Raw genomic sequence first — 54551 nt, 5'->3', positions numbered from 1 at the left:
AACCTGCTCACCGCCGTCGTCATCACGGTCCTGGTCCTGCTCTCGGTGGTCCTCACCGCCGCGGTCGTCTTCCCCGACATCACGGCCGGGGCCATCCTGACGATCCTCGGTGCCGGTGGGGGCCTCGCGGTGCTCGTGGGGGTCGTGGCGCTCGTCGTCGGCCTGCGCCGACCCGGTCCGGCGGCTCCGCCGGCCGGGGACCGCAGCACCTGGCGGATGCCGCCCCTGGCCCTGCTGACGCGCCCCGAGCTGTCCCGCGGGCGCCGGCTCGGCCTCACCGTCCTGCGCGGCTACCTCGTGATCGCCGTCGGGATGGTCGTCGTCCGCATCGTGCAGCTCGCCGTCTCATCCTGAGAACCGGAAGGACCCGCCATGTCCCGTCGCTCGCTGCAGGACCTGCTCGGACGGTCCGTCCGCGGCACCCACGACCAGCACCTCGGCCGGATCGCCGACGTCATCGTCCGGCTGCGCGGCCACGACCACCCGCGCGTCACCGGGCTCGTCGCCGACGTCGGCGGGCACCGCCTGTTCCTCCCGGCCGGGCAGGTCGTCGACTGGACCGCGCCGGACCCGGCGCTGCGCGTCGACCGCGTCGACCTGCGGCCCTTCGCCCGCCGCGACGGCGAGGTCCTGCTGCGCGAGGACATCCTCGGGCACCGCCTCGTCGACGTCCCCGCGGCGGCGCTCGTGAAGGCCTGGGACCTGGAGCTGGCGGTGACCCCGTCGGCGGCCACGCTGGTCGGGGTCGACGTCCGGCCCCGGGCGTGGTGGTGGCGCGCGGTCGGACGGCTGCTGCCCGGCGCCCTGCCCGTCACCAACGACGACGGCGCCCGCTCCCGCGACTGGCTCGCCTTCGAGGCCCTCATCGGGCACGCCCCGTCGGTCCTGGCGCGGACCCCGCTCGACCGGCTGCGGGAGCTCAAGGCGCCGCAGCTCGCGGACCTGCTCGAGGACGCGTCGCGGACCGAGCAGGCCGAGCTCCTCGACCGGGTGCACGCCGACCCGGAGCTGGAGGCCGACGTGTTCGAGGAACTGGACGACGACGACCAGTCCCGCGTGCTGCGCGACCGCAGCGACGACGACGTCGCCGCGGTCCTCGCCCGGATGCACGCCGACGACGCCACCGACGCCCTCATGGACCTGCCCCAGGAGCGTCGTCGCCGCGTCCTCGACCTCCTGCCCGCCCCGCGGCGGGCGAAGGTCGTCGCGCTGCTCGGGTACAACGCGACGTCGGCCGGAGGGCTGATGATCCCGGACCACCTGGCGCTACGGACGACGGCGACGGTCGAGGAGGCGCTCGACCGGGTGCGGACGTCCCCGGTGCAGCCGGGCGTGCTCGCGACCGTGCTCACGCTCGACGCCGGGGACCGGGTCGTCGGGAGCGTGCCGCTCGTGTCCCTCGTGCAGGCCGACCCGGGCGCGACGCTCGGGCAGGTCGCCGAACCCGATCCCGTCCGGGTCCGACCCGAGGCCGACGTGGTGGAGGTCGCGCTGCTCATGAGCGACTACGACCTGCTCGCCCTGCCCGTCGTCGACGCCGACGGACGGGTGCTCGGGGTGGTCACCGTCGACGACGCCCTGGAGGCGACGGTGCCGGACGACTGGCGCCGCCGGGACCTGCCCGGTGTGCCCCCGGACACGGCGCGATTGGAACACCTGCCGGTGAGCCATCCCACCGTATGAAGGTCACCGTGTTCGGGGCGACCGGCGGCGTCGGCCGGTTCGTCGTCAGCCACCTGCTCGCCGACGGACACGAGGTCACCGCCCTCGTGCGGTCGCCGCAGAAGCTCGGGGAGCTGCAGTACGCGGTCGAGGTGATCGAGGCCGAGCTCTCCGACACCGACGCCGTGGCGCGTGCGGTCGAGGGCGCCGACGCCGTGATCACCGCCTACGGGCCGCCGATCGACCCGTTCCTCCGCGACACCCCGCTGACCGAGGGCACGCGGACGATCGTCAAGGCGATGCACGCCGCGGACGTCCGCCGCCTGGTCTCGCTCGTGACGGTGAGCGTCCCCGACCCGCGCGACCGCCCCCGCCTGCTCGACCGGCTCGTCCCGATCGGCATCGGCATCCTCATCCCCGGCGCGCTCGCCGAGGTGCAGGGCATCCACGAGGTCGTCACCACCTCGGACCTCGACTGGACCGTCGCCCGCATGTTCGCGCCGATCGACGTCCCCGGTGGCAACCCGATCCGGTCGGGCTTCCTCGGCGTCGACCCGATCGGCGTCGAGATGGCGCGGGCCGACGTCGCGCAGTTCATGGTCGACCAGCTGACCAGCACCACGTACCTGCACGCGTCGCCCGCGATCAGCAACTAGAGACCGTAGGTCTCCAGCAGCCGCAGCCACACCTCGGACATCGTCGGGAACGACGGCACGGCGTGCCACAGGCGCGCCAGCGGCACCTCGCCGACGATCGCGATCGTCGCGCCGTGGACCATGTCGGCCACGTCCTGTCCGACGAAGGTCGCGCCGACGATCACCTCGCGGTCGGTGTCGACGACGATCGTGGCGAAGCCGTCGTAGCCGTCGGCCTGCAGCGAACCGCCCGCGACGTTCCCGATCTCGTAGCTCACCGCGCGGACGTGCAGGCCGGCGCGCCCCGCGCTCTCCGCCGTGTGTCCGACCGCCGCGATCTGCGGGTCCGTGAAGATCACCTGCGGCACGGCCGTGTCCTCGGCGGTCGCCGCGGTCTTCGCGTACCGACCGCCGACCTCCGCGCCCTTCGACCGCGCGACGAGCACGTCGCCGCAGACGCGGGCCTGGTACTTGCCCATGTGCGTCAGCTTCGCGCCGGTCGAGGCGTCGCCGACGGCGTAGAGCCAGTCGCCCTGCACCGTGGTCGTCTCGTCCGAGGCCAGCGGCTTCCCCGGCTCCAGGCCGACGGTCTCCACGCCGAGGTCGGACGTGGCGGGCCTGCGACCCGCCGCGACCAGGAGCTCCGCGCCCCGCAGCTCGGACCCGTCGTCGAGCGAGGCGACGACCTCGCTGCCGTCGCGCTTTACCGCGGTCATCGAGACGCCCAGCCGCACGTCCACGCCGTCGCTCTCGAGCGAGGCCTGCAGCCGCCGGGCGGCCTCGGGCTCCACGGACGGGACGAGGCGGTCGCCGTGCTGGACGAGCGTCACCTGGGCGCCGAGCCGCTGGTAGGCGGTCGCCATCTCCACGCCGACGACCCCGCCGCCGAGGATGAGCAGCGAGTCCGGCACGCGGGACGCCTGGGTGGCCTCGCGGTTGGTCCAGGCGTCCACCTGGTCGATGCCGTCGACCGGCGGGTACGTCGGGACGGACCCGGTGGCGACCACGACGTAGCGGGCGGCCACATCCGTCGTCGTGCCGTCGTCGTGGGTGACGGCCACGGCGCGCTCGCCGGCGATCCGGCCGCGGCCGCGCAGCAGCGTGATGCCGGCGCCGTCGAGCCAGTCGGCCTGCCCGGAGTCGTCCGGGTTCGCGAACTGGTCGCGCCGCTCGAACACCTTCGCCGCGTCGACCGGACCCGCGTCGACGCCCGGCATGCGATCCACCGCGGCCTTGAGGTCGACCGGGCGCAGCAACGCCTTCGAGGGGATGCAGGCGTAGTAGGAGCACTCACCCCCGACGAGGCCGGCCTCCACGACCGCCGCGCTCAGCCCCTGCTGGTGCGCGCGGTCGGCGACGTTCTCACCCACCGGGCCCGCACCGATCACCACGACGTCGACCTCGAGGTCAGCCATTCTCCGCACTCTCTCCCGTCGGTCCGAACCGTTCGATCCGGATGCTGGCCTCCGGCTGCCCGGCGGACAGGAGGTGCGACTCCATCGCCAGGGTGAATCGTGCCGAGCCGCACACGAAGGCGGTGGCGCCCGGGTCGGCGATCGCCGCGATCACGGCGGCGTCCAGCCGGGAGCCGCCCTTCTGCCGGGAATACGCGACGAGCGCCCCGGCGGCCTCCAGCTCCTCGCGGTAGGGCAGGTGGTCGGCCGTCCAGGCCGAGATGGCGAGGTGCAGCAGGTCGGTACGCCCGACGTCCTGCGCGTGCCGCAGCATCGACACCAGCGGCGCGACCCCGCTGCCCCCGCCGATCCCGAGCGCCGGCGAGGCCCCGTCCCAGGCGAACCACCGCCCGATCGGCCCGCGGCACTCCAGCAGGTCCCCGGGCTCGACGACCTCGGCGAGGAAGCCGGACACCTCTCCGTCGGGGACCTTCTCCACGTACAGCTCGACGAGGTCGTCCGACGGCGAGGAGACCGCCGAGTACGAGCGGCTGGCCGTGTAGCCGTCCTCGGCGCGCAGCCGCAGCACGTAGTGCTGGCCGGGCCGGTGGACGACGCGGTCGGGGACGTCGAGGCGCAGGACCACGCCGAGCTCGCCGTGGTGGTCGACCGAGACGACCTTCGCGTCGCGCCAGACGGCGGCTCGCTGGGGATCAGTCGCCATCGAAGCGCTGCTCCTGCCACGGGTCGCCGCGGTGGTGGTAGCCGTTGATCTCCCAGAAGCCCGGCTCGTCGTGGTCCAGCAGCGTGATCTTCGAGATCCACTTCGCGGACTTCCAGAAGTACAGGTGCGGCACGAGCATCCGCACCGGCCCGCCGTGCTCGCGGGTCAGCGGCTTGCCCTCGTGCTCCCAGACCACCCACGCCTTGCCGCCGGTGACGTCGTCGAGCGGGAGGTTGGTGCGGTAGCGCGTCGTCGACTCCTCGACGACGAACCGCGCCTCCGGCAGCGGCTGCGCCACCTCGAGCAGGGTGTCCAGGCTGATCCCGGTGAACGACGTGTCGAGCTTCGACCAGGTCGTCACGCAGTGGATGTCGCCGCGGTAGGTGTCGTTCCCGAGGGCCTTGAGCTCCTTGAGCGACCACGTCGACGGGTTCGCCACGAGCCCGTCGATCGTCAGCGACCAGCGCTCGGCGTCGATCCGCGCGGTCGGCTCGGCCGTCAGCACCGGCCAGCTCGTGCCGACGTCGTACTGCCCCGGTGGCAGCCGCGGGTCGCGCTCCGCCTGCTTGCGCCGTCCGGAGAACCCTCGTGTGATCGCCATACCGGCTCCCTTCGACCTCGCCGCCACACCCTAGGGAGAGGGTGTGGGTGCTCGCGTCGGTCGAACGACGTAGTGCGGTGCTTCCTTCCCGACGACGCGTCGGTGCGGGTTCCGGGCGCTCGGCCGAGTGCGGCGATCTGCGTCATCGGTGGCGCAGATCGCCGCACTCCGGGTCAGCTGATGGTGATGTCGCCGTTGGTCAGGGTGCCGGACACGGTGCGACCACCGATCTGCACCGTGACCTGGTCCCGGCCACCGGCGCGGTCGACGACGGTCAGCGTGAACGGCACCGTCCGGCCCGCGGCGTTCACCGCGGTCCCGGTGACGGTGGAGCCGGTCGCGGTCTTGCGGACCGCCGTGATCGTGCGCGAGCTCGCCGTCGTCTCCGCGCCGCCGCCGGAGAACGCGAACCTCCCGGACGCCTGCCCCGCCGCGGTCGCCCTCGCGTCGACCGAGAGCGAGTACCGCTGCCCGTCGGTCGCGGTCAGCGTGCCCGCGCCGCGCGCGGCGGCCGCGGTCGGCGCGGCCGGGACGGTGTAGGAGATCGTCACCGAGGGAGCAGCGGAGCTCAGCCCGACCGTGCCGCCGGACGGAACCAGCGACGACCCGCCACCTCCGCCACCACCGAGGAGACCGCCTGCGCCACCACCGAACAGTCCGCCGCCACCACCCCCGCCCCCGCTCACGAGGCCGGGGGCCGTGTCGGTGAAGCTCCCTGCGGAACCGCCCTCGCCCTGCCGACCCGCCTCGCCCTCTTCCCCGGGTGCGCCGCCCGCCGTCGGCGTCCCTGCACGACCGGGACTGCTGTTGAACTGCTGCCCCTCCGTACCGTCTGCACCGGCGTCGCCGCCCGCACCGGAGCTGAACCCTCCGCCGAAGCCGCTCCCTCCGCCGCCCGCGGCGACCACGAGCCGGGAGTCGAGGGTTCCGGCCGCGGAACGCGACACGGTGCGTACGTCGGACGCGCCTCCACCGCCGCCGGCACGCACGCCACCCGCGCCACCACCGTTGAACCCGCCGGGCCCGGGGACGACCTCGCTGCCCCCGGCTCCTCCGGGGGAACCGACCTCGACGTAGAGCACGGACCCACCGGGCAGACCGGTCACCGTCCCCGACGCCGAGGCGCCCTGACCACCGCTCCGCCGACTCTCGCCCCCGGCACCACCCATGGCGACGACCTGCAGGCTCGACACACCCGTGGGGACAGTGAAGCTCTGCTCACCGCCGGTGAAGGCGTAGGTGCACGTCACCGTCTGCCCGGCCTGGGCGCACCCGTCCGGCAGGGCCGTCGGCGCGGCGAGCGCCATCCCGGCCCCGGCCACCGTCAACGTGGCCGCCACGACGACCGACAACAACGACACACGACGCACGACTGCTCCTGGGATTCGAACGTGGGACCGCAGAGGTAGCGGATTCGAGGCCTGGGCCTCCGAATCCGCTACCTCTCTCAGCTGGTGGTGATGTCGCCGTTGGTCAACGTGCCGGACACGGTGCGACCACCGATCTGCACCGTGACCTGGTCCCGGCCGCCGGCGCGGTCGACGACGGTCAGCGTGAACGGCACCGTCCGGCCCGCGGCGTTCACGGCGGTTCCGGTCACCGTCGAGCCCGTGGCGGTCTTCCGCACCGCCGTGATCGTCCGCGAGCTCGCCGTCGTCTCCGCGCCGCCGCCGGAGAGCGCGAACCTCCCGGATGCCTGACCTGCCGCCGTGGCCTTCGCGTCCACCGAGATCGAGTACCGCTGACCGTCGGTGGCAGTCAGCGTGCCCGCCCCCTTGACCGCGACGGCGGTGGGCGCGGCGGTGACGGTCAGGGTGAACGTCGCCGTCCCCGTCACACCCGGCGTCGAGGCCGAGACCGTGACCGGGCCCGGCGTGGACCCGGCGGTCACCGTCGGCGAGGTCGCCCGCCCGTCCGCACCTGTCGTCACCGTCGCCGTCGCGGCACCGCCGAACGACGCCGAGCCCGAGGTCACCGCGAACGTCACCGGGGCCCCCGCGAACGGCGCCCCGTCCGTGTCGGTCACCGTCGCCACCAACGGCGCCGCGAACGCCTGGCCGGTCTGCGCCGACTGCCCCGACCCGGAGGTCGCGGCGATCGCCGCGGCCGTCGCCGGCACCGTGTAGGAGATCTGGACGGATCCGGCGCTACTGCCGGTTCCGGGCCGCGAGACCCCGGCCGACTGCAGCAGGCTCGTGCCGCCGCCCCCGCCGCCGGAGGCCTCCAGATTGCTGACACCGCCCGCCGCGCCGCCGGCGACGCCGCCCCCACCGCCGCCGGAGCCGCTCGTGAAGGCCCCGCTGGCGCCGGTTCCGCCGTTCGGCCCGGTCGTACCACCGGCGTCGCCGCCAGGCACACCGGACTGGCTTGCGCCCCCGTCGGCGTCGCCGGCCCCGCCACTCCCGCCCGTGTCGGAGGTGAACGCACCGTTCGCGGTCCCGGCTCGGCCACCCGCGCCACCGCCGCCTCCGCCGGCCACGACCAGAGCGATGGATCCGTCGCTCACCGACGACGCGCCGCCACCACCGCCGCCCCCGCCGGCGAGCAGGGTCTCCGCCGCACTGGGGCCACCGGCTCCTCCGGAGCCCGGGCCACCGATCCCGCCGGCCCCGCCGGCCGTGGTGCCGCCGGACGTCGTGTCCGATGCCCCGTCCGCGCCACGGTCGCCCACGACGATCTGCAGCCCGCCCGCGGCGACCGGGGCGGAAGCGGTGACGACCCGACCGGGCCCGCCCGCCCCACCGGCCGTGCTGCCGCCGGCCCCACCGGCACCACCTGACCCGCCGGCGACCCGCACCTCGACCTGGGTCACCCCGGCCGGCTGGACGAACGTGTGTTGCCCCGGCCCGTAGGTGCACGTCACCGTCCGTCCCGACTGCGTGCAGCCGTCCGGCAGGGCCGTCGGCGCGGCGAACGCCGTCCCGGTGCCGAGCACGGTCAACGACGCCGCCATGACGACGGACAGCAACGACCTACGACCCACGACGTCTCCCTGCACTCCGAACGGGCTAACGCCGCGAACGCTAGCCACACCCGTCGTCGGGAAGACCTAGGGAAAACACCCAGGGTCCGCCGAGGGACCGCTCCGGTGCGCCGGAACGTCGAGGAGCAGGATCGACCGCGTTCACCCGTGAGCGCCGAGAGGACACCATGACCGGGACCGAGCTGCCCGACAGCCCCGACGACCTGCCCGCCGACGACCGCGACTCCGTCGACGACACCTCCTTCGAGCAGCTGGACGAGGCCGACCTGCTCGACGGCGACGCCCCGGAGCGCGATCCGGAGGACCCGCTCGACGCCGGGTGGATCCCGAACGAGCGCACCCGCGGCGTGGACGCGTGGGGCGTCACCCAGCGCGAGGAGGAGGAGGGCGAGCCGCTCGACGACCGGCTGCGTCGGGAGATCGCCGAGGACCCCGACGACCTGGGCGCGGACGGGCTCGGCGACTCCCGGGGCACCGCGGGCGAGCTGTACGACGACGAGGTCGGCAACGCCCGCTCGGGACGGCTCGTGCTGCGGGACGAGGGCGACGAGGGCTACGCCGACGACGTGGGCGTCGACGGTGCGGGCGCGACCGCGGAGGAAGCCGCGATGCACGTGATCGGTCAGGACGAGGGCTGAGTCTTCCTTTCTGACAGGGCGCCCTGTCAGGATGGCGACATGCCCACCCGGACCTTCCAGGGCGCGAGCGCCGAGGAGCGCGTGGCCGAGCGCCGCGCGCGGCTCGTCGACGCCGCCCTGGACGTGGTGGGCGAGCGCGGGGTCGCCGACTTCACGATGACCGCGGTCTGCCGGGCGGCCGGGCTGACCGAGCGCTACTTCTACGAGTCCTTCGCCCGTCGGGAGGACCTGCTCGCGGCGCTGTTCGACGCCACGTCGGACACGGCGCTGCGCCTCGCCGAGCAGGCGGCCGCGGCCGTCCCGGCGCACGACCTCGCGGCGCGGGCGCGGGCGGCGATCCGCGCGACCGTCACCCTGCTCGCCCGCGACCCGCGATCCGCCCGGCTCTACCGCGAGGCCATCGGGCACCCGGTGCTCGCGGCCCGCCGGCAGGACACGGTGGCCACGTTCGCGGCCTTCCTCGCCCGCCTCATCACCGAGGCGCGGCCCGACCTGTCGGCCGACGACCTCGACGTCACGACGGTGCTGCTCACCGCCGGCATCGTCGACGCCGTCGGCTTCTGGCTCGACGGGCGGCTCGCCGTCGACGCCGAGCACCTCGTCACCCGCTGCGTCCATCTCGTGATGGCCGCGGCCGACTTCCGGGAGGAACGTTGACGGCACCGCTGGCGCACCGAATCCAGAGCGGGATCGCCTCGGCGACGAGCCTCGTGCCGTCGGCGACCGCGCCGCTCGCACCGCCCCCGCCCGGCAGCGGGCTGGAGGCCGTGCCCGGGGATTACGGCACGCCCGTCGTCGGGCGGTCCCTGGAGTTCGCGGCGGACATGCTCGGATTCGGACGGCGTCGCTACGAGCAGTACGGGCCGGTGTCGTGGACCGGGGCCTTCGGGCGGCGGATGGTGTCGGTGCTCGGCCCGGACGCGCTCGGCCAGGTGCTCGTCAACAAGGACAAGTACTTCGGCAACGCCGACGGCTGGGGCTTCTTCATCGGCCCGTTCTTCCGCCGCGGCGTGATGCTGCTCGACTTCGAGGAGCACCGCACCCACCGGCGCATCCTGCAGGAGGCGTTCACCCGCGACCGGCTCGGCGAGTACCTCGAGGTGATGAACCCGCGCATCCGGCGCAGCCTCGACGACTGGACCACCGGCGACGGCATCCGGATCTACGACCGCATCAAGCAGATGACGCTCGACATCGGCACCGAGGTGTTCGTCGGGGACCAGCTCGGGCCGCGCGCCGACCGGGTCAACCGCGCCTTCGTCGACACGGTGCACGCCGGCGTCGCCGTGGTCCGCGCCCCGGTGCCGGGTGGCTCCTGGAAGCGCGGGCTCGACGGTCGGAAGATCCTCGAGGACTACTTCCGGGCGCAGATTCCCGCGAAGCGCGCGGGCGACGGGCGCGACATGTTCAGCGTGCTCTGTCGGGCCCGCAGCGACGAGGGCGAGACGTTCTCCGACGAGGACGTCGTCAACCACATGATCTTCCTGCTGATGGCGGCACACGACACGTCGACGATCACGCTGTCGATGATGAGCTACCTGCTCGCGAAGAACCCGCAGTGGCAGGAGAAGCTGCGCGAGGAGTCGTTCGCGCTGGACTCCGACGACCTGACGGGCGCGCAGCTGGACTCCCTGGTGTCGCTCGACCTCGCGATGCGCGAGACGCTGCGGATGTACGCCCCGGTCGGCCAGCTCGCGCGGATCACCGTGCGCGACGCCGAGCTGCAGGGCTTCCACATTCCGGCGGGCACGCTGATGTCGCTCGGCATCTACGCCTCGCAGCGCATGGAGCCGTGGTGGTCCCGGCCCGACGAGTTCGACCCCGACCGCTTCGCCCCCGAGCGCGCCGAGGACAAGTCGCACCGGTTCGCCTGGATGCCGTTCGGCGGCGGCGTCCACAAGTGCATCGGACTGCACTTCGGCGGCATGGAGGTCAAGGCGATCATGCACGCGATGCTGCGCCGCTTCCGCTGGTCGGTGCCCGACGACTACGTCATGCCGGTCGGCCTGACGACCGGTCCGACGCCGGCCGACCACCTCCCGCTGCGCCTCGAGCGGCTGTAACTTCCGTCGGCGTGCGCGACGCCGATCTGATCCATCTCCGCCGCTGTGTCGAGCTGGCCCGCGAGGCCCTGGAGGCCGGCGACGAACCGTTCGGGTCGGTGCTGGTGGGGGCGGACGGGACCGCGCTCGCGGAGGACCGGAACCGGGTGAACACCGGCTCGGACCCGACGCTGCACCCGGAGTTCGCCCTCGCCCGGTGGGCGGCGGAGTCGCTGCCCCCGGCGGACCGGCCGGGCGCGACCGTGTACACCTCGGGCGAGCACTGCGCGATGTGCTCGGCGGCGCACGCGTGGGTGGGGCTCGGCCGGATCGTCTACGCGAGCTCGTCGGCGCAGCTCGGCGGGTGGTTGGCCGAGTTCGGCGTCGGCCCCGGACCGGTGGCGCCGCTGCGGGTGCAGGACGTGGCGCCCGGCGTCGTCGTCGAGGGGCCCGCGCCCGGTCTCGACGAGGAGGTCCGCGAGCTGCACCGCCGTCTCCACGAACGGGGGTGACCCGGGTCGCGGTGTCACGCGGACCACTCCGCGGTGTGCCCGCGCGACCGGGGCGGCATCCTCCGGTGGTCGCCCCAGCGCTGCGGCCGATGCCGAGACCCGCGCTGGAGATGGTGGTGATGACGATGCCGACGACGTCCGTGCCGTGGATGGGCAACCGCGTCGTGATGTGGGAGATCGAGGACACCGAGCTGACCGCGCTCGAGTGGCGACGCCCGTACAACGGCGTCACCCGGGGCTTCCGGGTGCTGGGAGCCGAGGAGCTCGCCGTGGTCTGCCAGGCCGTCGAGGAGGCGACCGCAGAGCTCCGGCCCGCGCCGCGGCTCGAGGACGTGGCGGGACGCCCGCTGGACCTCGAGGCGTTCCTCGAGGAGCTGCTCGAGAGGTGACTACGTCCCGTGAGTACTAATCCGTGCTCTGGCACGGATTAGTACTCACAGGTCCGCTAGGACCCCTCGACCTCGTAGGTCGGCGTGATGATCGCGCGGCCGATGGAGTGGAAGAACAGGTTGAAGCCCAGGAACGCCGGGCTCCCGTCCTCCCCCACCCCGAGGTCCTCCACGTCGACGGCGTGGACCACGAAGAAGTAGCGGTGCGGGCCGTGCCCGGCCGGCGGGGCCGCGCCGATGAAGCGGCGCGCGCCCGCGTCGTTGGCGAGCGTGATCGCGCCCGCGGGCAGCAGGTCCTTGTCCGGGTTCCCTGCGTCGGTCGGCAGCGAGGTGGTCGACGCCGGGATGCCGGTGACCGCCCAGTGCCAGAAGCCACTGGCCGTCGGAGCGTCCGGGTCGTAGCAGGTGACCGCGAAGCTCTTCGTGCCCTCGGGGAAGCCCGACCACTCGAGCTGGGGCGACACGTCCTCGCCGCCCGCGCCCATGATCCCGCTGACCACGGCATTGGGGATCGGCCGGCCGTCGGTGACGTCGGTCGAGGTCACCTGGAAGGTGGCCACCTCGGGCAGGAAGCTGTACGGGTCCGGCGGCTGGGGCGCCACGGGGTCCTCCTCGTCGATCGTGAACTCGTCCAGGGCCTGTCTTCCCCGGTCCCCCGCGTGGCCATGCACGGACCCGAGCGCCGGGCCACGAGCGGTGCCGCTCAGCGGCGGGGACGCTCGTCTCGGCGAGAGAACCTCGCTGATCTACGGGGCGCGAGGGCCGACCTCGCCAGCGCTGCCCCGTCCTGCGTGAGGCGGTAGTAACGCCGTGGGGGCCGTCCGAGACCGGTGTAGATCTCCGGCTCCTCGTACCGGCTTTCCACGAACCCCCGGCCCTCGAGACGCGCGAGGAGCGGGTAGAGCGTGCCTGACGGCAAGTCAGCACCCTTGGCCACCTCGAGCCCGTAGTACTCGCTCGTCGGGTCAGCCATGAAGACGGTCAGGACATCACGCAGTGCTGCCGTCACCCGCATCCCGTCGACCCGCATGCGCTTAAGCTACATAGGTAGTCCACGAGATAGGGCGATCGAAACCAAGCCGTGACGTCGTCCGCCGCCCGAAAGACGTGCGGCTACTCCGCGTGCGCCACCCACATCGCCGCCGCGAGCTCCGGGCCGAGCAGGTGCTCCTCCGCGTCCCCGCCGAGCGAGACGACGAAGGAGCCGCCGAACGGGTGCCGGCCGCGCATGAGGACCTCCGTCCCCAGCCCGAAGCCGCGCTCCTTGAGGTGCCGCAGCACTGCGGGGTCCTCCTCGTCGACCCGCACCAGCCGCCCGGTGCGGCCGGGCTCCAGGACCGCGAGGGACCGCGAGTCCTGCTCCACCGTGTGCCCGTCGGCGTCGGGGATCGGGTCACCGTGCGGATCGACCTCCGGGTGCCCGAGCTTGGCGTCGATCCGCGCCAGGAAGGTGTCCGAGACGTAGTGCTCCAGCACCTCCGCCTCGTCCTGCACCTCGTCCCAGCCGTAGCCGAGCTCCTGCACCAGGAACGTCTCGATCAGCCGGTGCCGGCGCAGCATGGACAGCGCGTGCCGACGGCCGGCCTCGGTGAGGGTCAGACCGGCGTACGGACGGTGCTCGACGAGCCCGAGGTCGGCGAGCTTGCGGGCCATGCCCGACACCGACGACGCCGAGAGCCCCAGACGCAGGGCGATCCGGGACGTCGTCGCCGTCCCCTCGGTCTCGACGAGCTTGTAGACGGCCTTGACGTAGTCGTCGACCGCCGCCGAGTGCCCGCCGTCCATGGACGCCACGATATCGCCGCGACCGCCACCCGACCTGCGACTTCATGGCGAGCAATCTCAACTACGGCCGGTAGTCACAGGAAGCCCTTCCGCCACAAACCACACCATCGGGCACGGCGCGTCCGGATTCGTTGCGCTGGATATCCACGGAGCGTTTCCTCCTCCTCGCTCGATCGCGGACGGCGATCGGGACGCAGAGCGGAACGCGGATCGGGGGACACGATGAGGACGAGGACCAGGGCTGCACTGGCGGCGATCGTGGCGGGGGCGGCACTGTGGACGGCGCCGGTGGCGTACGCCGACCCGGTCGCGCCGCCACCCGGAACGGACAACCGCGGGATTCCCGTGGTGTCCGACCTGCTCGACGCACTCGGGCTGACCAACGCCCCCGCGGCGGGGTCCGCGGGGGCGAGTGGATCGGTGTCGGTCGGCGGCGGGCTCACGGTTCCCGCGGTGCCGGCGCTCCCGGTCCCCGCGGTGCCCGCACTGCCCGCGGTGCCGGCGCTGCCCGCCCTGCCGTCCGCACCGAACCTGCCGTCGGTCCCGGCTCTGCCCCCGGTATCCGCCGGTGGCGGCGCGGGAGCGGGAGCGGTCGGCGCAGGCGGCGGGGTGTCGACCGGCTGACGCGCCGGGACCCGGTGCGGCGGGAGCGCCGCCGCGCCGGGTCCTGCCACGCACGGCGCGTAGTGCCGGACAAGCGTCGACGGCCCGATCCGCACGATCGAGTGCGGCGTGTCGCCGTCACTTGTCGCGATCACGCACGCCGCGTTTGCTGATCACCGCCGAGGTCTGGGGCCTAACGCTCCAGCGGCGTACTTCGATCGGGGGAAGCATGCGAGTCAAGATCCTGGCCGCTGCCGCCACGGTGGCGATCGGTGCGGCGGTGGTGGCGGCGCCCGTCGCCGACGCGGCCGTCCTGCCGGCGACGGCGGCGGTGGCCGGGCAGGTCACTCCGCCGACGGTGCCGGGCGTGCCAGGTGTCCCTGGTGCCCCGGCGGTGCCGAGCGTGCCCGCGGTCCCGAGCGTGCCCGCGGTCCCGGGCGCGCCGGCCGTGCCGGGTGCGCCCGCGGCGCCGGACCTGCCGGCCTTTCCCGGAGCGCCGACCGTGCCGGGCGTGCCCGCCGTGCCGGGGGCACCCGCCGTACCCAACGTTCCGGCCGTGCCGAACGTCCCGGGCGCGCCGGCCGTTCCCGGAGCGCCGGCCGTGCCGAGCGTCCCGGCCGTGCCGGGGGCACCGGCCGTGCCGGGAGCGCCCGCGGTTCCGGCGCCGTAGCCGGGGACGACTCGTCGCGAACCGGGTCCGTCGGACCCGGTTCGTCCTCCCGGCCGGCGCCTACCGATCCGTGTGCGGCCGTCAGCCGCAGCAGCCGCCCCCGCAGCAGCCACCGCCGCCGCCCGACGGGGCCATGGCGGGACGCTGCGCCGTGCGGGCCTTCCCGCCCAGCGCGACCGTCGACAGCAGCTTCACCGTGTCGGAGTGCCCGTCGGGGCAGGCCGCAGGGTCGCCGGCCTGCTGCATCGGCCGGTTGACCTCGAACGTCGACCCGCACTCCCGGCACCGGAACTCGTACACCGCCATCCCGCGAGCCTAGGCGCGCCGCCCGTCGTCAGGAAGCGGCTCGCGTGCTCACGGCCGGATCACCACCGACCTTCCTATCCTGGACACATCACCCGAACCGCCACCCGTGCCCTCGTCGCCGTCCTGGTGCTCGCCCTCCTGGCCGCCGGGGCGATCTGGTTCGTGCAGAGCCGCGGGTTCACGGCCGCCGACGTGTGGGAGGTCGTACAGCCCCCGCCGCCCGAGCCGTGCAGCGAGCCCGACCCCACGAGCGACCAGGGCTGCCTCACGCCGACGACGTCGCGGCTGCACGACGCCGCGGTCGCGCGGTTCGGCGACGACCTGCGCGGGACGAGCTGCTGGTCCGAGCACGCGTGGAACCCGTCGAGCGACCACCCGGCCGGCCGCGCGTGCGACTTCTTCCCCACGCGGTCCGGCCGGTTCCCGGTCGGCGAGGAGCTCGCCGCCGGGTGGGCGATGGCGACCTGGCTGCGGGAGAACGCCACCGAGCTGCGCGTGCGCTACGTCATCTGGCAGGGCCGCATCTGGTACCGCGGCACCGCTGACCAGGACGGATGGGGCCGCCCGTACGACGGCGGGGGCGTGTACGACCCCGGCGACGCCACCGGGGGGCACTACGACCACGTCCACGTCAGCGTGCGCCGCTGAGGACGAGCATCACGTTCGGGAGCACCCCGGACGATCAACGTGCGACACTCGGTCACGAGCGCGACACCACCTGATGCGTGGCGCGCACGCCGCCTGGCCCTCGCGACACGCGGGCACCGCCCGGGCGGACCCACCCCGACGCTAGGTGCTCCTCATCTCTGACATCACCACGTTCACCGGCCTGGGCATCTCGCCCTCGATCGCCGAGCTCCTCGCCCCCCGCGGCATCACCGAGCCCACGCCGATCCAGGCCGCCGCGATCCCCGACGCCCTGGCCGGACGCGACGTCCTCGGCCGCGGCCGGACCGGCTCGGGCAAGACGCTCGCCTTCGGGCTGCCCGTGCTCGCCAAGCTCGCCCGCTGCGACGCGCCGACGCGGCCCAACCGGCCGCGCGGCCTGATCCTGCTGCCCACGCGGGAGCTCGCGAGCCAGGTCCGCGACTCGCTCGCCCCGCTCTCCGAGGCGCTCGGCCTCGAGCAGACCGTCGTCTACGGCGGCGTCGGGCAGCGCCCCCAGGAGAACGCGCTGCGCCGCGGCGTCGACCTCCTGATCGCCTGCCCCGGCCGCCTCGAGGACCTCATCGGCCAGGGCGTGCTCGACCTCGACCACATCGAGGTCACCGTGCTCGACGAGGCCGACCACATGTCCGACCTCGGCTTCCTCCCCGCCGTGCGCCGCCTCCTGCGCCGCACCCCGACGACCTCCCAGCGCCTGCTGTTCTCGGCCACGCTCGACGGCGAGGTCGACAAGGTGGTCAAGGAGTTCCTCCGGTCCCCGGTCACGCACAGCGTCGACCGCGCCGCGGAGCCCGTGCCGGACATGACCCACCACGTCTTCACCGTCGCGCCGGGCGACCGCGCGCAGATCGTGCAGGAGCTCGCGGGCGGTCTCGGCCGCACGATGCTGTTCACCCGCACCAAGCACGCCGCGCGCAAGCTCTCCCGCAAGCTCGCCGCGTCCGGCATCCCGGCCGCGGAGCTGCACGGCAACCTCGCGCAGAACGCCCGCGACCGGAACCTCGGGTGGTTCCGCGACGGCGACGTCCGCGTCCTCGTCGCCACCGACATCGCGGCCCGCGGGATCCACGTCGACGACGTCGCGCTCGTCGTGCACGTCGACCCGCCCGCCGAGCACAAGGCGTACCTGCACCGCTCCGGCCGCACGGCCCGCGCCGGCTCGGCGGGCGACGTGGTCACCCTCGCCGCCCCGGACCAGCGCTTGGACGTCGCGAAGCTGACCCGGCAGGCCGGGATCAAGCCGCGCACCGCGCAGGTCTCCCCCGGGGCGCGCGAGATCCGCGACCTCGTCGGGGAGGCCGCCCCGCCCGCGGCGATGCCCGAGGTGGAGGCTCCGCAACAGCAGGCCCGCCCGTCGTCGGGGACCTCGACGCGCTCCGGCCGTCCGCGTCGTCGCGGCGGCCGTGGCGGGGGCGCCCCGCAGGGCGGCGGCCAGAGCTCCGGCGGCCAGAACACGAGCGGGCAGGCGGCCGGTGGTGGTCGTCGTCGCGGCACCCGCGGCGGTCAGACCGCCTCCGCGGGCGGCTCCGGGCGCCGCAGCCGCTGAGCCGGCCGCCGTACTAGCGTCGTCGTCCGTGTTCACGGGGTTCGGCGACGCGGCGGTCGACTTCTACGAGGGCCTCGAGGCCGACAACTCGAAGGCCTACTGGCAGGACAACAAGCACCTGTACGACGAGCACGTACGGGCGCCGATGCAGGCCCTGCTGCTCGCCCTCGAACCCGAGTTCGGCGAGGGCCGTATCTTCCGGCCGTACCGGGACGTGCGGTTCTCGGCCGACAAGGTGCCCTACAAGACGCAGTGCGGCGCGACGGCCGGCGCCCACTACGTCCAGCTCTCGGCGGACGGGATCATGGTCGCGGCCGGCTACTACGCGATGGTCCCCGGCCAGGTCGCCCGCTACCGCGCGGCCGTCGACGACGAGCGGCACGGCCCGGAGCTCGAGCGGATCGTCGCGAGCCTGCACGACGACGGGTACGCGATCGGCGGCGACCGCCTCAAGACCCGCCCGCGGGGCACCGACCCGGAGCACCCGCGCCTGGACCTGCTGCGCCACCGCTCGCTCTACGCCCACACCGCGTGGGAGCCGTCCGAGGAGCTGCACACCCCCGCCCTCGCCGAGCGCGTCGCCGGGGCCTGGCGGCGGATGGATCCGCTGGCCGAGTGGCTGAACGCCCATGTCGGGGTCACCCTCGACGACGCCGCGGAGAGTTCCCGACGACGACGGTGACCCGCGGGGCGTCCCGGGTACCAGCGGCGATGAACCCAGCGCGGATGCTCGCCGCGGGGCTGGTCGCCCGCAGCGTCGCCCGGGGAGTGCGCCACCCGCACCCGCCCACCGACCGTCCGATTCCGGACGACCGCCCGGAGCGACCTCCGGGCGGGACCGCCGAGAGACCCACCGAGATCCCGCCGCGGGGCTGGTGGCAGATCCTGCGGCGCGCGTTCGCCGAGGGCAGCAAGGACAACGTCAGCATGCTCGCCGGCGGCGTCGCGTTCTTCGGCTTCCTCGCGATCTTCCCCGCGCTGATCGCGCTCGTGTCCCTCTACGGCCTCGTCGCCGACCCGGCCGAGGCCGCCCGCACGCTGGAGAGCGTCACCGCGGCGCTGCCCGAGAGCGCGCGCCCGCTCGTCGCCGACCAGCTGCAGTCGGTGGTCACCGGCAGCACCGGCGGCCTGACGACCGGCCTGGTGATCGCCGCCCTCGCGGCCCTGTTCAGCGCCTCCAGCGGCACCCAGAACCTCATGGCCGCCATCAACATCGCCTACGACGAGACCGAGACGCGCGGCGCCGTGAAGCTGCGGGCGCTCGCGCTGCTGCTGACGCTCGGGGCGGTGGTGTTCGTGATCGTCGCGATCGCGCTCGTGGCCGTCGCGCCGATCGTGCTCGACGTCCTCGGCCCCGTCGGTCAGGTCGTCGGCCAGGTGGTCCGGTGGGTACTGCTGGTGCTGTTCATGGTGGTCGCGCTCGCGGTGCTCTACCGGACGGCGCCGGACCGCGACGCGCCGCGCTTCCGGTGGGTCACCCTCGGCTCCGTGCTCGCGACCGTCCTCTGGGTGGTCGGCAGCGTGGTCTTCAGCGTCTACGTCGACAACTTCGGCAGCTACAACAAGACCTACGGGGCCCTGGCCGGCGTCATCGTGCTCATGCTCTGGATGTACCTGACCAGCTACATCGTGCTGCTCGGCGCCGAGGTGAACTCCGAGTCGGAGTACCAGACGGCGGCCGACACCACGAGGGGCACCGCCGAGCCGATGGGCCGGCGCGGCGCGGTCAAGGCGGACGACGCGTTGACGCCGTGATCAGCAGCGCGCCGTCAGGCCGCCGTCGACCGGCAGGCACACCCCGTTGACGTACGCCGCGTCGTCGGAGGCGAGGAAGACGGCGGCGTTGGCCACGTCCCAGGGGGTGCCGCACCGGCCGGTCGGGCTGCGGCGGGCCCGGGCCGCCGCCTCGTCCCCGATCTGGTCGCCGACCAGCGGGGTGTCGATCAGACCCGGCAGCACGGCGTTGGCCCGGACGCCGTGGGCGGCGTAGGTCAGGGCGACCGACACCGTCAGCTGGTCGACCGCGGCCTTCGCCGCCATGTAGCCCGGGTAGTCGTAGCCGGGGTGGCGGATCGCGGCCACCGAGGACACGTTGACCACCGCGCCGCCGCCCGCCGCGACCATGCGGGGGACGGCGTGCTTGCAGGTGAGGAAGACGCCGCTGACGTTGACCGCCAGCGCCGCGTCCCACGCCGCGCGGCTGAGGTCGACGAGCCCGAGCGGCGTCGCGACGCCGACGTTGTTGTGCAGGATCGTCACCGGCCCGAAGGCGTCCGCCGCCGCGTCCAGGGCGACCACGACGTCGTCCTCCACCGTCACGTCGGCCCGGACGCCGGTCGCTCGACCGCCCTGCTCGACGACCTGCCGCGCCGTGAGCGCCGCCTGCTCCGGATCCCGGTCGACGGCGACGACCGCCGCGCCCGCCGCCGCGTAGGCCAGCGCGGCCGCCCGGCCGTTGCTGATCGCCGTGCCGCTCGAGCCCGCGCCGAACACCACGGCCACCCGGCCCCGTAGATCGGGCATCGCGGACCTCCCTCCGTCGGAGCGCGACGGTGCCGTGGGCGCCCCGCTCGGACGACCGTCCGTGGACGGGACCGTCGCCCGGTCGCTCCTCGTTCTGTAGGAATGCCTCCGCGAGGAGGTGCACCCCATGACGACGCACGCGGGCGCGGTGGACGAGGTCCAGCGCCTCGTCGACGAGCTCGCCGACGAGCTGGGCCGGTCGGTCGTCGTCAACGACCCCGGCATGCACCTGCTGCACGTGACCAGGCACTTCGCCGACGAGGACCCGGTGCGGGTGCGGGCGGTGCTGCAGCGCGACCCCGGCGCCGACGTGGCCGCGTACGTCCTCGGGCTGGGTGTGGCGACGTGGACGGAGCCGGGGGTCGTCCCCCCGGACGAGGCGCTCGGGCTCCGCCGCCGGGTGTGTGTGCCGATCCGGCAGGGGTCGCGCCTGCTCGGCCTGATGCTGGTGATCGACGCGGACTCGACGCTGACCCCGGACGAGCTCGACCGGCTCCGCGCGGCCGCCGCCGTCATCGGGGGCTGTCTGGCCGACCGGGAGCTCGAGGCCGCCCGCACCTCGGCGACCACGGAACGGCACGCCGCGGCCCTGCTCGACGGCGGACCCGACGAGCGCTCCGAGGCGCACCGCGCGCTGGTCGCGGGCGGCCTGCCGGACGCGCCGCACGCGGTCGTCACCGTCGTCGAGGCGCGGGGCCCGGTCCGACCGGGCGAGCTGACGCGCGCGCTCCGCAGCACCGTCGGCGCCCACCTGCGTCGGGGTGTGCGACCGGGGGTCGCCGTGGTGGCCGGGGCGCGCGTCCGGCTCGTGGAGGTCGGGCCGCGGCCGGCGGACCGGGACGAGGTCGGCGCGGTCGCACGGCGGCTCGTCGCCGCCGTCCGGTCCGCCGTCGGACCCGCCGGTGCGGTCCGCGCCGGCGTCGGTGCCGACGTCGGGGGCCTGCCCGCGGCACCGCGATCGGCCGACCAGGCGCAGCTCGCCGTCCGCGGCGCCTGGTGCCTCGCCCGGCACGGGGAGGCGGCCCGGTGGGAGGACGTCGCCGACCACGCGCTGCTCCTGCGCCTGCCCGACGAGGCGGTCGGCCCCGACCTCGTGCCCGAGCCGCTGCGCCGCCTCGTCGAGCACGAGTCCGGCCCCCGGCTGCGGACGACGCTGGAGGTGTTCCTCGACCTCGCCGGGTCGGTCCCGCGGACCGCCGAGCGGCTGCACCTGCACCGGACGTCGCTGTACTACCGGCTGCGTCAGATCGCCGAGATCACCGGCACCGATCTCGACGATGGCCACGACCGGCTGGTGCTGCACCAGGGCCTGCGGGCCCTCGAACTGCTCGAGGGACGCGGCTGACTCGACAGAACGAGGACGGCGGCGAGGCGTGCCTCCGACAACGGTCGGTCGTGGCGTGGGTCACGTCCCGGGCAGGCTCCACCCATGTCGACCTTCACGACCGCCGACGGCGTCACGCTGACCTACCGCGACAACGGCGGCTCCGGGACGCCCCTGGTCATGCTCCACGGCTGGGGCCAGACCCAGGCGATGTTCCGCGGTCAGCTCGACGGGCTCGACCGCCGCGTGGTCACGCTCGACCAGCGCGGGCACGGGGTGTCCGAGAAGCCGCACCACGGCTACCGGATCGCGCGTCTCGCGCAGGATCTCCACGAGTTCCTCGACCACCTCGGGGCCGCGGAGGTGGACCTGCTCGGCCATTCCATGGGTGCCTCGGTCTGCTGGAGCTACCTCGACCAGCGCGGCTCCGGCCGGGTCCGCCGCTTCGTCGCGGTCGACCAGCCGGCCGCCGTCGCCGCGGTGCCGTGGATGAGCCGGACCGAGCAGACGCAGTGCGGCGCGATCTTCGACGTGGCGGGCCTGCTCGGGCTGGGCGGGGAGCTCGCCGGCGAGAAGGGCGACGCCACCCGGGAGGACTTCGTGCGCTCCATGTTCTCCGGCGAACCGCGGGCGGAGCTCTGGGAGTTCGTCCGGGAGGAGATCCGCTCGACCCCCGCCTACGCCGGGGTCCCCCTGCTGTTCGACCACTGCGCGCAGGACTGGCGCGACGTCCTCCCGCGCGTCGACGTGCCCACGCTGGTGATCGGGTGCGACGGCAGCCACGTCGCGCCGTCGTCGCAGGAGTACATCGCCGAGCAGATCCCCGACGCGCGGCTGTACGTGTTCCCGGTCGCGGAGGCCGACTCGCACTTCCCGTTCCTGGAGAACCCGGAGCGGTTCAACGCCGTCCTGGGGGAGTTCCTCGACGCAACGAAGTAGCCGTCGGGGCGCTGCTGGTCGATGTCCTTTGCGTCCTTCGGGACCAGGGGCCGCGGAAGGTTGCGCCGCGGAGACCTGTCGGATGGCATGTGGGCTCCACCACGACGGCAGGGGCGCCCATGAGCAGCACGACCGTCTCCCTCGACGACCGCTACACCGCCACGAGCGGGCGGGCGTTGATGACCGGGATCCAGGCGCTGGTGCGGCTGCTGCTCGACCAGCGTCGGCTCGACGAGGCGCGGGGCCTGGACACCCGGGTGTTCGTCTCGGGCTACCAGGGCTCGCCCCTCGGCGGGTTCGACTCGGAGATCGGGCGGGCCCGGCGCCACCTCGACCCGGCGGGCGTGGTGTTCACGCCCGGGGTGAACGAGGAGCTCGCCGCGACCGCCGTCGCCGGGTCCCAGCTGCTCGACCGCGTCCCGGGTCGGCGCCACGACGGCGTCGTCGGGTTCTGGTACGGCAAGAACCCCGGCCTGGACCGGGCGGCCGACGCGATCCGCCACGGCCAGCTCGTCGGCACGGCGGCACAGGGCGGGGCGGTCGCGCTCATCGGCGACGACCCGGCGAGCAAGTCCTCGACCGTGCCCAGCTCGTGCGAGCCGATGGCCGCGAGCCTGTCGCTCCCGCTGCTGGCGCCCGGGTCGGTCGCCGAGATCGTGGAGTTCGGGCTGCACGCCGTCGCGCTCTCCCGGGCCAGCGGGCTCTGGACCGGCCTGAAGATCATCGCGGACGTCGCCGACGCCTCGGCGACCGTCGACCTGGGCGCCCTCGCGCCCGACGTCCTCGGCGTCCCCGACCCGCCGTCGGGAATCCGTCCCGCGCCGGCCGCGCTGGTCGGACCCTCGGCGCTCGACGCCGAGCACGACGTCCTCACCCGGCGGCTGGACCTCGCGAAGGCGTACGCCCGCGACGCCGGGCTGAACCGGATCGCGTTCAGCGCGCGCCGCGCCCGCCTCGGGGTCGTCGCCTCCGGGACGAGCTACGCGACGGTGGTGCGCGCGCTGGACGACCTCGGGCTCGGCGAGTCCGAGCTGGACGCGCTCGGCGTCCGGCTGGTCCGGCTCGCGATGCCGTTCCCGGTCGACCACGAGGCCCTCGCCGCGATGACCTCCGACCTGGAGGAGGTGCTGGTCGTCGAGGACAAGGTGCCGTTCCTCGAGGGGCACGTCCGGCAGGCGCTGTACGGGACCGTGCCCGCGCCGCGGGTCGTCGGCCGCCGCGACGACCGGAACCGCCCGCTGCTCTCCGCCCGCGCCCAGCTGGCGGCGGAGGACGTCGCGAAGGCCGTCGCCGCCCGGCTCGTCGGGCTCGGCGCCGAGCTGCCGGCGGCCGCCGTCGCGCACCTCGACGCCCTCACCCCGCCGCGGCCCTCGCGCATCCCGCTGACCACGGCCGACACCCCGACACGGACGCCGTACTTCTGCTCCGGGTGCCCGCACAACACCTCCACCCGGACCGACGACGACACGCTCGTCGGGGTGGGCATCGGCTGCCACGCCATGGTCGCCCTGGACACCGCGCACCGCGGCCACCAGGTCGGCATGACGCAGATGGGCGGCGAGGGCGCGCAGTGGATCGGGCTCGCCCCGTTCACCGACGACCGCCACCTCGTGCAGAACATCGGCGACGGCACGTTCCACCACTCCGGCTCGCTGGCGATCCGCGCGGCCGTCGCCGCCGGGGTGTCGATGACCTACAAGCTGCTCTACAACGACGCCGTCGCGATGACCGGCGGGCAGCGCGCGGAGGGCCGCCTCGACGTCCCCGCCATCACCCGCGAGCTCGCGATCGAGGGCGTCCGCCGCATCGTCGTCACCACCGACGAGCCCGCGAAGTACGGCCGCGGCGAGCTCGACCCGATCGCGACCGTCCGCCACCGCGACGGGTTCGCCGCCGCGGAGCGCGAGCTCGCCGGCGTCGAGGGCGTCACGGTGCTCATCCACGACGACCGGTGCGCCACCGAGGAGCGCCGCCTGCGCAAACGCGGGGAGCTGCCGGCGGCCACCGAGCGGGTCGTGATCAACGAGCGGGTGTGCGAGGGCTGCGGCGACTGCGGCGACGTGTCGACGTGCCTGTCGGTGCTGCCGGTGGAGACGGAGTTCGGCCGCAAGACCCGCATCCACCAGGCGTCGTGCAACTCCGACTACTCCTGCCTCAAGGGCGACTGCCCGTCGTTCCTGCTGGTGGAGCCCGGCACGGTGACCCGACGCGCCGTCCCGGAGCTGCCGGTGCGCCTCGTCGGGCCGGTCGAGCGGACCCTGCCCGACGAGGTCCTGCTCCGGATGCCGGGGATCGGCGGCACGGGCGTCGTGACGATCTCGCAGATCCTGCAGATGGCCGCCCACCTCGACGGGTCGTTCGCGGCCGGGCTCGAGCAGGTCGGGCTCGCGCAGAAGGGGGGACCGGTCGTCTCCGACGTCCGGATCGCCAAGCACCCGGTCGACGGCGCCCTGCGCGCCTCCCGCGGCAGCGCGGACGTGATCGTCGGGTTCGACCTGCTCGGCGCGGCCGACCCGGCCACCCTCGGGGTCGCGCGCAGCGGACACACCGTCGCCGTCGTGAACACCTCGCTGACGCCGACGGCCGCCATGGTCACCGGGCGCGTCGTGCTGCCCGGCTCCCCCGACGACGCGCTGGAGAAGCTCGCCGCGGTGACCGCCGAGGTGCACCACGTCGACGCGCAGCGCCTGTCCGAGGCCCTGTTCGGCGACCACCTGCCCACCAACGTGCTGCTGCTCGGCGCCGCGTGGCAGCACGGCGTGGTCCCGGTGTCGGCGGAGGCGGTCGAGCAGGCGATCCGGCTGAACGGCGCGGCGGTCGAGACCTCGCTCGCCGCGTTCCGGTGGGGCCGGGCCGCGGCGATCGACCCCGAGGCGGTCCTCGCCGCCGCGATCCCGGCCGCCCCGGCCGTCGTCACCGTCGATCCCGCGTCCGCCGCCCTGGCCGGGACCGTCGAGGGGCTCGAGGACGTGCTCGCCACCCGCATCGCCGACCTCACCGGCTACCAGGACGCGGCCTACGCCGCGTGCTACGCCGAGGAGGTCCGGCGGGTCACCGCGCTCGCGACCCGGGCGGCGGGTCCCGACGACGGGTCGCGCGTGGGCGCCGCCTACGCCCGCGGGCTGCACAAGCTCATGGCCTACAAGGACGAGTACGAGGTCGCGCGGCTGCACCTCGACCCGGTCGAGGTCGCCCGCCGGGAGGCCGAGTACGGCGCGGACGCCGACGTCTCGGTGATGCTGCACCCGCCGGTGCTCCGCGCCCTCGGCATGGAGCGCAAGATCCGGCTGCGGGGCCGCACGGCCGACGTGGCGTTCCGCGGGCTGCGGGCGGCGCGCCGGCTGCGGCACACCCCGTTCGACGTCTTCGGGCTCGCGGGCGTGCGCCGGGTGGAGCGGGAGCTCGTCGGGGAGTACCAGCAGGCGGTGCGGACGGCCGTGGACCGGCTCCCGGGGCTGACGGTGGACACGGTGCTCGAGATCGCGGGCCTGCCGGACGTCGTGCGCGGGTACGAGGAGGTCAAGCTCCGGAACGTCGAGCGCTTCCGCGCCCGGCGCGACGACCTGCTGGGCTGACCGCTGGAGGAACCGTGGGTGTGGTCGGCGCGCTCGACGACTTCCAGCGCCGCCACCGCTGGGCCGGGCTGCCGCTCGCGGTGCTCTGGAAGTTCATCGACGACGAGGGCACCTACCTCGCCGCGCTGATCACCTACTACGGCTTCCTCTCGCTGTTCCCGCTGCTGCTGCTGGCGCTGACCGTGCTCGGCTTCGTCCTGCAGGGCGATCCGGCGCTGCAGCAGGCGCTGGTGAACTCGGCGCTGCGGAACTTCCCGATCGTGGGCGACCAGATCGGGGAGAACGTGCGCTCGCTGCAGGGCAGCGTGGGCGCCCTCGTCGTCGGGATCGTCGTCAGCCTCTACGGCGGCCTCGGCGTGACCGTGGCCGTGCAGAACGCCTTCGCGCGGATGTGGGTGGTGCCGAAGGCGGAGCGGCCGGCGCTGCCCACCGCGTACGGCCGGGGCGCGCTCGCCGTCGTCGTGCTCGCCCTGGCCATCGGCCTCGCGGCCGGGCTGACCGCGCTCGCTGCGCTCCTCCCGGGCCTGCCGACCCCGCTCGCCGGGCTGGGCGAGGTGGTGCTGACGCTCGTCGGGATCGCGCTCAACGCCGCGCTCGTGGTGCTCGCGTTCCGTCTGCTCACGCCGCGGGCCCTGACGATGCGCCAGGTGCTGCCGGGCGCGGTGGTGGCGGCCGTCGCCTGGTACCTGCTGCAGACCCTCGGTGCCTACCTCGTGCGCTACCAGCTGAGCGGGATGAACGCGAGCTACGGCGTCTTCGGCATCGTCCTGGGCCTGCTCGCCTGGATCTACCTGAGCGCGGTCGTCGCCCTGTTCTGCGCCGAGGTGAACACGGTGCGCGTGCTGCGCCTGTACCCCCGCAGCCTGCTCTCGGCGTTCCCGGACGACACGGACACCACGCCGGCCGACGAGCGCGCCTACGCCGCCTACGCCGCGGCCGAACGCCTCAAGTCGTTCCAGACCATCGACGTCGAGTTCGACCCGACGGCCACGCCGCCGCGCGGGCAGGAGCGGCCGGACCCGTGATCCGTGCCCCCCTCCTCGTGGCAGCGAAGCGTCGTTGCTGTCATCCAGTGGCAGGAACGCCGCACCGTCGCTTGCACCGGACGGTACGCTGACGTACCGTCCGGGCAGCGGTACGGACTCGTACCAACCACGTCGAGGAGGCCGACAGCGATGAGCAGCGTGCGGGACAAGGTCACGGTCGTCACCGGGGCCGGATCGGGGATCGGTCGCCGGCTCGCGCTCGAACTCGCGCGGCGGGGGGCGCGGCTCGCGATCTCCGACGTCAACGAGACCGGCCTGACCGAGACCGCCGACCAGGCGAAGGCCCTCGGCGCCGAGGTGCACACCGCACGGCTCGACGTGGCCGACCGGGACGCGGTCGTCGCCTACGCCGCGGCCGTCGAGGAGCACTACGGCGTGGTCCACCAGGTCTACAACAACGCCGGCATCGCCTCGTCCGGCACGGTGCTCGACGGCGAGTGGTCGGAGTACGACACCGTGCTCGGCATCAACCTCTTCGGCGTCATCAACGGCACCAAGGCGTTCCTGCCGGCGATCGTGCGCTCGGGCGACGGTCACGTGGTCAACGTGTCCTCGCTGAACGGGATCATGGCGCAGCCGGGCATGTCGGCCTACTGCACGGCCAAGTTCGGCGTCCGCGGCTTCACCGAGACGCTGCGCGCCGAGATGCTGGCGAGCGGCGCGCCCGTGGGCGTGACGGTGGTGCACCCGGGCGGCGTGAAGACGAACATCGCGACGGCCGCCTTCGAGCGCGGCTCCGCCGCCGGCCGGACCACGGCCGCCGACGAGGCCCGGACGCGCACCTACAACGAGAAGCTGCTCAAGATGCCCGCCGACCAGGCCGCGCGGATCATCGTCGACGGCGTCGAGGGCGGGAAGCCCCGCGTGCTCGTCGGCAACGACGCGAAGTTCGTCGACCTCTTCGTGCGCCTCGTGCCGCGCTTCTACCCGGCCGCCCTGGTGCGGTTCGGCGGAAAGGTGCTCGGCGGGAGCTGACCGCCCTACCCGAGGGCCTGCACGCAGTGGCGGAGGTCCGCCAGGAACCGCGCCCGCCGGTCGGCCGGGAGGGCGGTCACCATCCGCTCCTCGACGGCCGCGACGACCGCGCTCGCGCTCTCGAGGGCGCGGCGGCCGGCCGCGGTGAGCTCCACGGGACGGGACCGCCCGCTGGTCGCGGTGGCCGGACGGGTGAGCAGGTCCCGGGCCTGGAGCCCGCGGAGGATCTCGTTCATGGTCTGGCGGGTCACGAACGTGGCCCGGGCGAGCTCGGAGTTCGAGAGCCCGGGCCGCTGCCCGAGCACCTCCAGGCACGAGTACTGCGACACCGTCAGCTCGAGCGGCCGCAGGTCCCGGTCGAGCGCGACCCGGAGCGCGGTGGCGGCCTGCTTGAGCGCGTAGCCCACCGAGTCCCTCAGGTCACCGACGCTCCCGGTCGGAGCCTCCTGCTCAGCGGACACCGGCGATCTCCCGCGTCCGCTCCTCCCGCAGGGCCCGCAGGTGCACCGCCGCCCAGGTCCGCAGCGGCCGCCACGCCTCGGCGACCCGGTCGAGCACGGCGCCCGGCCCGTACTGCTCGACGATCTCCGCCTCCAGCCGGGCCTCGTGGTGCGGCACCGCATCGGGGGCGTTGGCCCCGCGCAGCACGATCAGCTCGGCCGCGAACGGCCCGATCCCGCGGATCCGCTGCAGGTCCACCACGGAGCGCACGGGGTCGGCGTGGTGCAGGGTCCCGCCGTCGAGCGCCCCGTCCAGCGCCGCGTCGGCGACCGCGTGCAGGTACTCCGCCTTGCGCCCCGGCAGGTCGAGGTCCAGTCCGCGGAGGACCGACGGGGCGGGGAACGCGCCCTCGTCACCGTGGCGCTCGATCAGGTCCCGCCGCAGTCGGGCCGCCACGACGATCCGTAGCCGTTGCGCGAGCACCGCCCAGGCGGCCGCCTCGTAGGGCGAGTGGAAGCCGCAGGGGCGCAGGCCGGGCAACGCCTGCTGGGCCCGACCGATCACCGGGTCGGCCGCCGCGATCCCGGGCCACGGACGGGCGTCGACGTCGAGGGACAGAAAGCGGGCGACCTGGGCGGCGGCCGGGTCGAGGTCGCCGACGCCCCCGACCCGGATGCGGGCGACGTCGCCGTCCTGGGTGACCTCGGCGTGGACAGGGGTCCAGTCCGTGTCGCTGCGGAAGGTCGTCGTCAGCACGGTCCCGTCGTTCGCGGGGAGGGCGGCCGGGGCGAACCCCTCCCAGAAGGCCGCGCTGGTGGCCAGTGACCACGGCCCGCGCACGCCGAGCGTCGTGTCGAGGGTGCGCATCAGGCCTGCTCGTGGACGGTGACGGCGTAGCCGTCGGGGTCGGCGAAGGTGAACTGGCGACCGAAGGGCCCGTCAACGGGAGCGGCGAGGATCGGCACGTCCGCGGCGACGAGCGTGTCGTGCAGGCCCTGGGCGTCGTCCGCCGCCATCCACAGCGCGACCCCGTTCCCGGGGCGGGGCGACGTCGCGTCCAGGTCGACCCCCGGCTGCGACTCGCGGACGGCGAACGGCACGGGGCTGGTGGTGAACACGACCGCGCCGGGCGGGGAGGCCGGCGCGCGGTGGAGCCCGAGCCGGGTCTCGTAGAAGGCGGCGGCGCGAGCGAGGTCGCGCACCTGGAGGGCGAGGAAGGACGGGCCGGCGACGGCGGGCATCGGAACTCCTGTCGACTGCATGTCAGGGTGCTGACATGCAGCATATGTCAGGACCCTGACACCGAGCAAGACCCAGCCCTTGCGCTCCGGCGGGACTCCAGGCACCATCCACGTGGATGGTGCCTGGATGACGAAAGGCGGATCGTGGGGGAGGACAAGACCGAGAAGATCACCGTCAACGTCGGGTTGGTCGACCTCGGGCACATCGACCTCCTCGTGCAGGAGGGCTTCTACACGACCCGCACGGACTTCATCCGGACCGCCATCCGCAACCAGCTGAACGCCAACGGCCCGGCCCTCGAGACCACGGTGGCCCGCCGGACGTTGGTGCTCGGCACCCAGCACTTCACCCGCTCCGACCTGCAGGCCCTGCAGGACCGGGGCGAGCAGATCCACATCCGGGTGCTGGGACTGGCGAGCCTCGCCGAGGACGTCACGCCCGACCTGGCGGTGGCCACCATCGCCTCGGTCGAGGTCCTCGGCGCGTTCCGCGCGAGCCGGGCCGTGAAGGCGGCCCTGGGCGCGCGGATCGTCTGAGCCGTCGGCGGCGTCGGGGGACTCCCCTCGCCACCCACCGCGTCCAGGGGGACGACACATGACCACTCCGCACACACCCGGGGACGCCGCGCGCCTCGCCGCGACGATGGCGGCCCGCGCGACCCGCGGGCTGTCCGGTCCGATGGCCCACGCCCGCATGGCGGAGGCCACCCGGCTGACCCGCGCCGGGCGTCTCACCGAGGCGATGTCGGTCCTGCAGGGCGCGGGGACTGCTTTCCCGACGATGCCCGGGGCCTTCGCCGCGGCCCGCGCGGCCGCACCGCACCCGTTGTCGGGACGGGTCTCCCGGGGCTCGGTGAGCGGGCCGGCGGGAACGCGGGACCACCGGCTCGTCGTGCCGACGACGCGCCCGGGAGGTCCACCGCTGCTCGTGATGCTGCACGGCGGCACGCAGGACGCCGAGAGCTTCGCGTCGGCCACCGGGATGGACGAGCTCGCCGAGCGCGAGGGCTTCGTCGTCGTCTATCCGGAGCAGGCCCGGTCGGCGAACGCGATGGGCTACTGGAACTGGTTCGAGCCCGCCCACCAGGGTCGACGCGGCGAGGCCGCGCTGATCGCGGCGGTGATCGCCGAGGTCGCCGCCGCGCACGACGTCGACCGGGACCGGGTGTTCGTCGCCGGGTTCTCGGCGGGAGCCGCGATGGCGGCGGTGGTCGGTGCGGCCTACCCCGATCTCGTCGCCGGGGTCGGCGTGCACTCCGGCCTGCCCGCGGGCGCGGCCCGCGACGTCGGCTCGGCGTTCGCCGCGATGCGCGGCGGGCCCTACCGGGTCGGGGCGACGAGCGTGCCGACGATCGTGGTGCACGGCGCGGACGACCCGACCGTCGCCGCCGTCAACGGCACCCGCGCCGTCGAGGCCGCCCTGGCCGAGCACCCCGGCTGCGCCCGCACGGTCGAACACGGCACCGGCGCGCGGAGCTGGACGCGCGAGCGCTGGACCGACCGCGACGGGCGCGTACGGGCCGAACACTGGACGGTGCACGGGAGCGGGCACGCCTGGTCGGGCGGCCGGGCCGGCGGCTCCTACACCGACCCGGCGGGCCCCGACGCGAGCACGGCGATGGTGGAGTTCTTCGCGGAGGTGGCCTCCGGCCCCGTGAGTACTAATCCGTGCCAGAGCACGGATTAGTACTCACGGGGCGAAGCCACCTCGCCAGCCGTTCGAACCCCTCGTCCAGCGGGACCTGCGGCGCATAGCCCAGGTCCCGCTTGGCGGCGGAGATGTCGAACCAGTGGTCGGTCGCGAGCTGGCGGGCGAGGAAGCGGGTCATGGGCGGGTCGCCGACGGCCGTGACCCGCTCCAGGCCATTCCACACCGTCTCGACCAGAGCCCCCGCCGCGACCGCGACCGGCAGCGGCACGGTCGCCGAGATCGGCGGCAGGCCGCCCGCCGTCACGATCCCGTTCACCAGGTCGCGCACGGGGCGCGGGTCGCCGGAGGTGATGAAGTACGGCCGCCCGGCGCACGCCGCCCCGGGTACGAGGCGGTCGGCGGCGTCGAGGTGGGCCTGCGCGGCGTCGTCGACGTAGGTCGTGTCGATGATCGCCGCACCGTCCCCGACCAGCCGCAACCGCCCCGAGCGGGCCCGGTCGAGGATGCGCGGGACCAGCTGCGTGTCCCCCGGCCCCCAGACCAGGTGCGGGCGCAGCGCGACCGTCGCCAGCGAGGGCGAGTCCGCCGCCAGCACCAGGCGCTCCGCCTCGGCCTTCGTCTCCGGGTAGGGCGAGTCGAAGTGCGTCGCGTAGGGCAGCGACTCGTCGCCGCCGCGGATGTCGGCACCCGCGTGCACCACGCTCGGGGTGCTGGTGAAGACGAACCGCCGGACCCCGGCCGCGCGGCACGCGTCGAGCAGGGTGCGCGTCGCGTCGACGTTGCTGCGCCGGTACGACGCCGCCGATCCGGAGATGCCGGCCCGGGCGGCGACGTGGAACACCACGTCGACGTCCTCCACGGCCGCGTGGGCGACCGACGGCTCGGCCAGGTCGCCCCGGATCGTCGTCACCCCGCGGGCGCGCAGCGAGGGGTAGTCGCCGCGGGCCACGCTGGTCACCTCGTCGCCGCGCGCGAGCAGCGCGTCGACCACGGCGCCGCCGAGGAAGCCGCCGCCGCCGGTGACGAGGGCCCTCACCGGAGCTCCCCCTCCGCCCAGCGCCCGAGGGCCTCCCGGTCGATCTTCGAGTTGTGCCGCGGGTCGACCGGCAGCGCGCGGTGCGGCAGGAACGTCTCGACCGGCTTCGTCCGCGGGTCGCTCGCCGCGAGGGCGCGGAGCTCCTCGACGACGTCCGCGGTCCAGCGCGTGCCGGCCAGCAGCTCGACCACCGCCACGGGCGTGCGGTCCGCCGACGGTCCGATCCCGACGAGGGCCGTGCGCCGCACCGCCGGATGGCGGTTGAGCACCTCCTCGCACGGCACGCTGTACAGCGGCCCACCCGCGGCGTGCACCACGTGCGCCACGCGCCCGGCGAACCAGAGCCGCCCGGCGTCGTCGAGCGAGGCGAGGTCGCCCGTGCGGTGCGCGAGGCGGCCGTCCCACGAGAGCTTCGCGGCCGCGGTGGCCTCCGGGCGCTCGGCGTAGGCGGGGCTGACGACGGGTCCGCGGACCACGACCTCCCCCACGTCACCGTGTCCGACCAGCATCGACGGCTCCAGCCGGGTCACCGGGCCGTCGGTCGGCTGCATCAGCGCGACGTCGACGCCGGGGACCGCCCGGCCGACGCAGATGCCGTCGTCGGGCAGCTCCAGGAGCTCGTGGCTGCCGATCGAGGCGACCGGGAGCGCCTCGGTGGCCCCGTACGGCGTGTGCACCTGCGCACCGTCGGGCAGCAGCGCCAGCACCCGGCGCTGGACGTCCCGCGGCACCGGGGCGCCTGCGGAGATGACCTGCCGCAGCGTCGGCAGGTGCGTGTCGGCCGGGACACCACGCCCGAGCCGGTCGAGCACGGCGGGCGAGCCGAACATGACGGTGGCCCCGGTCCGGTTCGCGGCGGTCACCAGCCGGGACGGCACGACCTTGCCCGGCTTCGTCGGGTCCATCCGCGGCACCACGGTCGTCATGCCGAGGGCGGGTCCGAACAGGGCGAACGGCGGGAAGGTCGCCAGGCTGACGTCGCCGGGCCCGAGGCCGTAGAGGTCGCGGACGAGGCGCGCCTGCGCGAGCAGCCCGTCCTCGTGGTGCTCGACGCCCTTGGGCGGGCCGGTGCTGCCGCTGGTGAACAGGATCGCGGCGGGGGTGTCCGCCGGGCGCGGCAGCGGCGGGAGGGCCCGTCGTCGGGAACCCGCCCGTTCCAGACGACGCAGCGGGAGCGTGCCGGGCACGGGCACCGGCCCGGCGGTGACCGCGATCGTCGCGGACGGGCACCACCGCAGCGCGCGCCGCGCGAGGTGCGCCTTCGCGATCCCGACGAAGGCCTCGGGGGCGGCCTCGTTCAGGCACGAGCGCACCCGGGCCAGGCCGATGCCCGGGTCGACGACGACGGGGACGGCCCGCACCCGCAGCAGCGCGTAGGCGAGGACGAAGAAGTCGGCGGTCGGCGGCACGAGCAGCGCGGCGCGGGTGCCCGGGCCGATGCCGGCGGCGAGCAGCCCGGCGGCGGCGTCGGCGACCCGGCGCTGCAGGGCACCGAAGGTGACGGTGCGCGTGCGGCCCAGCGGGGCCGGCAGGACGAGCGCGGCGGCGCGGGAACGGGCGACGGCGTGATCGGCGAGCATGCCGTCGAGGGTCGCGGCGGTCATGCCCTCACCCGCCGGCCGTGAGGAAGCGGCGGACCCGGGGGACGATCCGGTCCGCGGCGTCCTCGAGGACGTAGTGCCCCGCCTCGGGGTAGCGGTGCACCTCGGCGTGCGGGAGGTGGCGGACGAGGTGGCGCAGGATCGTGTCGTCGAAGACCGGGTCCTTCATCCCCCAGTGCACCTGGACCGGGTGCGTGTCGAGCTCCGGGAGCCTCTCCGCCAGGCGGACGAGGACGGGGTGGGCCGGGTCGGCGGGGCCGGTGGGGATGTCCTGCACGAAGGCGTGCACGGCGACCCGGTGCTCCGGGGAGTCGTACGGCTCGAGCAGGCCGCGTCGGGCCTCCGCGCCGAGCCAGGGCCGGCCGCTGCCCAGCGCGAGCGCACCCAGCGAGAACGCGTTGAACCGCCGGACGAGGACGTCGCCGACGACCGGCAGGCGCGCGGCCTGCAGCGTCCACGGGATGCGCTTGTCCGCGGGGAGCGGGAAGGCCGCGCTGTTGAGGACGACGATCCGGTCGACGCGGTCGAGGTGCTCCGCGGCCCAGGAGAGCCCGATCGGGCCGCCCCAGTCGTGGACGACGAGGTGCAGCGGCTCGTCGAGGTCGAGGCGCTCGACGAACTCCGTCAGGTCGGCGACCCGGCGCGCGAGGGTGTGCGGGTAGTCCGCGAGCGCGGGCTTGTCGGAGCGGCCCATGCCGATGTGGTCGGGCGCGATCGCCCGGAACCCGTCGTCGGGCAGGGTGGTCAGCAGCGAGCGCCAGTAGAACGACCACGTCGGGTTGCCGTGGACGTGCAGCACCGGGGTGCCGGCGCCCTCGTCGACGTAGGCCATCGTGTGGCCGCCGATCTCGACGGTCCGCTGCTCCAGGGCGAAGCCGGTGGTCACCAGATCACCTCGGCCGCCGCGGCGTTGATCCCGCTGCCGACGCCCATGAGCATCACGCGCGAGCCGTCGGTGACGGTGCCGTCCTCGACCGCCTTCGACAGCACCGTCGGCACGCCGGCCGGGCCGATGTTGCCGAAGTGCGGGAACTGCGAGGGGAAGCGCGCGATGTCGAGGCCGAGCTGGTCGGCGACGGCGCGGGTGTGCACCTTCGAGACCTGGTGCAGGCAGTAGACGTCGTAGGAGTCGGTGTCCCAGTCGAAGGCCGAGACGGCGTCCTTCCAGGCCCGGCCGGCGAGCTCCATGCCGGCGGCGAGCAGGCCGCCCGAGTCGGTGCGCATCTCGTCGGCCTGCCCGACGCAGAGCTGCGAGTTGCCCATCGTGCTGGCGCGACCGAGCCCGCCGAGGAACCGGTGCCCGGTCGACCCGCGGGAGAGCACCATGGCCACGGCGCCGGAACCGACGGTGAGCGTGGCGAACTGCTGGTGGAACATCTGCCGGGTGGCGTCCTCGCCCGCGAGGCGCGCGATCGTCGATTCCATCGCGAATCGGCTGGTCTCACCCGCGACGACGAGTCCGTGGTCGATCTCGCCCGCCTCGATCATCGTCGCGACGACGTTCATGCCGTTGAGAAAGCCGAGACATGCGTTGCCGAGATCGAAATTGCCCGCCTCGGGCGGCAATTCCATCCGACCGTGCACGATGCTCGCCGTGGACGGTTCGAGATGGTCCCGCGACACCGAGGTGTTGATGAGCATCCCGATCTCGTCGCGGGCGATCCCGCTGTTCGCCAGGGCCTTCTCCCCGGCCTGCGCGGCCACCTCGCTGGGCATGGTGCCGTCGTCCCAGACCCGGCGTTCGGCGATGCCGGACAGCTTCTCCAGCAGGCCGGGCGTGATGCGGAGCCGGCCCAGCGTGCCGGCGAGCCGCTCCTCGAGCTCGGTGGAGGTGACCACGTGCGGCGCGTCGACGTGCGCCAGCCCCGTGATCACCACGTCGTCGTAGCGCTGTGCCGCTCTCATGAATCCGAGAGTGCGCGATGGTTCGTGGGGGCGCCATGAGAGGTGTTCCGGACAGTTCGTTCCCCTTACCGGACGTTCCCGTTACCGTGGATCACAAGCAACGCGCGGTAACAGGAAGATCCGTCCGATTCCGTGGTCCGAACGGTGGCCGCCGCTGGGGAATTCGGCAGCGGCGCACCGTACGGCACTACTTCGGGGTACGACGACGGCGGCGATGCGATGTTTCCATCAATCTCCGCCGCACCGTCCCTGGCATTCGGCGTCGCAGCAGCAGCCGCAGACGCACACCGGGGCCTCGTCGTGGTCCATCCCCGCGGCGATGAGGTCGGCGTGGAGCACGAGCAGCGGCCAGGCCTCGTCGGACACCTCGTCGTCGGGATCGGTCAGGCCGGTGGTGCGCTCGAAGGCCTCCGGGGCGTCGCCCCGGAGGATCGCGAGCTGCGCCAGGCGCAGCTCGCGGCGACGGTGGCCGGGCGCGCCGCCCGCCGCGCCGAAGTGGTCCTCCGCCGCCTCGAGGTCCCCGCGCCGGAAGGCCAGCTCGCCCCGCAGGTGGCGCTCCCACGCGCCGAGCGCGGCCCCGCCGAGGCGGGTCTCCGGCCGTTCCAGGGATCGCAGGACGTCCTCCGCCCCCTCCTCGTCGTCGAGGTTCAGCCGCTGGTGGGCCCGGCGGAGCCGGTCCTCCTCCGCACGCGCCGCGGCCTCCGCCGCGGCGGCCTTCTCGGCCCGACGTCGGGCGTGGGCGTCCTCGGTCCACCCACCCGCGGCGGCCTGTCGGAGGAGGGGCGCGGCCGTCGTCGGGCGACCCGCCCGGAGGTGGGCGCGCGCCGCCTTCCACGCCGCCTCGGCGGCCAGCGCCGCGTCGGGGCCGGCGGCCGCCTCCTCCCAGTGCTCCAGGGCCACCCGGCCGTCGGGGAGCCAGGCGTCGATGTCGCCGAGCGCGATCAGGGCGCGCTGGTGCGGCACCGCCGCCGCGAACACCGGGCGCAGGACCGCCCGGATCCCGTCGTCGGTCCGCCACCGCGCGAGCAGGCGGGCGGCCTCGTCGAGCGCGGCGGTGGGGTCGGGACAGGGGCGTCCGAACTCGGCCGCGACACGCAGCGCGTCGCGGCGCGCACGGTCCCGGTCCGGTGCGGCCATGCACCGATGGTGGGCGCCGCGACCCGGCGTCGCGACGGATTTTCCCTGCTCAGGAGATCGTGTAGGGCTCGCCGTAGACCGAGAACGTGAGCGGCGTCCGCAGCGCGTAGTTGCCCTCGCGGGCGAACTTCTGCTGCAGGTCGGTGATCCGGGTGACGTCGGTGTGGGCGGGCTCGGAGCGCATCACGGCGATCCGCACCGTCCAGAAGGCCGCGAGGTAGTCGTCGAGGTCGCCGCCCTGGGCGGGCGTGCGGGCCTTCTTCTTGGCGGCCGCGCGGATGCCGCCGAAGCTCGTCGCGTCGGCGCCCGGGCCGTGCACCACCATCGCGTCGTAGTAGACGAACTGCCCGAGCGGCGGGAGGCCGTCGGCCTTCGCGGCCGCGACCGCCGGGTCGAAGTACGCCGTGTCGCGCAGACGGTCCTGGGCGGCGGTGAACCGGCGGTCGGTCGCGGCCTCCCGCCAGGCGGCCTCGAACGCCTCGCCGAGACCGTCGTGCGAGGCGCTGCCGTTCACGGCCTTCAACGCCGGGAGGAACCCGGCGAGCGGGTTGTCCGGCACCGCGGCGGTGTAGTTCCGGACGAGCGTCAGCATGTCGCCGGTCCCGGAGGTGAAGCCGATGATGCCGCCGGTGTAGCCGCGGCCGTCGCCGATGTCCTCGAGGTAGCCGTACTGCGCGCGCCAGTCCAGCGACGAGTTCTCGGCGCTGGACACCAGCTGCATCGCGATGTCCTTCAGCGCCGGGTCGTGGAGGTCCGTGGGCGCCGGGGCGGCGGTGCTGGTCGGTGTCCTCGCCGGAGCCGGGGACGTCATCGTCGGCGTCGCCGCGAGCGGGGCGATCCTCGGCTCCTCGGGCGCACCGCAGGCCGTCAGCACCAGGGCCAGGGCGGCCGTGCCGGCCACGGCGAGCACCGATCGTCTCCGCGACACCGGAACGACCTCCCCCACGACAGACAGAAAGGCCGGTCCGGAGCGTTCCGGACCGGCCTCGACCTGCGGAGCCGCCTTCGGGATTCGAACCCGAGACCTACGCATTACGAGTGCGTTGCTCTGGCCGACTGAGCTAAGGCGGCAGCGCGATCGAGTGTAGGGGACCAGCCCGGGCGCCCGGACGGGCGGGGTCGTCAGGACATCGCCGGGGCGCGGTCGGGGGTCGGTGCCCGCCGGTCCCGCACGACCGTCCACGCGACGACGGCGCCCGCCAGCCCGGCGAGCCCGGCGACGGCGAGCAGCGCGGCCATCCCGTGGGCGACCGCGACCTCCACGACGCCCTCCAGCGCCGACCGCACCCCGGCGGGCGCGGCCGCGAGGGCCTCGGCCGCACGTCCGCCGACCACGTCGTGGGCCAGGGAGCCCGCGCCCCGGGCAACGAGGGACGACCGCGTGGCCGCGGCGAAGACGCTGCCCAGCAGGGCGACGCCGAACGCGACCCCGACCTGCCGCGCGGTGTAGACCGCGCCGCCCGCCATCCCCGCCCGGTCCGCCGGCACGGCACCGGTCCCCGTCGACCCCAGCGGAGCGGTCGCCAGCCCGACCCCCACGCCGACGAGCAGGAAGCCCGCCGGCAGAGCCGGCCAGACACCCAGGGTCCACATCAGGACCGCGCCGAGCAGGTCCCCCGCCCCGACCAGGAGCAGCCCGAGGCCGATCAGCGTGCCCGCCGCCAGGGTCCGCAGCAGCCGTGGTGTGGCGAGCGAGGCGGCGAAGGCCGCCACGGACATCGGCAGCGCGACGAGACCGGCGGTCACCGGGGTGAGACGCAGGACCGACTGCATCCAGAGCGAGGCGAAGGTCAGGGACACGTAGGCCGCGCCGTTGAGCAGCAGGGCCGCGAGGAGGACCCCGCCGAAGACGCGGTGGCGCAGCAGGGCGAGGTCGAGCAGCGGCTCGGCGACGACCCGCTCGATCGCCGCGAAGCCGGCGAGCAGCAGCACCCCGAGCGCAAGCGGCCCCCAGCAGGTCGGCGACGCCCACCCGTCGTCGGAGGCCCGGATCATCCCGGCGGTCAGCGTGGCGATCGCGGCCGTGAGGACCACGATCCCGGCCACGTCGATCCGGCGGGCGCCGGTCGGCCGGGCGACGGGCAGGACCAGCACGGACACGACGACCGCCACCGCGCTGACCGGGAGGTTGACGAAGAAGATCCATCGCCAGGAGAGCGCCTGCGTGAGCGGGCCACCGAGCAGGGGGCCGACCGCCGAGGAGGCCCCCGAGACCGCGCCCCACACGGCGTAGGCCCGCGCCCGTTCGACACCGGTGTACGAGCCGTTGAGCAGCGCGAACGTCGTCGCGATCATCGCCGCGCCGCCGACGCCCTGCACCACGCGGGAGGCGATCAGCATCCCCGGGTCCACCGCCAGGCCACAGCCCAGCGACGCGACGGCGAAGACGACGGTCCCCGCGACGTAGGTCGTCCGGTGCCCGACCCGGTCGGCGATGCCGCCCGCACCCAGCAGCAGCGCCGCCAGGGCCAGCGCGTAGCCGTCCACCACCCACTGCAGCGCCCCGAACGAGGTGTCCAGGTCGACCGCCGTGGCGGGCAGCGCGACGTTCACGATCGTGACGTCGACGAGCAGCATGAACGTCCCGAGACACACCGCGACCAGCGGCATCCACCTGCGCACCGCGCACCTCCTCCTCGACCCGACTCGTGCGAGCGGCCGCCAGACTGCGCCGGAGCACGTGCCGATCCGGCCGTCGAGCCGAGAATTGTGTGCAATGCTTGCGGAGATGAGCCTCGAGACGTCGGGACCTTGCGCTCTCGCACCTGACGATCTCCGCATCCTCCGGGCCCTGCAGCTCGCGCCCCGGGCGCCGTTCGCCACGATCGCCGCGGTGCTGGGGCTCTCCGAGGCCTCCCTCTCGCGACGGCACGGGCGGATGCGCCGGGCCGGCGTCCTGCACGTGGCGGGGGTCGTCGACCCCGGGGCGTTCGGCCAGACGCAGTGGCTCGTCCGGCTGCGGTGCCGCCCGGGCAGCGCCGCGGCGATCGCGGAGTCGCTGGCGCTGCGCGGCGACGTCGGCTGGGTCGCCCTGAGCGCGGCCGGCACCGAGGTGACCTGTGTCGTCCGTTCGCGCTCGACCGAGGCGCGCGAGGACCTGCTCGAGAAGCGGCTGCCTCGGACCGCGGCCGTGCTCGACCTCGAGGTCGCCGTGCTCATGCGGAAGTTCGCGGGCGGGCGGGGCGAGTACCGGACGGTGTTCGACGGCGTGCTCACCCCCGAGCAGGAGGTCGCCCTCGGCGGCGTGGACGAGGCCGTCGTCGAGAAGTCGGCGGTCTCCGACGTGGGGCCGTTGCAGGACGGCGACGAGGCGCTCCTCGACGCCCTGGTCCGCGACGGCCGGGCGAGCCACGTCGACCTCGCGTCCGCCACGGGCCTGACGCCCGGCCGGGCCGCGCGGCGGCTCGCGGACCTGGTGGGCCGGCGTGTCGTGCACTTCCACCTCGAGCTGGCCCCGGCCGCACTGGGCCTCGACGTCGGCGCGAACCTCTGGCTGCACGTCCACCCGTCGCAGGTGCGGGCCGTCGGGCGCGCCCTCGCGGCGCTGCCACAGGTCGGGTTCGCCCTCGCCGTCTCGGGCCGGACGAACCTGCACGCCCTGGTGCACTGCCACGACGTGGACGAGCTGTTCGAGCTCACGTCCGACCGGGTCGGCAGCCTCCCCGGGGTGGACGGGGTGGAGGTCAGCCCCGTCCTGCGGCACGTCAAGCAGTCGGGAGCGCTCTCGATCGGTCGGAGACTCAAGACGGCGTGAGCCCGCCCGGGGAACAGGTCGCGGCGGACCGCGGTTGGATCACGACGTGTCCGTCACCGGTCTGGTCGTCCTCCTCGCGGTGCTCGTGGTCGCCTCGGTCGTCGGCCTGGTGCTGCGCGCCCGGTCCGGCCGCGTCCGCACGACGACGGGCCGGGTCGCGCCGGGATGGGACCTCGCCGAGGTGACCCCCGGGCCCGACGACCGGGTGCTGCTGCTCCAGCTGTCGTCCCCGATCTGCACGCCCTGCCGGCAGACCGCGCTGGCGCTGACGGCGCTGTCGGACGACCACGCGGGCCTGCGACACGTCGAGGTCGACATCGCCGAGCGGCCGGACGTCGCCCGCACACTCGACGTCATGCGCACGCCGACGACGGTCGCGTTCGCCCGCGACGGACGGGAGCTGCTGCGGGTGTCCGGTGTGCCGCGTCGTCAGGAACTCGTGGCGGCGCTGGACAGCGAGCTCACCGGCGCCCGATGATCCTCTCCGTGTTCACCCGACGACGCGCCGTCGACCACGGCCGCCTCGCCTCGGACCTCTGTCCGGGCCGCTGACCCGCGCCCACCACCCGACAGAGGAACCTCCCATGCAGCTCGACCCGCGCGGCGTGCGCTTCGCCGCGACCGTCACCACCGTCGTCCTCGCGCTCGTCCTGATCACCGGCAGCGGGTGGCTCGCCCTCGCCCAGGCGGTCGTGTTCGCCCTCCCCGCGCTGTTCGGGATGCGCTTCTCGCCCTACGGCGCGCTGTTCCGGGTCGCGGTCCGGCCGCGTCTCGCGCCGCCGCGGGAGACCGAGGACGCCGCCCCGGTCCGCTTCTCCCAGACCGTCGGCCTCGTGTTCACGGTCGTCGCGGCCGCGGGCTACCTGACCGGCGCGACCACCGTCGGCGTCGTCGCGACCGCCTTCGCGCTCGCCGCGGCCTTCCTCAACGCGGCGTTCGGGTTCTGCCTCGGCTGCGAGATGTACGGGCTGATCGCCCGGGCCCGGGGCGCCCGCACCGCGTGACTCAGGCCGGCACGTCCCGGAGCCGGTCGACGACCGTGCTCGACGGGGCGCCGCCCACGTCGAGCTGGGTCAGGGTCGCGACGCCGTCGTCGAGCAGGTCCACGTCGTCCTCCGGGCCGTCGGTCGGGACGCGCAGCTCCTCGCCGTCCAGCTCGACGGCGAGCGGGCCGCGCACCCGGACCTCGTCCGCGCGCTCCCCCGCCGGGTAGTTCACGTTCACGACGACGCCCGGGGCGAACAGCGGCGGGCCGAGCCTCTGCACGAGCCGGGTCACGTAGGCGGCGGTGGCGGCGCAGTCGTCCTCCGACCGGCCGCGGTGCGTGGACGAGGCGATGGCCGGGATCCCGGCGCGCGCGGCGGTGACGGCGGCGCCCACCGTGCCCGACTCGACGATGCCGGTGCCCGAGTTGTGCCCGAGGTTGGTGCCGGAGACGACGAGGTCGGGCGGGTCGGCCCGCATCAGGTCCAGGCCCGCGCGCACGGCGTCGACCGGATAGCCGTCGACGGCGTAGACGCCGCGCTCCTTCTCCTCGAGTTCCGTCCGCCCGTCCGACGAGGCGCCCGCGCCGGAGCGGTTGCCGTCGGGCGCGACGAGCGTGACGTCGTAGCCGGCATCGGTCAGGGCCGCGCGCATCGCCGTGATCCCGCCGGCGTCCCACCCGTCGTCGTCGGTGAGCAGGACGCGGAGCGGGGCGGGCTCGGGCTCTGGCGCGCGCTCTGGAGCGGGCTCCTGTACGGCCACGCGCGGCGCCGGTGCCGGCGGCGGCGCAGGGGGTGTGGCCGCGCAGGCCCCGGTGAGCAGGGCGCCGACCACGGCGAGGACGAGGCGGGCGGCGGTCACGACGGCGGGTGGAGCGCGACGGGGAGACGGTCGAGGTCGACGCCGAACAGGTCGTGGTAGGCCGCGAGGGCCTCGTCGTCGGGCAGGTCGTCCTCCGTGCGGGTGCCGTCGGGTGCGGTGACGATGCGGTGGACGCCGGCCATCGTCACCCGCCCACCGTCCGCGGTCGGCAGCGAGCAGGTGGGGCCGTGGGTGAACCCGGAGTCGGGGTGGGTGGCGGTCCAGAAGGCCGTGGGACCGAAGTCGTCGCGCGCGCGTTCCCGCCGCTCGAGCCGGTAGCCGGGCTTCCCCGCCGGGCTGCGCACCTCGACGTCGCCGTCGGGCTGCGGGTCGATCTGCGCCGACGGCTCGTCGAGCGAGGTGGGCAGCACGAGGAACCCGCCGAAGCCGACGTCGACGAGCTGCCCGCCCGCCGTGAGCGCCATGTGGGCCAGCGGGGCGGTGTCCCCGCCCGGGGTGTGGACGACGCCGCCGAGGAACCGCACGTCGTGTCCCAGCTCGCCGAGCAGCCAGGCGAACAGTCCGTTGAGCTCGTAGCAGAACCCGCCGCGCCGCCGGTGCACGATCTTGTCGAACAGTGCCTCCGGGCGGAGGTCGATCGGCTCGTCGAGGTGGATCGACAGGTTCTCGAACGGCACGGAGCGGAAGTGGCGGTCGGCCAGCACCGCCACGTCGTCGTCCTCGTGCGCGCCGATGCGCCCGAGGTATGCGCCCATCTCCACGCGCCCGGTATACACGGCCCCATGCGTGTCGCCCTCGCCCAGATCCTGGCCACCGACGATCCGAAGGCGAACCTGGAGCTGGTCCGCGACCACACGGCGCTCGCGGCGCAGCAGGGCGCGACCGTCGTGGTGTTCCCGGAGGCGACGATGTGCCGCTTCGGGGTGTCGTTGAAGCCGGTCGCGGAGCCGCTGGACGGGCCGTGGGCGAGCGAGGTGCGTGCGATCGCCGAGCAGCACGGGGTGCTGGTCGTGGCGGGGATGTTCACCCCGACCGACGACGGCCGCGTGACCAACACGCTGCTCGCGGTCGGCCGTGGGGTCGACACCTCCTACGACAAGATCCACCTCTACGACGCGTTCGGGTTCGCCGAGTCGAAGACCGTGGCGCCCGGGGCCGACCCCGTCGTCGTGAAGGTCGACGGGGAGACGATCGGCCTCGCCGTCTGCTACGACGTCCGCTTCCCCGAGTTGTTCCGGGCCCTGGCCGACCGCGGCGCGTCCACGGTGCTGCTCCCGGCCTCGTGGGGCGCGGGCGAGGGCAAGATCGACCAGTGGGAGCTGCTGGTGCGCGCCCGCGCCGTCGACTCGACGACGTTCGTCGTCGCCTGCGACCAGGCCGACCCGCTGGCCCGCGGCCTCGACCCGGGCAAGGCCCCGCGCGGGGTCGGCCACTCGCTCGTGGCGTCGCCGACCGGCACCGTCGTCGAGTCGTTGGCCGACGACCCGGGACTGCTCGTGGTGGACGTCGACACCGCCGCGGTGGGGCGCGTCCGTGAGGTGCTGCCGGTGCTCGCGAACCGGCGGATGTAGTGGCCAAGGGACGCAGCGTCGAGCGGGTGGCGGCCGCGCTGGACGCGCTGGGCATGGGCGGGCGCTCCCGGGAGTTGCCCGACTCGACGCGGACGGCCGCCGAGGCAGGTGCGGCGCTGGGCTGCGAGGTCGGCCAGATCGTGAAGTCGCTGGTGTTCCGCGTGCCGTCGACGGACGCGGCCGTGCTGGTGCTCGCGTCGGGGTCGACGCGGGTGGACGTCGGGAAGCTGGCCGCCGTGGTGGGCGAGCCGGTGGAGCAGGCGTCCGGCAGCTTCGTCCGCGAACGCACGGGGTTCGCGATCGGCGGAGTCGCCCCGGTCGGCCTCGTGTCCGCGGTGACCACCTACGTCGAGCGCGGGGTCCTCGCCTGGGACCGCGTCTGGGCCGCCGCCGGCTCCCCGCGCACGGTCTTCGACGCGACACCCTCCGAGCTGGTGGACGCCACGGGCGGCACGCTGGTGGACGTGGCGGAGTAGGGCGTTTCCAGCGCTGTGCGTGCCGCACACACCGCGGCTGCCAGGGCCCTGTGCGAGAACCGATGCCGGCGGCATCGGTTCTGCGGCGCGCCTGGCGTCCCGCGTGGACTTGTGTGGCATCGGGGCGACCTGAGTGGTCGCCATGCCACACAAGTCCCGAAAGTCAGTGGCACGGAGCGCCCCAGCGGGCGCTCGGCGCCACTGAAAGCTCGGCGCCCTGTCCCCTCTGATCAACAGTTGCCGCCGGCACCGGTTCGCGGACCGGCTCGACATCCCGCATGGACTTGTGTGGCATCGGGGCGACCTGAGTGGCCGCGATGCCACACAAGTCTCGGAAGTCAGTGGCACGGAGCGCCCCAGCGGGCGCTCGGCGCCACTGAAAGCTCGGCGCCCTGTCCGTCGGACACGGTCTCCCGGTCGTGCTCGGCGGCTCAGCGCTGCGGCGGGAGCTTCCTGACGACGAGCGCGATGGCCTCCTCCGCCTTCGCGCACGGGTCGGTGGTCTGCCGGTTCGTGAGGCCCGACCATTCGGTCTCCAGGGCCTGGCGCGGGCCCAGCCCGGTCGTCACCGTGCACGTGTTGTCGTCGACCCGCATCCGCTGCCGCACGGCCGGCATCCCCTCGACCGCGGTCGGCTCGAAGATCGGAAGCAGGCGCGTCCGGTAGGTGTCGGCCAGCAGATCACGAGTGGTGTCGACGGCGATGGACAGACGCTCGTCCCGTCCGTTCGTCCACACGCACTCAGGTATGTCGATCAACGTTCGCGACCGACCCTGGCCGGAAAAGCCGATCACCGCGAGTTCGTCTCTCGTCAGCAGCGACTCACACGGTCGGGATGCTGTTGCCGTGGCGTCACGCGGGGACGCGACCTCGGGCGCACCGAACCGCGACGAGGAAGTCGGACTCGCAGGCTGACCAGTCGTCGCGGGGCCGGCGCACGCCGTCAGGAGACATCCGGCGAGGAGCGCCGTGATCAGCCAGGCTCGCTCACGCGTCGGCATCGAATCGATCGACCTGAGCGGACTCCGACGCTCGGTAATGCGTGAGTTCCGACTCCGTCGCCGAGATGAGTGCGTCCAACCGACGCACACCGCCGTCGAGCGCCTCGATGAGGCTGCCTGGCCCTCCGACGGCGACCGCTCCGAACACGGCCGCCGCGTCCCGGCTGACCTCGTCCTGAGTCCCGGGATCGATCTTGCCCAGAAATCGGGCCTCCTGCCGCAGATCCTGGAGCCGGTCGCGCGCCGTGCGGAGTTCCTGCAGCACCCGGGGCGCCGACGCGAGGTCGACCGAGAACGAGTCGCCCACGTCGGCGACCGGCATCGCCTGGCGCGGCACGACCTGACCCGTGGACAGGACGGTCGGGTCGGAGGCCCGCGGCGTCGGCGCCGCGTACGGGCCGGGCGGCACCGGGACGCTCATCCGCCCCACGCTAGCCAGCGCGACCGGTCGTCGGGAACGAAACGGGCGAACTCATCGGAGCAGTCCCGCGATGTCCCCGGCGGCGAGCAGCATCGTCAGGACCGGGACCACGCCCGTCGCCGGGACGCGGAAGGCGCGGCCGTCCTGCTCGACGACGCGCGCAGCCGTGAGGGCGCGCAGGTGGTGGTAGACCTGCCCGGTCGATGAGAGCTCCGCCGCGTCCTGGAGCTCGGCGGCGGAGGCCGGGCCGGTCAGGAGCCGGCGGACCAGGGCGAGCCGGACCGGGTGGCCGAGGGCGGCGAGGACCTCGGCGGTGGGGGCGGCGGGCAGGTCGACCACGGCGGCCGGCGAGTAGCCGATCCGCCACGACACCTCTCCGTGCAGCCGGACCGCGCCCTCGTAGGACACGAGCCCCGAGTCGTCGACGGCCTCGGGCGACGGCGACGGAGCGGCCGACTCCAGCGCCGCGACCCGGGCCTCGAGGGCGGCGAGGCGGTCGTCGTCGGTCACGCGGTGATCGTCCCACTCACGCGACGCAGGCCAGCCGGTCGAGCGCGCGCGGCGAGGTCAGGGCCTCGAGGACGAGCCCCTGCTGACCGGCGACCTGGCGGGCGACCGGCGGGGAGCCGGGCAGGTCACGACCGAGCACCACGGCGTAGCCCACGGACCCGTCGTCGCGCCGGAGGAAGCCACCGAAGGTGAGGACGTCGACGAAGCTGCCGCTCTTGAAGCCGACGGTCCCGACGCCGGGTGTCGCGCCCTGCCAGCTCAGCTGGCGGGCGGCGAGGCCGGCCCCGGGAAGGGCGCCGGTCGCGATCGCGCGGTGGACGCCGAGCAGCTGCGCGGGCGTGCCCTGAGCCGTCGTGGCCGACCAGGCGCGGGCGGCGGCGACGAAGCCCGTCGGGTCCTGCGCGGCCGCGGCACCGATCCGGCGGACGACCTCGGCCCGGAACGCGGGGTCGTCCGCCACCCGTCGACCGAGGCGCCCGTCGAGGTCCACGAGCTGGGCGTGGGTCGCCCCGCTCGGCGCCAGCTCCGGCACGGCGAGCCGGGCCGCCGCGCCGGCGAACCCCGGCAGCTCGACGTCCTGCCAGCCGGCCGAGGCGGCCGCGGCGCGCAGGGCGTCGTCGCCGAGCCGCGCCCGCAGCCAGTCGGCCGCGGCGTTGTCGCTCTCCCGGATCATCGCCGTGACGAGTTGGTCGACGGTGTAGTCCGGCCCCGGGCCGAGCCGCTGCAGCGCGGCGGGATGGGCGTCGCCGTCCGTGCCCGGCACGTACCAGCGCTCCCAGTCCCCGCGGGTCACCCGGTCCTCGGGCCGCACCCGCCCGTCGGACACCGCGGCGGCGTAGGCCGCCAGGTGCACGACCTTCACCGCCGAGGCCAGCGGGAACGACCGGTCCGCGCGATGGGCGACGACCCGGCCCCGCCCGTCGTCGACCAGCACTCCGACCGTGTCCGGCTGCATGGCGATCCGACCGAGCCAGCCGTCCGCGGTCGTGAGGTCCGACGACGTGGGCGCCGGGCAGTCGGCCGGGCGGGGCGGCTCGGCTGGGGCCGCCGGCGCGGTTCCGCACCCGACGAGCACCAGGCCCGCCGCCATCGTGATTACGAGAATCCGGAATCTCGACATAGCGACAAGCTAGCACTCGTCGCCGGGAGTTCGCCTCCCCGACGGCGTGGCCGGACCCGGCCCGGGGCAGGAGACCGGCATGGCGTTCACGTGGATCCGCGGTCGGCTCGTCGTCGTCGGCTACTCCCCCGACGGCGACTCGGTGCGGTTCGTCCCCGACGAGATCGCGACCGTGCGCGGGCTGGAGAGCGGCCGACGCGTCCGGCCGAGCGAGCGGGACGGCAGCATCCAGCTGCGCCTCGACGCGATCGACGCGCCCGAGACGCACTACCAGGACCAGGCGCAGCCCCTCGCCGACGAGGCCCGCGCGACGCTGCTGGAGGCGGTCGGGTTCTCGGGCGTGCGGTTCGACGACGACGACACGGTGACGGCGGCGACGCCCGACTCGGTGCCCGCCGCGATCTGCGCGTCCCTGGTGGAGGTGAACGGCCGTCCGGTCGCCCTGCTCGTCGTCGGGGACGCGGCGAGCGCGCACGAGGACGGTGACGAGGTGGACCCGGCGACGGTCGTCGACGTGTCGGTCAACGCGACGCAGACGAGCAACGGCCGCGCCTACCTGACCCTCTACACCTCGACCCCGGAGCCCGTGCGCCGCCGGTTCCTCGAGCTGGCGGCGACCGCGACGGGCCCGGGCAGCGTCTGGGCGGCCGACCGGTCGGGCGGCTTCACGCTGACGAAGCAGGCCGACGTCGGGCCGGACGGTCAGCTGATCCTGCCGAAGCTCTTCCGGCGCGCCACCGACTACCTGCGCGCGGACACCTCCGCGGACTTCCTCGAGTGGCTCCGCGCCCAGGGCGGCGACGACGACCCGGTGGAGGCCGCGGGTCGGCGCACCACCCTCTCCGAGCTCATCACGCAGGACGGGGACCGGGTCTCGCTGACCGTCCCGATCACCGACCTGGTCTTCGTCGAGGACTGACCGCCGGCTACCCGGCGCGCAGGGCGGTCACCATCGCCTCCACCGCGATCTGCGGCTTCACGTTCGTCTCCAGTGCCTCGCGGCAGGCCAGGACGGCCTCGAGGCGCCGGAGCGTGGACTCGCGCGAGCCGTCGCGCGCGGCGCCCTCCACCTCGATCGCCCGGTCGGGGTGGGTGGCCGCCACCTGTGCACCGAAGCCGCGGACGAGCACGTCGCGGTAGTAACCCGCCAGGTCGACGAGCGCCCGGTCGAGCGAGTCGCGCCGGGCGCGGGTCTGCCGCAGCTTCTGCGCCTTCTCCAGTTCCTTCTCCGCGGCCTTCGCCGCCCGCTGGGCCTGCGCGACGCCCTTCCCGGTGCCGCCCGCGCCCATCGAGACGGCGAGCTCCTCGCGCTCGGCCTCGTCGCGCGAGCCGGTGAGGGCGACCATCTCGGCCTCGGCGGCGGTCAGCATGTCGTCGGACGCGGCGAACGCGGCGGCCGCGTCCCGCAGCGCCCGCGGGAGCCCGAGGACCGCCTCCCGCCGCGCCCGGGCGTCCTCGTCGCGCGCCAGGCGCCGCGCGCGACCGATGTGCCCGCCGCACACGCTCGCCGCCCACGAGGCGGTCCCGGCGTCGATCCCGTCGCGCTCGCGGAGCACGTCGGCGATGGCCGACGCCTGCGGCGTGCGCAGCCGGACCGGGCGGCAGCGGGACCGGATGGTGACGCTGACGTCGTCCGGGTGCTCGCTCGGCGCGCAGAGCAGGAACACGGTGCGCTCGTTCGGCTCCTCCACCGCCTTGAGCACGGCGTTCGAGGCGTTCTCCGACATGCGGTCGGCGTCCTCGATCAGCACCACCTGCCACCGTGCGGTGGTGGGCATCCGCGCCGCCCGCTCGATGACCGCGCGCATCTCCTTGACGCCGAGCGAGAGCTTCTCGGTGGCCACCTCGTGCACGTCGGCATGCGTCCCGGCGAGGACCGTGCGGCACACCTGGCACGCGTCGCACCCGCCCCGCGGGCACTGCAGCGCCGCCGCGAACGCCCGGGCCGCCACCGACCGGCCCGACCCGGGCGGCCCGGTGAACAGCCACGCGTGCGTCATCCCGCCGGCGTGCCGCGGCCCGCCCTCGGGCTCGGCCCCGTCGGAGGTGAACCGGACGTGGGCCGCGTGCTCGGCGGCCGCGCGCAGCTCGTCGACCGCCTCCGGCTGCCCCACGACCTGCGACCACACGCTCACGGCACCGATGATGCCCCAGACCCCCGACAGCCTCCGCTCACAGGTGCAGGGCCAGCGCGAACACCGCGATGAGCACCGCGATCAGCACGATCAGCGGTGCCCCGAGCCGGACGCCGCCGAACGGACCGGGCGGGCGCGTCGACCGCGGCGAGCGCGACCGGGCGTCGACCCGCCACTCCCCGAACTGCGCGCGGAACTCGGCCTCCTCGCGCCGCTCGCGCTGCCAGGCGGACTCCTCGTCGTGCTCCGCCACCGTCGAGGCCGGCTCGAGGTACTCCGGCGGCAGCACCCGCTCCCGACGGGGCGGCGGGATCGGGCGGGGCGGCGGCACGTCCCGCCCGAGCGGCTGCAGCGCGCGGCCCCGGTCCTCGTCCATCCACCGCGCGACGCCGTCGTCGTCGAGCGCGCCCGGGAGCCGGAGGTCCGAGGACGGGGCCACGGCGGTCGTCGGGTCGTCCTCCCGACGCGACGGCCGGGTCCCGTCCGACCCGGCGAGGGGGTCGGTGAACCCGTCGACCCTGCGCTCGTCCATCCCCCGAGCCTCACACGTCCGAGTGAATCCGGCCACCGTCCCGCCCGGTCGGACGCGCATGGGAGCGCCGACCGGCGGGCAGGAGAACGGTATGGGACTGAACTACCGCAAGAAGCGCCGGCTCGGCCCGCTGCCGATCTGGCGGAACGTCTCGCGCTCCGACGCGGGCAAGACGGTGTCGTACTCGGTCAAGCTCGGCCCGTTCACGTGGAACAGCCGGACCGGCCGCAAGACCGTCGACCTGCCGGGCGGCTACTCCTACACCAAGGACTGAGTCACTCGCAGGCCACGCCGTCGCCGTCGCGGTCCAGCTTGCTCGAGTAGCCGGGCTGTCCCGCGTACAGCGGAGCGGCGCCGGCCGCCTTCGCGGCGGCGCAGTTCTTGTACGAGGCGGCCGCCGGCTTCGGCGCGGCGGCCACCGGACGGGGCTGCGGAGCCGGCTTCGGCGCGGCCTTGGGCTGCGGCTTCGGCGACGGGTTCCCGACGACCGGCGCGGGCTGCCTCGTGCTCGTGGCCGCGGACCCGCAGGTGCGGCCGTTGCCGTCGAGGGAGCGCAGCCGGGCCTGGACCGCGGTCGAGGCGTCGTTACGCCCCTTCGTGTAGATCGCCGTGTGGTCGCCGCGGACCATCATCTCGGCGAGGTCGCCGCCGGCGTAGGACACGTAGCGCAGCTCGCGGCCGTAGCGGTCGCGGTCGACACCGGGCTCGGCGGTGAGCCGGACCGTCTGGCCGAGGATCGCGTCCTCGGCCGCTCGCGTGGCCTTCCGCCCGCCCGCGGTGGGCGCCTCGCAGGAGTCGATCCCGAGGACCCGGACCTCGGTGCCGCCGTCGACGACGAAGGTGTCGCCGTCGATGACCCGGGTGACCATGGCGCCCGTGGACCCCTCGGCGGCGGCGACGTCGCCGTCCGCGCTGTCCACCAACGGCGAGGCGGCGGCGGGAGCCGACCCACTCGTCGTCGGGAAGGAGCGCACCGACTCCGGCCCGCATCCGGCAAGCAGCACGACGGCCGTGACGGCCCCGACGACGAGCGCGGCGATGCGCACGGTTCCCCCGAACTGGTCCCCCGGGGCGCACCGTGCGCCCCGGACGTCCGGCTATCGGGGATCTTGACCTGCCCGTTACCCGACGTCACCCGAGCGGGCGGACGACCCGGAACGCGTGGTCGACGAGCGCGTCGAGCCGCTCGGCGTCGGGCGGCGGGCTGTCGGGGTGGAACAGGGCCCGGTCGAGCTCGGCACCGAAGAGCACGAAGGCCAGGTCGGCGGCGACCCGGTCGGGGTCCTCGACGTGCGCCAGCCCCCGCTCGACCAGGTCCACCAGCCCGGCCGCGACCGTGCGCAGCGTGGCGTCCGGGGCCCGCCGGTGGTACTCGGCGGCGAGCTCGGGGAACCGGCCGGCCTCCGCGATCACGAGCCGGCGCATCGCCAGCACACGCGGGCTCAGGGCGACTCCCGCCCACCGCCGGAGCAGTTTCCGCAGCGCGGGCACGACCTCCTCCGGGTGCTGCACAGCGGCGAGTGCGGCGGTCAGCTCCGCGCCGAACGCCTCGGCCGTGGCGGTCACCCCGAGGACCACGGCGGCGAACAGGCTGCGCTTGTCCCCGAACTGGTTGTAGACCGTCTGCTTCGACACGGCGGCCGCCGCCGCGATCCGGTCGGTCCCGGCGGCCTGGTACCCCTCGGCGAGGAACAGCTCGGTGGCCGCCCGGACGATCGCGGCGCGGGCGGGCTCGTCCCGGCGCCGCCCGGGGGGCCCGGCACCGTCGACCCGCACGATCAGCTCGTCCACTGGACCGGACGGTACTGCGCTCGGTACCGTCCGGTCCAGTTGCGGTACTGATCGGTCCAGAAGGGCTCCACGATGACCACGTCCCGCCCGACCGGCCCCTCCGGCAGCCCCCTCGTGGGTCGCGGGCACGCGGACATGCACGCCGCCGTGACGCGCTCCCTGCTGGGCCACGGCCTCGTCGCCGGGCCGCTGTACGTCGTCTCCGCGCTCGTGCAGGGCCTCGTGCGCGACGGGTTCGACCTGACCCGCCACGACGTCTCGCTGCTCGCGAACGGCCCGGGCGGATGGGTGCAGATCGCGACGTTCGTCGTCTGTGGGCTCATGACGGCGGCCGCGGGCGTCGGGATGGCGCGCTCCCTGCGGACGCTGCGGGCGCCACGGCCCTGGAGCGGATGGCTCGTCGTCGGCTACGGGGTCGGCCTCGTGGGGGCCGGCGCGTTCGTGGCCGACCCGATGAACGGCTTCCCGCCCGGCGCGCCCGCCGGGCCCGCCACGGCGATCACCGTCGGTGGGCTCGGTCACCTCGTGTTCGCCGGGCTCGGCTTCCTGTGCCTGGTCGTGGCGTGCTTCGCCGTCCCGACGCCGCGGCCGTGGTCCGGCCGGGTCACCGGGGTCGTCTTCCTCGTCGCCTTCGCGGCGATCGCGAGCGGGAGTTCCGCGCCCGTCGTCGTGCTGGGCCTCTGGGTGGCGGTGATCCTGGCCTGGGCGTGGCTCGCCGTGACGTGCCTGGACCTGTACCGGCGGACGCCGTTGCTGACGCCCGCCGGGTGACTCAGGTCGTCGGCGACTTCCGGGTGGTCGTCGTCTTCTTGGCCGGGGCCTTCTTCGCGGGCGCCTTCCGGGCCGGCGCCTTCGACGCGGTCTTCTTCGGCGCCGGCCCCTTGGCCCGCTTCTCGGCGAGGAGCTCGGCGGCCCGCTCGTCGGTCAGCGTCTCGACGCTGTCGCCCTTGCGCAGCGAGGCGTTGTAGCCGGTGCCGTCGGTGACGTACGGCCCGAAGCGACCGTCCTTCACCACCATCGTCTCGCCCGACACCGGGTCCTTGCCCAGCTCCTTCAGCGGCGGCTTCGCCGCGGCCCGGCCCCGCTGCTTGGGCTGCGCGAAGATCTTCTGCGCCTCCTCGAGCGTGACCGTGAAGAGCTTGTCCTCGCTGTCGAGCGACCGCGAGTCCTTGTCCTTCTTGATGTAGGGCCCGTAGCGGCCGTTCTGCGCGGTGATCTCGACGCCGGTCTCCGGGTCCTTCCCGACGACGCGCGGGAGGCTCAGGAGCTTCAGCGCGTCGTCGAGAGTGATCTCGGGGAGCGTCATCGACTTGAACAGCGAGCCGGTGCGCGGCTTCTCCTTGGCGCCCTCGGGCAGCACCTCGGTGACGTACGGCCCGAAGCGCCCCTCCTTCGCGAGGACCTCGTGGCCGGACTCCGGGTCGGTGCCGAGCGAGCGGCCCTCCTGCGGCGTCGCGAAGAGCTGCTCGGCCAGCTCGAGGTCGAGCTCGTCGGGCGGCAGGTCCTCGGGCAGGTTCGCCCGCTGGCTCTTCTCCTCGCCGTCCTCGGTGATCATCCGCTCGAGGTAGGGCCCGTAGCGGCCCACGCGGACGACGATGTCGCGGCCCTGCTCGTCGGTGACGATCGGCAGCGAGTTCACCTCGCGGGCGTCGATGCCCTCGAGGTTGTCCCCGACGAGCTTCTTGAGCCCGCCGAGCTGGGTCATGGACGCCTCGACGCCGTCGGCCTTCGAGCCGTTCGACCCGTTGGGCGCCTCGCCGTCCCCGCCGAAGTAGAAGTGCGACAGCCACGTCTGCCGCCGGGCGTTGCCGGACGCGATCGCGTCCAGCTCGTCCTCGAGGGTCGCGGTGAAGTCGTAGTCGACCAGCCGGCCGAAGTGCTTCTCCATCAGGCCGATGACCGCGAACGCGATCCAGCTGGGGACGAGCGCGCTGCCCTTCTTCCAGACGTAACCGCGCTCCTGGATGGTGTTGATGATCGACGCGTACGTCGACGGGCGGCCGATGCCGCGCTCCTCCAGGGTCTTGACGAGGCTCGCCTCGGTGTAGCGCGCAGGCGGGCTCGTCGAGTGCCCGGACGGGTCGAGCTCGTCGGCGGTGAGGCCCTGCCCCTCCTGCAGCCGGGGCAGCCGCGACTCGGCGTCGTCGGCCTGGCCGCCCTCGAGCTCGTCGACGGTCTCCACGTAGGCCCGCAGGAAGCCGGGAAACGTGATCGTGCGACCCGACGTCGTGAAGGTGCAGACCTCGCCGGTGGCGGCGGTGGCCTCGATGCGCACGGTCATCGTCGTGCCGCGGGCGTCGCGCATCTGGCTCGCGATGGTGCGCTGCCAGATCAGCTCGTAGAGCCGGAACTCGTCGCCGCCGAGCTCCCCGGCGACCTGACCCGGCGTCCGGAAGGTGTCCCCCGCGGGCCGGATGGCCTCGTGGGCCTCCTGGGCGTTCTTCACCTTGCGCGTGTACTGGCGCGGCTGCTCCGCGACGTTCTCGGCGCCGTACAGGTCGCGCGCCTGGCTGCGCGCGGCGTTGATGGCGGTCTCCGAGAGCGTCGTGGAGTCCGTACGCATGTAGGTGATGTAGCCGTTCTCGTACAGCCGCTGCGCGGTGCGCATCGTCCGCTCGGACGAGAACCGCAGCTTGCGGCCGCCCTCCTGCTGGAGCGTGGAGGTCATGAACGGCGCGTAGGGCTTGCGCGTGTAGGGCTTCTCCTCGACCTCGGCGACCGAGTAGTCGCTCGAGCCGAGGGCCTCCGCCAGCCGACGGGCCGAGGCCTCGTCGAGACGGTGGACGTTGTCGGACTTCAGCTGCCCGCGGGCGTCGAAGTCGCGGCCGGTGGCGACCCGCTGGTCGCCGATCTTCGTGAGCCCCGCCTTGAAGGTCTGCGGGTT

At 74.5% G+C, this 54551-nt stretch carries 60 protein-coding genes and 1 tRNA gene (2 of these 61 only partly in view); 29 read left to right on the top strand and 32 right to left on the bottom strand.

All coding sequences use genetic code 11. The annotated features are described in order from the left end of the window. The 3 genes in view from ACQPYX_RS02210 to ACQPYX_RS02200 are tightly spaced (at most 18 nt apart) and all read left to right on the top strand, a layout consistent with a single transcriptional unit that may run on beyond the window. Nucleotides 1-354: the 3' end of an NRAMP family divalent metal transporter gene (locus tag ACQPYX_RS02210; RefSeq protein WP_433801272.1), read on the top strand. 1257 nt of this gene lie to the left of the window's left edge; only the last 354 of its 1611 coding nucleotides appear in the window; the start codon falls outside the window, past its left edge; its stop codon occupies nt 352-354. 18 nt (nt 355-372) lie between these two features. Beyond that, nucleotides 373-1683 carry a magnesium transporter MgtE N-terminal domain-containing protein gene (locus tag ACQPYX_RS02205; protein WP_433801271.1) on the top strand — a complete coding sequence of 437 codons (1311 nt, stop codon included), beginning with the start codon at nt 373-375 and terminating at the stop codon, nt 1681-1683. After that, nucleotides 1680-2318 carry an NAD(P)-dependent oxidoreductase gene (locus tag ACQPYX_RS02200; protein WP_433801270.1) on the top strand — a complete coding sequence of 213 codons (639 nt, stop codon included), beginning with the start codon at nt 1680-1682 and terminating at the stop codon, nt 2316-2318. The genes ACQPYX_RS02205 and ACQPYX_RS02200 overlap by 4 nt, the downstream gene beginning before the upstream one ends. Here the strand turns inward: ACQPYX_RS02200 and ACQPYX_RS02195 are convergent. From ACQPYX_RS02195 to ACQPYX_RS02175, 5 genes are all read right to left on the bottom strand, one after another. Next, on the bottom strand, nt 2315-3712 hold the full coding sequence (locus tag ACQPYX_RS02195; protein ID WP_433801269.1) for a dihydrolipoyl dehydrogenase family protein: 1398 nt from the start codon (nt 3710-3712) through the stop codon (nt 2315-2317). The two genes, ACQPYX_RS02200 and ACQPYX_RS02195, sit on opposite strands and share 4 nt — an antisense overlap. Next, nucleotides 3705-4415 carry an FAD-binding oxidoreductase gene (locus ACQPYX_RS02190; protein ID WP_433801268.1) on the bottom strand — a complete coding sequence of 237 codons (711 nt, stop codon included), beginning with the start codon at nt 4413-4415 and terminating at the stop codon, nt 3705-3707. Before ACQPYX_RS02190 ends, ACQPYX_RS02195 begins: the two co-directional genes overlap by 8 nt. Beyond that, the gene (locus ACQPYX_RS02185; RefSeq protein WP_433801267.1) at nt 4405-5016 is read right to left on the bottom strand and encodes a sulfite oxidase-like oxidoreductase; all 612 of its coding nucleotides are present in this window, start codon (nt 5014-5016) and stop codon (nt 4405-4407) included. Before ACQPYX_RS02185 ends, ACQPYX_RS02190 begins: the two co-directional genes overlap by 11 nt. Nucleotides 5017-5189: 173 nt before the next feature. Next, complete coding sequence (locus ACQPYX_RS02180; protein ID WP_433801266.1) at nt 5190-6386, bottom strand: glycine-rich protein; 1197 nt, start codon at nt 6384-6386, stop codon at nt 5190-5192. A gap of 77 nt (nt 6387-6463) precedes the next feature. Then, nucleotides 6464-7999: a hypothetical protein gene (locus ACQPYX_RS02175; RefSeq protein WP_433801265.1), complete on the bottom strand. Its 1536-nt coding sequence runs from the start codon at nt 7997-7999 to the stop codon at nt 6464-6466. 167 nt (nt 8000-8166) lie between these two features. On the opposite strand from ACQPYX_RS02175, the gene ACQPYX_RS02170 reads away from it, so the two are divergent. The 5 genes from ACQPYX_RS02170 to ACQPYX_RS02150 all read left to right on the top strand — a co-directional run bounded on the left by ACQPYX_RS02170 (nt 8167) and on the right by ACQPYX_RS02150 (nt 11580). Further along, a complete protein-coding gene (locus tag ACQPYX_RS02170) occupies nt 8167-8637 on the top strand; it encodes a DUF5709 domain-containing protein (RefSeq protein ID WP_433801264.1) in 471 nt (156 codons plus the stop codon). 39 nt (nt 8638-8676) lie between these two features. Beyond that, the gene (locus ACQPYX_RS02165) at nt 8677-9294 is read left to right on the top strand and encodes a TetR/AcrR family transcriptional regulator (protein ID WP_433801263.1); all 618 of its coding nucleotides are present in this window, start codon (nt 8677-8679) and stop codon (nt 9292-9294) included. Beyond that, entirely contained in the window at nt 9291-10700 is a 1410-nt protein-coding gene (locus ACQPYX_RS02160) for a cytochrome P450 (RefSeq protein ID WP_433801262.1), read from the top strand. Before ACQPYX_RS02165 ends, ACQPYX_RS02160 begins: the two co-directional genes overlap by 4 nt. 11 nt (nt 10701-10711) lie before the next feature. Then, nucleotides 10712-11191: a nucleoside deaminase gene (locus tag ACQPYX_RS02155; RefSeq protein ID WP_433801261.1), complete on the top strand. Its 480-nt coding sequence runs from the start codon at nt 10712-10714 to the stop codon at nt 11189-11191. Between the two features lie 89 nt (nt 11192-11280). Then, nucleotides 11281-11580 (top strand): hypothetical protein, encoded by a 300-nt coding sequence (locus tag ACQPYX_RS02150; RefSeq protein ID WP_230757346.1) that lies wholly within the window; start codon nt 11281-11283, stop codon nt 11578-11580. 56 nt (nt 11581-11636) lie between these two features. Here the strand turns inward: ACQPYX_RS02150 and ACQPYX_RS02145 are convergent, their stop codons facing one another. From ACQPYX_RS02145 to ACQPYX_RS02135, 3 genes are all read right to left on the bottom strand, one after another. Further along, the gene (locus ACQPYX_RS02145; protein ID WP_433801260.1) at nt 11637-12182 is read right to left on the bottom strand and encodes a YbhB/YbcL family Raf kinase inhibitor-like protein; all 546 of its coding nucleotides are present in this window, start codon (nt 12180-12182) and stop codon (nt 11637-11639) included. 101 nt (nt 12183-12283) lie between these two features. Continuing rightward, nucleotides 12284-12553 (bottom strand): PadR family transcriptional regulator, encoded by a 270-nt coding sequence (locus ACQPYX_RS02140; protein WP_433803654.1) that lies wholly within the window; start codon nt 12551-12553, stop codon nt 12284-12286. Between the two features lie 140 nt (nt 12554-12693). Next, nucleotides 12694-13365 (bottom strand): metal-dependent transcriptional regulator, encoded by a 672-nt coding sequence (locus tag ACQPYX_RS02135; protein ID WP_433801259.1) that lies wholly within the window; start codon nt 13363-13365, stop codon nt 12694-12696. A gap of 222 nt (nt 13366-13587) precedes the next feature. Here ACQPYX_RS02135 and ACQPYX_RS02130 point away from each other — a divergent pair, with 222 nt between their 5' ends. Then, nucleotides 13588-13989: a hypothetical protein gene (locus ACQPYX_RS02130; RefSeq protein ID WP_433801258.1), complete on the top strand. Its 402-nt coding sequence runs from the start codon at nt 13588-13590 to the stop codon at nt 13987-13989. A 208-nt stretch (nt 13990-14197) separates the two neighbouring features. After that, nucleotides 14198-14638 carry a hypothetical protein gene (locus tag ACQPYX_RS02125; protein ID WP_433801257.1) on the top strand — a complete coding sequence of 147 codons (441 nt, stop codon included), beginning with the start codon at nt 14198-14200 and terminating at the stop codon, nt 14636-14638. Nucleotides 14639-14719: 81 nt separating this feature from the next. Here ACQPYX_RS02125 and ACQPYX_RS02120 read toward each other — a convergent pair whose 3' ends face one another. Then, complete coding sequence (locus ACQPYX_RS02120) at nt 14720-14944, bottom strand: FmdB family zinc ribbon protein (protein ID WP_433801256.1); 225 nt, start codon at nt 14942-14944, stop codon at nt 14720-14722. A gap of 126 nt (nt 14945-15070) precedes the next feature. On the opposite strand from ACQPYX_RS02120, the gene ACQPYX_RS02115 reads away from it, so the two are divergent. The 4 genes from ACQPYX_RS02115 (at nt 15071) to ACQPYX_RS02100 (ending at nt 18911) form a co-directional block, all read left to right on the top strand. After that, the gene (locus ACQPYX_RS02115; RefSeq protein ID WP_433801255.1) at nt 15071-15592 is read left to right on the top strand and encodes a hypothetical protein; all 522 of its coding nucleotides are present in this window, start codon (nt 15071-15073) and stop codon (nt 15590-15592) included. 145 nt (nt 15593-15737) lie between these two features. After that, on the top strand, nt 15738-17156 hold the full coding sequence (locus ACQPYX_RS02110; protein ID WP_433801254.1) for a DEAD/DEAH box helicase: 1419 nt from the start codon (nt 15738-15740) through the stop codon (nt 17154-17156). 28 nt (nt 17157-17184) lie between these two features. Continuing rightward, nucleotides 17185-17838, top strand: coding sequence for a DUF2461 domain-containing protein (locus tag ACQPYX_RS02105; RefSeq protein ID WP_433801253.1), 654 nt, complete (start codon nt 17185-17187; stop codon nt 17836-17838). 29 nt (nt 17839-17867) lie between these two features. Next, entirely contained in the window at nt 17868-18911 is a 1044-nt protein-coding gene (locus tag ACQPYX_RS02100; RefSeq protein ID WP_433801252.1) for a YihY/virulence factor BrkB family protein, read from the top strand. On the opposite strand, the gene ACQPYX_RS02095 is transcribed toward ACQPYX_RS02100, so the two are convergent. Next, nucleotides 18912-19679, bottom strand: coding sequence for an SDR family NAD(P)-dependent oxidoreductase (locus tag ACQPYX_RS02095; protein ID WP_433801251.1), 768 nt, complete (start codon nt 19677-19679; stop codon nt 18912-18914). Between the two features lie 127 nt (nt 19680-19806). Between ACQPYX_RS02095 and ACQPYX_RS02090 the strand changes: the two genes are divergently transcribed. From ACQPYX_RS02090 to ACQPYX_RS02070, 5 genes are all read left to right on the top strand, one after another. Next, a complete protein-coding gene (locus tag ACQPYX_RS02090; RefSeq protein ID WP_433801250.1) occupies nt 19807-21024 on the top strand; it encodes a PucR family transcriptional regulator in 1218 nt (405 codons plus the stop codon). Between the two features lie 84 nt (nt 21025-21108). Continuing rightward, on the top strand, nt 21109-21942 hold the full coding sequence (locus ACQPYX_RS02085) for an alpha/beta fold hydrolase (RefSeq protein ID WP_433801249.1): 834 nt from the start codon (nt 21109-21111) through the stop codon (nt 21940-21942). A gap of 119 nt (nt 21943-22061) precedes the next feature. Further along, complete coding sequence (locus tag ACQPYX_RS02080) at nt 22062-25517, top strand: indolepyruvate ferredoxin oxidoreductase family protein (protein WP_433801248.1); 3456 nt, start codon at nt 22062-22064, stop codon at nt 25515-25517. A gap of 14 nt (nt 25518-25531) precedes the next feature. After that, entirely contained in the window at nt 25532-26542 is a 1011-nt protein-coding gene (locus ACQPYX_RS02075; RefSeq protein ID WP_433801247.1) for a YihY/virulence factor BrkB family protein, read from the top strand. Between the two features lie 150 nt (nt 26543-26692). Next, entirely contained in the window at nt 26693-27538 is an 846-nt protein-coding gene (locus tag ACQPYX_RS02070; protein ID WP_433801246.1) for an SDR family NAD(P)-dependent oxidoreductase, read from the top strand. A gap of 5 nt (nt 27539-27543) precedes the next feature. Here the strand turns inward: ACQPYX_RS02070 and ACQPYX_RS02065 are convergent, their stop codons facing one another. From ACQPYX_RS02065 to ACQPYX_RS02055, 3 genes are read right to left on the bottom strand one after another with little or no spacing between them, the layout of a single operon-like run. Further along, nucleotides 27544-27999: a MarR family winged helix-turn-helix transcriptional regulator gene (locus tag ACQPYX_RS02065; protein WP_433801245.1), complete on the bottom strand. Its 456-nt coding sequence runs from the start codon at nt 27997-27999 to the stop codon at nt 27544-27546. Further along, a complete protein-coding gene (locus ACQPYX_RS02060; protein ID WP_433801244.1) occupies nt 27989-28846 on the bottom strand; it encodes a DNA-3-methyladenine glycosylase family protein in 858 nt (285 codons plus the stop codon). The genes ACQPYX_RS02065 and ACQPYX_RS02060 overlap by 11 nt, the downstream gene beginning before the upstream one ends. Further along, on the bottom strand, nt 28846-29220 hold the full coding sequence (locus ACQPYX_RS02055; protein WP_433801243.1) for a VOC family protein: 375 nt from the start codon (nt 29218-29220) through the stop codon (nt 28846-28848). Before ACQPYX_RS02055 ends, ACQPYX_RS02060 begins: the two co-directional genes overlap by 1 nt. A 144-nt stretch (nt 29221-29364) precedes the next feature. On the opposite strand from ACQPYX_RS02055, the gene ACQPYX_RS02050 reads away from it, so the two are divergent. After that, complete coding sequence (locus tag ACQPYX_RS02050; RefSeq protein ID WP_433801242.1) at nt 29365-29757, top strand: CopG family transcriptional regulator; 393 nt, start codon at nt 29365-29367, stop codon at nt 29755-29757. A 58-nt stretch (nt 29758-29815) separates the two neighbouring features. Beyond that, nucleotides 29816-30907 (top strand): extracellular catalytic domain type 1 short-chain-length polyhydroxyalkanoate depolymerase, encoded by a 1092-nt coding sequence (locus ACQPYX_RS02045; RefSeq protein ID WP_433801241.1) that lies wholly within the window; start codon nt 29816-29818, stop codon nt 30905-30907. Here the strand turns inward: ACQPYX_RS02045 and ACQPYX_RS02040 are convergent. The 8 genes from ACQPYX_RS02040 to ACQPYX_RS02005 form a co-directional block, all read right to left on the bottom strand. Then, nucleotides 30882-31907, bottom strand: a complete 1026-nt coding sequence (locus tag ACQPYX_RS02040) for an NAD-dependent epimerase/dehydratase family protein (protein ID WP_433801240.1) — start codon at nt 31905-31907, stop codon at nt 30882-30884. The two genes, ACQPYX_RS02045 and ACQPYX_RS02040, sit on opposite strands and share 26 nt — an antisense overlap. After that, entirely contained in the window at nt 31904-33511 is a 1608-nt protein-coding gene (locus ACQPYX_RS02035) for a fatty acid CoA ligase family protein (protein WP_433801239.1), read from the bottom strand. The genes ACQPYX_RS02040 and ACQPYX_RS02035 overlap by 4 nt, the downstream gene beginning before the upstream one ends. Nucleotides 33512-33515: 4 nt before the next feature. Continuing rightward, nucleotides 33516-34394: an alpha/beta fold hydrolase gene (locus tag ACQPYX_RS02030; protein WP_433801238.1), complete on the bottom strand. Its 879-nt coding sequence runs from the start codon at nt 34392-34394 to the stop codon at nt 33516-33518. After that, entirely contained in the window at nt 34391-35413 is a 1023-nt protein-coding gene (locus ACQPYX_RS02025) for a 3-oxoacyl-ACP synthase III (protein ID WP_433801237.1), read from the bottom strand. The genes ACQPYX_RS02030 and ACQPYX_RS02025 overlap by 4 nt, the downstream gene beginning before the upstream one ends. A 228-nt stretch (nt 35414-35641) precedes the next feature. Continuing rightward, nucleotides 35642-36550: a hypothetical protein gene (locus ACQPYX_RS02020; RefSeq protein WP_433801236.1), complete on the bottom strand. Its 909-nt coding sequence runs from the start codon at nt 36548-36550 to the stop codon at nt 35642-35644. 49 nt (nt 36551-36599) lie between these two features. After that, nucleotides 36600-37478 carry a chitosanase gene (locus ACQPYX_RS02015; RefSeq protein ID WP_433801235.1) on the bottom strand — a complete coding sequence of 293 codons (879 nt, stop codon included), beginning with the start codon at nt 37476-37478 and terminating at the stop codon, nt 36600-36602. A 69-nt stretch (nt 37479-37547) separates the two neighbouring features. After that, nucleotides 37548-37621 (bottom strand) — tRNA-Thr (locus ACQPYX_RS02010). Between the two features lie 51 nt (nt 37622-37672). Beyond that, entirely contained in the window at nt 37673-39172 is a 1500-nt protein-coding gene (locus ACQPYX_RS02005; protein ID WP_433801234.1) for an MFS transporter, read from the bottom strand. A 106-nt stretch (nt 39173-39278) separates the two neighbouring features. On the opposite strand from ACQPYX_RS02005, the gene ACQPYX_RS02000 reads away from it, so the two are divergent. From ACQPYX_RS02000 to ACQPYX_RS01990, 3 genes are all read left to right on the top strand, one after another. Further along, nucleotides 39279-40304, top strand: coding sequence for an Lrp/AsnC family transcriptional regulator (locus ACQPYX_RS02000; RefSeq protein ID WP_433801233.1), 1026 nt, complete (start codon nt 39279-39281; stop codon nt 40302-40304). 46 nt (nt 40305-40350) lie between these two features. Next, nucleotides 40351-40782, top strand: a complete 432-nt coding sequence (locus ACQPYX_RS01995) for a thioredoxin family protein (RefSeq protein WP_433801232.1) — start codon at nt 40351-40353, stop codon at nt 40780-40782. Between the two features lie 106 nt (nt 40783-40888). Then, nucleotides 40889-41308, top strand: coding sequence for a DUF4395 domain-containing protein (locus ACQPYX_RS01990; RefSeq protein ID WP_433801231.1), 420 nt, complete (start codon nt 40889-40891; stop codon nt 41306-41308). A gap of 1 nt (nt 41309) precedes the next feature. Here ACQPYX_RS01990 and surE read toward each other — a convergent pair whose 3' ends face one another. Next, on the bottom strand, nt 41310-42149 hold the full coding sequence (surE, locus tag ACQPYX_RS01985) for a 5'/3'-nucleotidase SurE (RefSeq protein ID WP_433801230.1): 840 nt from the start codon (nt 42147-42149) through the stop codon (nt 41310-41312). Continuing rightward, entirely contained in the window at nt 42146-42865 is a 720-nt protein-coding gene (locus ACQPYX_RS01980) for an arylamine N-acetyltransferase family protein (protein ID WP_433803653.1), read from the bottom strand. Before ACQPYX_RS01980 ends, surE begins: the two co-directional genes overlap by 4 nt. 27 nt (nt 42866-42892) lie before the next feature. Here ACQPYX_RS01980 and ACQPYX_RS01975 point away from each other — a divergent pair, with 27 nt between their 5' ends. Together ACQPYX_RS01975 and ACQPYX_RS01970 are read left to right on the top strand one after the other, a co-directional pair. Continuing rightward, a complete protein-coding gene (locus ACQPYX_RS01975) occupies nt 42893-43681 on the top strand; it encodes a carbon-nitrogen hydrolase family protein (RefSeq protein WP_433801229.1) in 789 nt (262 codons plus the stop codon). A 26-nt stretch (nt 43682-43707) separates the two neighbouring features. After that, nucleotides 43708-44157: a YbaK/EbsC family protein gene (locus tag ACQPYX_RS01970; protein WP_433801228.1), complete on the top strand. Its 450-nt coding sequence runs from the start codon at nt 43708-43710 to the stop codon at nt 44155-44157. Between the two features lie 431 nt (nt 44158-44588). On the opposite strand, the gene ACQPYX_RS01965 is transcribed toward ACQPYX_RS01970, so the two are convergent. The 4 genes from ACQPYX_RS01965 to ACQPYX_RS01950 all read right to left on the bottom strand — a co-directional run bounded on the left by ACQPYX_RS01965 (nt 44589) and on the right by ACQPYX_RS01950 (nt 47179). Continuing rightward, complete coding sequence (locus ACQPYX_RS01965; RefSeq protein WP_433801227.1) at nt 44589-45158, bottom strand: DUF3558 domain-containing protein; 570 nt, start codon at nt 45156-45158, stop codon at nt 44589-44591. Beyond that, entirely contained in the window at nt 45145-45567 is a 423-nt protein-coding gene (locus tag ACQPYX_RS01960) for a hypothetical protein (protein ID WP_433801226.1), read from the bottom strand. Before ACQPYX_RS01960 ends, ACQPYX_RS01965 begins: the two co-directional genes overlap by 14 nt. Nucleotides 45568-45630: 63 nt before the next feature. Continuing rightward, a complete protein-coding gene (locus ACQPYX_RS01955) occupies nt 45631-46089 on the bottom strand; it encodes an ArsR/SmtB family transcription factor (protein ID WP_433801225.1) in 459 nt (152 codons plus the stop codon). 16 nt (nt 46090-46105) lie between these two features. Next, nucleotides 46106-47179: a serine hydrolase gene (locus tag ACQPYX_RS01950; RefSeq protein WP_433801224.1), complete on the bottom strand. Its 1074-nt coding sequence runs from the start codon at nt 47177-47179 to the stop codon at nt 46106-46108. A gap of 109 nt (nt 47180-47288) precedes the next feature. Here ACQPYX_RS01950 and ACQPYX_RS01945 point away from each other — a divergent pair, with 109 nt between their 5' ends. Next, nucleotides 47289-48128 (top strand): hypothetical protein, encoded by an 840-nt coding sequence (locus ACQPYX_RS01945; RefSeq protein ID WP_433801223.1) that lies wholly within the window; start codon nt 47289-47291, stop codon nt 48126-48128. Nucleotides 48129-48135: 7 nt separating this feature from the next. Here the strand turns inward: ACQPYX_RS01945 and ACQPYX_RS01940 are convergent, their stop codons facing one another. Further along, nucleotides 48136-49344 (bottom strand): DNA polymerase III subunit delta', encoded by a 1209-nt coding sequence (locus tag ACQPYX_RS01940; protein WP_433801222.1) that lies wholly within the window; start codon nt 49342-49344, stop codon nt 48136-48138. A 37-nt stretch (nt 49345-49381) separates the two neighbouring features. Further along, the gene (locus tag ACQPYX_RS01935; RefSeq protein ID WP_433801221.1) at nt 49382-49876 is read right to left on the bottom strand and encodes a hypothetical protein; all 495 of its coding nucleotides are present in this window, start codon (nt 49874-49876) and stop codon (nt 49382-49384) included. 91 nt (nt 49877-49967) lie between these two features. Here ACQPYX_RS01935 and ACQPYX_RS01930 point away from each other — a divergent pair, with 91 nt between their 5' ends. Next, nucleotides 49968-50150: a hypothetical protein gene (locus tag ACQPYX_RS01930; protein WP_230757205.1), complete on the top strand. Its 183-nt coding sequence runs from the start codon at nt 49968-49970 to the stop codon at nt 50148-50150. A 1-nt stretch (nt 50151) separates the two neighbouring features. On the opposite strand, the gene ACQPYX_RS01925 is transcribed toward ACQPYX_RS01930, so the two are convergent. Both ACQPYX_RS01925 and ACQPYX_RS01920 read right to left on the bottom strand, forming a co-directional pair. Further along, nucleotides 50152-50922 carry an excalibur calcium-binding domain-containing protein gene (locus tag ACQPYX_RS01925; protein ID WP_433801220.1) on the bottom strand — a complete coding sequence of 257 codons (771 nt, stop codon included), beginning with the start codon at nt 50920-50922 and terminating at the stop codon, nt 50152-50154. A gap of 85 nt (nt 50923-51007) precedes the next feature. After that, nucleotides 51008-51667, bottom strand: coding sequence for a TetR/AcrR family transcriptional regulator (locus ACQPYX_RS01920; protein WP_433801219.1), 660 nt, complete (start codon nt 51665-51667; stop codon nt 51008-51010). Between the two features lie 72 nt (nt 51668-51739). Here ACQPYX_RS01920 and ACQPYX_RS01915 point away from each other — a divergent pair, with 72 nt between their 5' ends. Continuing rightward, on the top strand, nt 51740-52438 hold the full coding sequence (locus tag ACQPYX_RS01915; RefSeq protein ID WP_433801218.1) for a DUF998 domain-containing protein: 699 nt from the start codon (nt 51740-51742) through the stop codon (nt 52436-52438). A 1-nt stretch (nt 52439) separates the two neighbouring features. On the opposite strand, the gene topA is transcribed toward ACQPYX_RS01915, so the two are convergent. Beyond that, nucleotides 52440-54551: the 3' portion of a type I DNA topoisomerase gene (topA, locus tag ACQPYX_RS01910; RefSeq protein WP_433801217.1), read on the bottom strand. 834 nt of this gene lie beyond the right edge of the window; the window shows 2112 of its 2946 coding nt (coding positions 835-2946); its start codon lies off the right edge, out of view; its stop codon occupies nt 52440-52442.

This window comes from Actinomycetospora sp. CA-084318 (assembly GCF_050955885.1).
GTDB lineage: Bacteria > Actinomycetota > Actinomycetes > Mycobacteriales > Pseudonocardiaceae > Actinomycetospora.
This window is presented reverse-complemented; position numbering and strand designations above follow the sequence as displayed.

Bases quoted from the DNA above. Each gene is read 5' to 3' on its own strand.
- ACQPYX_RS02205 (WP_433801271.1), top strand. From the start codon at position 373: ATGTCCCGTCGCTCGCTGCAGGACCTGCTCGGACGGTCCGTCCGCGGC.
- ACQPYX_RS02200 (WP_433801270.1), top strand. From the start codon at position 1,680: ATGAAGGTCACCGTGTTCGGGGCGACCGGCGGCGTCGGCCGGTTCGTC.
- ACQPYX_RS02195 (WP_433801269.1), bottom strand. From the start codon at position 3,712: ATGGCTGACCTCGAGGTCGACGTCGTGGTGATCGGTGCGGGCCCGGTG.
- ACQPYX_RS02190 (WP_433801268.1), bottom strand. From the start codon at position 4,415: ATGGCGACTGATCCCCAGCGAGCCGCCGTCTGGCGCGACGCGAAGGTC.
- ACQPYX_RS02185 (WP_433801267.1), bottom strand. From the start codon at position 5,016: ATGGCGATCACACGAGGGTTCTCCGGACGGCGCAAGCAGGCGGAGCGC.
- ACQPYX_RS02170 (WP_433801264.1), top strand. From the start codon at position 8,167: ATGACCGGGACCGAGCTGCCCGACAGCCCCGACGACCTGCCCGCCGAC.
- ACQPYX_RS02165 (WP_433801263.1), top strand. From the start codon at position 8,677: ATGCCCACCCGGACCTTCCAGGGCGCGAGCGCCGAGGAGCGCGTGGCC.
- ACQPYX_RS02150 (WP_230757346.1), top strand. From the start codon at position 11,281: ATGCCGAGACCCGCGCTGGAGATGGTGGTGATGACGATGCCGACGACG.
- ACQPYX_RS02140 (WP_433803654.1), bottom strand. From the start codon at position 12,553: ATGGCTGACCCGACGAGCGAGTACTACGGGCTCGAGGTGGCCAAGGGT.
- ACQPYX_RS02135 (WP_433801259.1), bottom strand. From the start codon at position 13,365: ATGGACGGCGGGCACTCGGCGGCGGTCGACGACTACGTCAAGGCCGTC.
- ACQPYX_RS02130 (WP_433801258.1), top strand. From the start codon at position 13,588: ATGAGGACGAGGACCAGGGCTGCACTGGCGGCGATCGTGGCGGGGGCG.
- ACQPYX_RS02125 (WP_433801257.1), top strand. From the start codon at position 14,198: ATGCGAGTCAAGATCCTGGCCGCTGCCGCCACGGTGGCGATCGGTGCG.
- ACQPYX_RS02120 (WP_433801256.1), bottom strand. From the start codon at position 14,944: ATGGCGGTGTACGAGTTCCGGTGCCGGGAGTGCGGGTCGACGTTCGAG.
- ACQPYX_RS02100 (WP_433801252.1), top strand. From the start codon at position 17,868: ATGAACCCAGCGCGGATGCTCGCCGCGGGGCTGGTCGCCCGCAGCGTC.
- ACQPYX_RS02095 (WP_433801251.1), bottom strand. From the start codon at position 19,679: ATGCCCGATCTACGGGGCCGGGTGGCCGTGGTGTTCGGCGCGGGCTCG.
- ACQPYX_RS02090 (WP_433801250.1), top strand. From the start codon at position 19,807: ATGACGACGCACGCGGGCGCGGTGGACGAGGTCCAGCGCCTCGTCGAC.
- ACQPYX_RS02085 (WP_433801249.1), top strand. From the start codon at position 21,109: ATGTCGACCTTCACGACCGCCGACGGCGTCACGCTGACCTACCGCGAC.
- ACQPYX_RS02080 (WP_433801248.1), top strand. From the start codon at position 22,062: ATGAGCAGCACGACCGTCTCCCTCGACGACCGCTACACCGCCACGAGC.
- ACQPYX_RS02070 (WP_433801246.1), top strand. From the start codon at position 26,693: ATGAGCAGCGTGCGGGACAAGGTCACGGTCGTCACCGGGGCCGGATCG.
- ACQPYX_RS02060 (WP_433801244.1), bottom strand. From the start codon at position 28,846: ATGCGCACCCTCGACACGACGCTCGGCGTGCGCGGGCCGTGGTCACTG.
- ACQPYX_RS02055 (WP_433801243.1), bottom strand. From the start codon at position 29,220: ATGCCCGCCGTCGCCGGCCCGTCCTTCCTCGCCCTCCAGGTGCGCGAC.
- ACQPYX_RS02045 (WP_433801241.1), top strand. From the start codon at position 29,816: ATGACCACTCCGCACACACCCGGGGACGCCGCGCGCCTCGCCGCGACG.
- ACQPYX_RS02035 (WP_433801239.1), bottom strand. From the start codon at position 33,511: ATGACCGCCGCGACCCTCGACGGCATGCTCGCCGATCACGCCGTCGCC.
- ACQPYX_RS02025 (WP_433801237.1), bottom strand. From the start codon at position 35,413: ATGAGAGCGGCACAGCGCTACGACGACGTGGTGATCACGGGGCTGGCG.
- ACQPYX_RS02020 (WP_433801236.1), bottom strand. From the start codon at position 36,550: ATGGCCGCACCGGACCGGGACCGTGCGCGCCGCGACGCGCTGCGTGTC.
- ACQPYX_RS02000 (WP_433801233.1), top strand. From the start codon at position 39,279: ATGAGCCTCGAGACGTCGGGACCTTGCGCTCTCGCACCTGACGATCTC.
- ACQPYX_RS01990 (WP_433801231.1), top strand. From the start codon at position 40,889: ATGCAGCTCGACCCGCGCGGCGTGCGCTTCGCCGCGACCGTCACCACC.
- ACQPYX_RS01980 (WP_433803653.1), bottom strand. From the start codon at position 42,865: ATGGGCGCATACCTCGGGCGCATCGGCGCGCACGAGGACGACGACGTG.
- ACQPYX_RS01975 (WP_433801229.1), top strand. From the start codon at position 42,893: ATGCGTGTCGCCCTCGCCCAGATCCTGGCCACCGACGATCCGAAGGCG.
- ACQPYX_RS01965 (WP_433801227.1), bottom strand. From the start codon at position 45,158: ATGCCGACGCGTGAGCGAGCCTGGCTGATCACGGCGCTCCTCGCCGGA.
- ACQPYX_RS01950 (WP_433801224.1), bottom strand. From the start codon at position 47,179: ATGGCGGCGGGCCTGGTGCTCGTCGGGTGCGGAACCGCGCCGGCGGCC.
- ACQPYX_RS01945 (WP_433801223.1), top strand. From the start codon at position 47,289: ATGGCGTTCACGTGGATCCGCGGTCGGCTCGTCGTCGTCGGCTACTCC.
- ACQPYX_RS01935 (WP_433801221.1), bottom strand. From the start codon at position 49,876: ATGGACGAGCGCAGGGTCGACGGGTTCACCGACCCCCTCGCCGGGTCG.
- ACQPYX_RS01930 (WP_230757205.1), top strand. From the start codon at position 49,968: ATGGGACTGAACTACCGCAAGAAGCGCCGGCTCGGCCCGCTGCCGATC.
- ACQPYX_RS01915 (WP_433801218.1), top strand. From the start codon at position 51,740: ATGACCACGTCCCGCCCGACCGGCCCCTCCGGCAGCCCCCTCGTGGGT.